The 51,618-nt window shown below is 62.1% G+C and carries 32 protein-coding genes, 1 tRNA gene and 1 pseudogene; 21 read left to right on the plus strand and 13 right to left on the minus strand.

Going from position 1 to position 51,618, the window contains the following annotated elements:
- The 7 genes and pseudogenes from MOV74_RS02880 to MOV74_RS02910 form a co-directional block, all read right to left on the minus strand.
- Positions 1-576: pseudogene (locus MOV74_RS02880) on the minus strand (RNA methyltransferase); the annotation flags it as partial.
- Positions 569-1,303 carry a TlyA family RNA methyltransferase gene (locus MOV74_RS02885; protein WP_246917650.1) on the minus strand — a complete coding sequence of 245 codons (735 nt, stop codon included), beginning with the start codon at positions 1,301-1,303 and terminating at the stop codon, positions 569-571. The pseudogene MOV74_RS02880 and the gene MOV74_RS02885, both read right to left, overlap by 8 nt.
- Positions 1,304-1,700: 397 nt before the next feature.
- Positions 1,701-3,629 carry a 1-deoxy-D-xylulose-5-phosphate synthase gene (dxs, locus tag MOV74_RS02890; RefSeq protein ID WP_246917652.1) on the minus strand — a complete coding sequence of 643 codons (1,929 nt, stop codon included), beginning with the start codon at positions 3,627-3,629 and terminating at the stop codon, positions 1,701-1,703.
- Positions 3,630-4,246: 617 nt separating this feature from the next.
- Positions 4,247-4,498 (minus strand): exodeoxyribonuclease VII small subunit, encoded by a 252-nt coding sequence (locus MOV74_RS02895; RefSeq protein WP_008132970.1) that lies wholly within the window; start codon positions 4,496-4,498, stop codon positions 4,247-4,249.
- A gap of 74 nt (positions 4,499-4,572) precedes the next feature.
- Complete coding sequence (locus tag MOV74_RS02900; protein ID WP_246917654.1) at positions 4,573-5,502, minus strand: histone deacetylase family protein; 930 nt, start codon at positions 5,500-5,502, stop codon at positions 4,573-4,575.
- A 132-nt stretch (positions 5,503-5,634) separates the two neighbouring features.
- Positions 5,635-7,290: a bifunctional UDP-sugar hydrolase/5'-nucleotidase gene (locus tag MOV74_RS02905; RefSeq protein ID WP_246917656.1), complete on the minus strand. Its 1,656-nt coding sequence runs from the start codon at positions 7,288-7,290 to the stop codon at positions 5,635-5,637.
- A gap of 212 nt (positions 7,291-7,502) precedes the next feature.
- Positions 7,503-8,261: an enoyl-CoA hydratase-related protein gene (locus MOV74_RS02910; protein WP_246917658.1), complete on the minus strand. Its 759-nt coding sequence runs from the start codon at positions 8,259-8,261 to the stop codon at positions 7,503-7,505.
- A gap of 242 nt (positions 8,262-8,503) precedes the next feature.
- On the opposite strand from MOV74_RS02910, the gene MOV74_RS02915 reads away from it, so the two are divergent.
- On the plus strand, positions 8,504-9,742 hold the full coding sequence (locus tag MOV74_RS02915; protein ID WP_246917660.1) for an MFS transporter: 1,239 nt from the start codon (positions 8,504-8,506) through the stop codon (positions 9,740-9,742).
- Positions 9,743-9,903: 161 nt separating this feature from the next.
- Here MOV74_RS02915 and MOV74_RS02920 read toward each other — a convergent pair whose 3' ends face one another.
- Positions 9,904-11,682 (minus strand): acyl-CoA dehydrogenase, encoded by a 1,779-nt coding sequence (locus tag MOV74_RS02920; RefSeq protein ID WP_246917663.1) that lies wholly within the window; start codon positions 11,680-11,682, stop codon positions 9,904-9,906.
- Positions 11,683-11,946: 264 nt separating this feature from the next.
- Here MOV74_RS02920 and MOV74_RS02925 point away from each other — a divergent pair.
- Positions 11,947-12,021 (plus strand) — tRNA-Gln (locus MOV74_RS02925).
- A 39-nt stretch (positions 12,022-12,060) separates the two neighbouring features.
- Here the strand turns inward: MOV74_RS02925 and MOV74_RS02930 are convergent.
- Positions 12,061-12,453, minus strand: coding sequence for a hypothetical protein (locus MOV74_RS02930; RefSeq protein WP_246917666.1), 393 nt, complete (start codon positions 12,451-12,453; stop codon positions 12,061-12,063).
- Between the two features lie 2 nt (positions 12,454-12,455).
- On the opposite strand from MOV74_RS02930, the gene MOV74_RS02935 reads away from it, so the two are divergent.
- Both MOV74_RS02935 and MOV74_RS02940 read left to right on the plus strand, forming a co-directional pair.
- Positions 12,456-13,424, plus strand: coding sequence for a DEAD/DEAH box helicase (locus tag MOV74_RS02935; RefSeq protein ID WP_246917669.1), 969 nt, complete (start codon positions 12,456-12,458; stop codon positions 13,422-13,424).
- A gap of 353 nt (positions 13,425-13,777) precedes the next feature.
- Entirely contained in the window at positions 13,778-17,455 is a 3,678-nt protein-coding gene (locus MOV74_RS02940; RefSeq protein WP_246917671.1) for a DEAD/DEAH box helicase, read from the plus strand.
- Positions 17,456-17,990: 535 nt separating this feature from the next.
- Here MOV74_RS02940 and MOV74_RS02945 read toward each other — a convergent pair.
- The 4 genes from MOV74_RS02945 to MOV74_RS02960 form a co-directional block, all read right to left on the minus strand.
- The gene (locus MOV74_RS02945; protein ID WP_246917674.1) at positions 17,991-18,284 is read right to left on the minus strand and encodes a hypothetical protein; all 294 of its coding nucleotides are present in this window, start codon (positions 18,282-18,284) and stop codon (positions 17,991-17,993) included.
- 595 nt (positions 18,285-18,879) lie between these two features.
- Positions 18,880-20,142 carry a serine hydrolase gene (locus tag MOV74_RS02950; protein WP_246917676.1) on the minus strand — a complete coding sequence of 421 codons (1,263 nt, stop codon included), beginning with the start codon at positions 20,140-20,142 and terminating at the stop codon, positions 18,880-18,882.
- A 171-nt stretch (positions 20,143-20,313) separates the two neighbouring features.
- A complete protein-coding gene (locus MOV74_RS02955) occupies positions 20,314-21,933 on the minus strand; it encodes a N,N-dimethylformamidase beta subunit family domain-containing protein (protein WP_249797425.1) in 1,620 nt (539 codons plus the stop codon).
- A 158-nt stretch (positions 21,934-22,091) separates the two neighbouring features.
- On the minus strand, positions 22,092-22,622 hold the full coding sequence (locus MOV74_RS02960) for a VOC family protein (RefSeq protein ID WP_404979106.1): 531 nt from the start codon (positions 22,620-22,622) through the stop codon (positions 22,092-22,094).
- A gap of 204 nt (positions 22,623-22,826) precedes the next feature.
- On the opposite strand from MOV74_RS02960, the gene MOV74_RS02965 reads away from it, so the two are divergent.
- The 17 genes from MOV74_RS02965 to MOV74_RS03045 form a co-directional block, all read left to right on the plus strand.
- Positions 22,827-23,513: a DUF3102 domain-containing protein gene (locus MOV74_RS02965; RefSeq protein WP_246917682.1), complete on the plus strand. Its 687-nt coding sequence runs from the start codon at positions 22,827-22,829 to the stop codon at positions 23,511-23,513.
- 259 nt (positions 23,514-23,772) lie between these two features.
- Positions 23,773-25,056, plus strand: a complete 1,284-nt coding sequence (locus MOV74_RS02970; protein WP_246917775.1) for a nucleotide sugar dehydrogenase — start codon at positions 23,773-23,775, stop codon at positions 25,054-25,056.
- Between the two features lie 20 nt (positions 25,057-25,076).
- On the plus strand, positions 25,077-26,147 hold the full coding sequence (locus MOV74_RS02975; RefSeq protein WP_246917687.1) for an NAD-dependent epimerase: 1,071 nt from the start codon (positions 25,077-25,079) through the stop codon (positions 26,145-26,147).
- 79 nt (positions 26,148-26,226) lie between these two features.
- Positions 26,227-26,436 carry an MbtH family NRPS accessory protein gene (locus MOV74_RS02980; RefSeq protein WP_246917703.1) on the plus strand — a complete coding sequence of 70 codons (210 nt, stop codon included), beginning with the start codon at positions 26,227-26,229 and terminating at the stop codon, positions 26,434-26,436.
- A 333-nt stretch (positions 26,437-26,769) separates the two neighbouring features.
- On the plus strand, positions 26,770-27,972 hold the full coding sequence (locus MOV74_RS02985; protein WP_246917707.1) for a cytochrome P450: 1,203 nt from the start codon (positions 26,770-26,772) through the stop codon (positions 27,970-27,972).
- Positions 27,973-28,183: 211 nt separating this feature from the next.
- Positions 28,184-29,428, plus strand: coding sequence for a polysaccharide pyruvyl transferase family protein (locus MOV74_RS02990; RefSeq protein WP_246917709.1), 1,245 nt, complete (start codon positions 28,184-28,186; stop codon positions 29,426-29,428).
- Positions 29,371-31,194: a 2-succinyl-5-enolpyruvyl-6-hydroxy-3-cyclohexene-1-carboxylic-acid synthase gene (menD, locus tag MOV74_RS02995; RefSeq protein ID WP_249796523.1), complete on the plus strand. Its 1,824-nt coding sequence runs from the start codon at positions 29,371-29,373 to the stop codon at positions 31,192-31,194. Before MOV74_RS02990 ends, menD begins: the two co-directional genes overlap by 58 nt.
- A gap of 83 nt (positions 31,195-31,277) precedes the next feature.
- Positions 31,278-32,417: a Gfo/Idh/MocA family protein gene (locus MOV74_RS03000; RefSeq protein WP_246917731.1), complete on the plus strand. Its 1,140-nt coding sequence runs from the start codon at positions 31,278-31,280 to the stop codon at positions 32,415-32,417.
- 288 nt (positions 32,418-32,705) lie between these two features.
- Positions 32,706-33,758: an efflux RND transporter periplasmic adaptor subunit gene (locus MOV74_RS03005; RefSeq protein ID WP_246917741.1), complete on the plus strand. Its 1,053-nt coding sequence runs from the start codon at positions 32,706-32,708 to the stop codon at positions 33,756-33,758.
- Positions 33,759-33,764: 6 nt separating this feature from the next.
- Positions 33,765-36,899, plus strand: a complete 3,135-nt coding sequence (locus MOV74_RS03010) for an efflux RND transporter permease subunit (RefSeq protein WP_246917744.1) — start codon at positions 33,765-33,767, stop codon at positions 36,897-36,899.
- Positions 36,896-39,967 carry an efflux RND transporter permease subunit gene (locus MOV74_RS03015; protein ID WP_246917746.1) on the plus strand — a complete coding sequence of 1,024 codons (3,072 nt, stop codon included), beginning with the start codon at positions 36,896-36,898 and terminating at the stop codon, positions 39,965-39,967. The genes MOV74_RS03010 and MOV74_RS03015 overlap by 4 nt, the downstream gene beginning before the upstream one ends.
- Before the next feature lie 146 nt (positions 39,968-40,113).
- Positions 40,114-40,959, plus strand: coding sequence for an alpha/beta fold hydrolase (locus MOV74_RS03020; protein WP_246917749.1), 846 nt, complete (start codon positions 40,114-40,116; stop codon positions 40,957-40,959).
- Between the two features lie 287 nt (positions 40,960-41,246).
- Positions 41,247-41,963, plus strand: a complete 717-nt coding sequence (locus tag MOV74_RS03025; RefSeq protein ID WP_246917751.1) for a response regulator transcription factor — start codon at positions 41,247-41,249, stop codon at positions 41,961-41,963.
- Positions 41,964-41,991: 28 nt separating this feature from the next.
- The gene (locus MOV74_RS03030) at positions 41,992-43,059 is read left to right on the plus strand and encodes an NAD(P)-dependent oxidoreductase (protein ID WP_246917754.1); all 1,068 of its coding nucleotides are present in this window, start codon (positions 41,992-41,994) and stop codon (positions 43,057-43,059) included.
- A gap of 88 nt (positions 43,060-43,147) precedes the next feature.
- Complete coding sequence (locus tag MOV74_RS03035) at positions 43,148-44,476, plus strand: SagB family peptide dehydrogenase (RefSeq protein WP_246917763.1); 1,329 nt, start codon at positions 43,148-43,150, stop codon at positions 44,474-44,476.
- A 154-nt stretch (positions 44,477-44,630) separates the two neighbouring features.
- On the plus strand, positions 44,631-46,538 hold the full coding sequence (locus MOV74_RS03040; RefSeq protein WP_246917767.1) for a cyclic peptide export ABC transporter: 1,908 nt from the start codon (positions 44,631-44,633) through the stop codon (positions 46,536-46,538).
- Positions 46,539-46,584: 46 nt separating this feature from the next.
- Positions 46,585-51,618 (plus strand): non-ribosomal peptide synthetase (locus MOV74_RS03045; RefSeq protein ID WP_246917770.1); only part of this gene is annotated, 5,034 nt, incomplete at its 3' end.

The following is a 51,618-nucleotide window of genomic DNA, read 5'->3' on the forward strand; positions in this document are numbered from 1 at the left end:
GAGGCCATTGGCGGTGGCGGTGACCTGGATGTCGAGCGGCTTGGTCACCGGCATCCTGGATGTCAGCGGCTCGGCGAGCGCCCAGGCGGCATCGAGCGCGCCGTCGAGCGCGGGATCGAGGATGGGGCAGCGATCAATTGGAATGACGTCGTGCGAGCTCGTCGCGGAGAAACCCACCTTGAGGATGTCATGCGTGCCGAAGCGGCCGTGCAGGGTGATGCGCCTGCGCCCGGCGCCGTGAGCATCGACCAGCGGCGCCACCGCGCAATCGATGCCGGCCTGCGCCAGTGTTTCGACCACGATGCCGCGCTTCCAGGCGTGATAGGGCTCGGCTGCCCAGTGCTGGATGGCGCAGCCGCCACAGACGCCGAAATGCGGACAGAACGGCTCGATGCGCTCGGAGCTTGCCACGTCTACCGCGAGCAGCTTGCGGCGATCGGGATGGCGGCCCGCGACGTGATCGACCTCGACGGTCTCGCCGCCAAGCGTGTAGGGCACATAGATCGCTTCGCCCGTCGCCATCGAGACGCCGTCGCCGCGATGGCCAACGTGATCGATCGTCAGACGTTCAACCACGGCGCGCCCCCAGGAAGAATTCGATATTGCCGTCGCCGCCCGCAATCGAGGAGGGAAATATCTCGATGTCGGTGCAGCCGAGCGAAGCGGCAAAGGCGGCGATGTCGTCGCAGATCTCCTTGTGCACGGCGGCGTCGCGGACGATGCCCTTCTTGTTGTGCTTCCTATCAGCCTCGAACTGCGGCTTGATCAGCGCCAGCAGGCTCATCGGCGCGGCGGCGAGGGAAAGCGCCACCGGCAGCACCGTCTTGAGCGAGATGAAGCTGACGTCGATGACGACGACATCGGGCCGTGCCGGCAGCCGCTTGCCGTCATAGCTGCGGATGTCGGTCTCCTCCATCGACACGATCTTTGGATGATCCCGCAGCGAGGGATGCAGCTGGCTGGTGCCGACATCGATTGCGAACACCAGGCTTGCGCCGTTCGCCAGCAGCACCTCGGTGAAGCCGCCGGTGGACGCGCCGACGTCGAGGCAGACATGATCCTCGATTTCGATCGGATAGCGCTCCAACGCGCCGGCGAGCTTGACGCCGCCACGGGAGACGTAGGGGTGCGCAGGCTCGGCCTGGATCACCGCATCCTCGGCAATCGTCTCGGACGGTTTTGAAACCTGCTTGTCGTCGGCCGTGACGAGGCCAGCCTCGATCGCCGCGCGCGCCCGCGCCCGGCTCTCGAACAGGCCGCGCTCGACCAGCAATACATCTGCGCGCTTGCGGGCAGGGGACATCACGCTCTCATGTGACACTTCTAGGGACGATTGATGGGATCATGTAGCGATCAATCGCGCGGCCGCCATCCGGACGCAAGCCTCGAACGTCAGACCCTGCATGTCGACCTCTGCGGTCTGCCCTCGGAGGTACGGTCCATGAAGCGGCTGACGCGGCCGACATTTTACGAAGCGAATGCCGAAAATTTGGATCGGGATGCGAGCCGCAGCGCGAGCTCTGCTGCCTCCCCCGCCTGCGGGGAAAGGCCGGGGAGAGGGTGTCTCCGCAAGCAAGGACTTCAAGAGGGGAAGCCTCACCCGACTGCGCGATAGCCGGGGCATCGCCCCGGCGTTCCTAGAGGATGGCCGCCGGAGGCGGCCTACGCTCTCCCGCAAGCGGGAGAGGTGAAACCAATCATCAGGCCAGCTTGACCGTCTCGGCCTTGACGTCCTTGCCGAGTGCCTCGAACACCTTGGCGACGATGCCCTTGGCGTCGAGACCGGCGCGGCCGTACATCGCGGCCGGGGTGTCGTGGTCCTGGAACACGTCGGGCAGCACCATCGAGCGGAACTTGACCATGCCGGTGTCGAGCACGCCCTGATCGGTCAGGTACTGCGCGACATGCGAGCCGAAGCCGCCGACCGAGCCTTCCTCGATCGTGATCAGGATCTCGTGGTCGCGGGCAAGCTTGAGCACCAGCTCGGTGTCCAGCGGCTTCATGAAGCGGGCATCGGCGATCGTGGTCGACAGGCCATGGGCCGCGAGTTCGTCGGCCGCCTTTTCGCATTCGGCGAGACGCGTGCCGAAGGAGAGCAGGGCGATCTTGCTGCCCTGGCGGATCATGCGGCCCTTGCCGACCTCGAGCGGAATGCCGACCTCCGGCATCTCGATGCCGCGGCCTTCGCCGCGCGGATAGCGCAGCGAGCTCGGACGGTCGTCGATCGCGACCTGGGTGGCCACCATGTGCACGAGCTCGGCCTCATCCGCCGCCGCCATGATCACCATGTTGGGCAGGCAGCCGAGATAGGCGTTGTCGAACGAGCCGGCATGCGTCGCGCCGTCGGCGCCGACAAGGCCGGCGCGGTCGATGGCGAAGCGGACCGGCAGGTTCTGAATCGCGACGTCGTGCACGATTTGGTCGTAGCCGCGCTGCAGGAAGGTCGAGTAGATCGCGCAGAACGGCTTGTAGCCTTCGCTCGCAAGACCGGCGGCAAAGGTGACCGCGTGCTGCTCGGCGATGCCGACGTCGAAGGTGCGATCGGGGAAGGCCTTATTGAAGATGTCGACGCCGGTGCCGGACGGCATCGCCGCGGTGATGGCGACGATCTTGTCGTCCTTCTCGGCTTCCTTGACGAGGCTCTGGCCGAATACGTTCTGGTAGGCCGGCGCGTTGGGTTTGGCTTTCGCCTGGGTGCCCGTCGCGACGTCGAACTTGACGACCGCGTGGTACTTGTCGGCGGAAGCTTCCGCCGGGCCGTAGCCCTTGCCCTTCTGGGTCACGACGTGGACCAGGATCGGGCCGGTCTCCATGTCGCGGACGTTCTTCAGCACGGGCAGCAGATGGTCGAGATTGTGGCCGTCGATCGGGCCGACATAGTAGAAGCCGAGCTCCTCGAACAGCGTACCGCCGTCCATCATGAAGCCGCGGGAATATTCCTCGACGCGGTTGGCGCGGTTGGCGATGATCTTGGGCAGGCGCTTGTTGATCTGCTTGGCCGCATCGCGCAGCGTGCGATAGGTCTTGCCCGAGTAGAGGCGCGACAGATAGGCGCTCATCGCGCCGACCGGCGGCGCGATCGACATGTCATTGTCGTTGAGGATGACGATCAGGCGCGAGTTCATCGCACCCGCATTGTTCATGGCCTCATAGGCCATGCCCGCCGACATTGCGCCGTCACCGATCACGGCGATAACGTTGTTCTTGCCGCCGGAGAGGTCGCGCGCGACGGCCATGCCGAGGCCGGCGGAAATCGAGGTCGAGGAATGCGCGGCGCCGAACGGATCGTAATCGCTCTCGCTGCGCTTGGTGAAGCCGGACAGGCCGCCGCCGGTGCGCAGCGTGCGGATGCGGTCGCGCCGGCCGGTGAGGATCTTGTGCGGATAGGCCTGATGGCCGACGTCCCAGATCAGCCGGTCGCGCGGCGTGTCGAAGACGTAATGGATCGCGGTGGTGAGCTCGACCACGCCGAGACCCGCGCCGAAGTGACCGCCGGTGACCGAGACGGCATCGATGGTCTCCTGCCGCAGCTCGTCGGCAACCTGGCGAACCTGCTCGATCTTGAGCTTGCGCAGGTCGTCCGGCGTCCGGATGGTGTCGAGAAGCGGCGTTTTACTGTATGCGTTCACGGCGATTTCCAATTTGTCAGCGCCGGAAGGTCGTTCCGGTGCGCGATGGGTTTGCACAATATCGGCGCAGCGCGAGTCCTCAAACCGTCGGAGCCACCTGCATGGGGCAAGGCCCCGTCTTCAAGCTTAGGTAAGCTTAAGTGCGCTCCGGTTCAGTCTCTGTGATCCCTGTCACTTAGATCGGCTTCGTCCGTCCCAGCCAATTTCATCAGCAGTTTGAAGCGCTTGTCGTCGGTAATCGGTGCCCACGCAAGGCTTGCAAAAAGCCACACTCCGCGCAGCTTTACACCAAAGCTTGGGCCAAAGCCAACCCGCCGGACCGATTAGGGGTATGCAGATGCAACCGGCGGGCCAGAGTGGTTAACTGTGGTCCGCGACGAGGGGTTCCCGGCTTGGCTGGTTTCCTGGCGGCTTTTTCGCCGCGAATCAGATCTTTTTCGGTCCCGGAGCCGCTGATTGCCCCGTGGCCAGCAGTGGCGCCTGCGATGGAACTGTCATGTCTCGTGGGACGGCGCCCTGCGATCCTGAAAACTCGGCCCGCTACGCAGCCATTGCCGTGTCACAGTGCCAAGCGCGTCAGAAGCCGAGCGAGGAAACGTGTGTGGGACAGTTTTGGCTTATTGCACGTCGAGCGGCGCAGTGCCGGTGGCCTGGCCGCTGGCATCGGTGGTGATCTTGTCGACGCGGGCCTCGGCCTGGCGCAGCAATTCCTCGCAGCGGCGCTTCAGCGCCTCGCCACGCTCGTAGATCGTCACGGATTCTTCGAGCGGCACCTTGCCGTCTTCGAGCCGCTTCACGATCGTTTCGAGTTCCTCGATCGCGCGCTCGAAGGTGAGCCTGGAGACGTCGACTTGGGTGTTTTCGGCCATATCCGTTTCCGATTGCCCGATTCGCTTTCCTTGCAGTGAAAGCGGGTTTTGCGGGCTTAATGTGGCGGGCGTCGTCAGGCACCCATCAGGGCGCCGACATGCGCCGTAACAGATTCTTTCAGTCCTTGCAGGTCATAGCCGCCCTCGAGCACCGAAACAACGCGTCCCCCCGCGGACTTGTCGGCGAGATCCATCAGCTTGCGCGTCACCCAGGCATAGTCCTCCGCGCGCAAATTCAGCGAAGCCAGCGGATCGCGATAATGCGCATCGAAGCCGGCGGAAATGACCACGAGCTCGGGGCTGAATTTTTCGAGTTGCGGCAGGATCAGGTTCTCGAACGCGGAGCGGAATTCCGGCCCGCCGTCCTCGGAGGCAAGCGGCGCGTTGACGATGGTGTCGTGATCGCCGCGTTCGCTTTTCGCGCCCGTGCCCGGAAACAGCGGCATCTGGTGCGTCGAGCAGTACATCACGGTCGGGTCCGACCAGAAAATGTCCTGGGTGCCGTTGCCGTGATGCACGTCGAAATCGACGATGGCCGCGCGCTTGATGCCGTATTTGCGCTGCGCATGGCGCGCGGCGATGGCAACATTGTCGAAGAAGCAGAAGCCCATCGGCTTGCCGATCTCGGCGTGATGGCCGGGCGGGCGCACCGCGACGAAGGCGTTGCGATGCTCGCCCGCCATCACCGCTTCCGTCGCCGCGACTGCGCCGCCGACGCCGCGCATCACCGCTTCCCACGTGCCCGGCGACATCGACGTGTCGCCGTCGATATAAACCTGTCCGCTGGTCGGCGCGATGTGGCGCAGCTCGGTGACGTAATGCTCGTTGTGGCAGAGCGTGACGAGATCGAGATCGCCTTCCGGTGCCTGGTCGCGCACCAGAAACTGGAAACGCTCATGAGACAGCGCTTCTTCCACCGCCCGAAGACGATCCGGCCTCTCAGGATGTCCCGGCGGCGTGACATGGTCGAGGCAGGCCTTGTGGGAAAGGAGAAGCGTGCTCATCAGGTCGGCCTCACAGGAAACGGGCTTTTGGCGTCGTTGGCGCATCCGGCGCCAAAACGCAATGCAGAACCCAATCTATGCGCTTGGGCGGCAATGGCAAAGGGTTGTCCGGCCCGGCCGGTTTGATCCGGATCAATTCACGCGCAGGATGCGGCTCGGCGGTAGCGGACCGATCGGCCCGTGTGCCCGGAAGAACGCAAACAGCGCGTCCGCGTCGTAGCCGCCATATTGTGGCGCCGTGCCTTGTTTGGCGATGGTAAAACCGTCGCCGCCGACGGCGAGGTAATCGTTGAGGGTGACGCGGTAGCCGCTTCCAGGTTCGATCGGCCTGCCGTTGAGCGTCATCTTCTCGGGGATCACGCGCTCGCCGAATGGCTTCGCCGCATCCCAGGCATAGCTGAATCCGTTCGACACCTGGAGGATCCGCGGCCGCTTCGGGTCCAACCATTGCTGCTCGAGCATGTCCCTGAGCTGGCTGCCGGTCAGCGTCATCGTGACGAGGCGGTTGCGGAACGGCTGGCTGGCGAAAACATCGCCGAAGGATATCGCGCCGTTCTCCTTCGGGACGATGTCGGTGCGGATGCCGCCGGGATTGGTGAGCGCGATGACAGCGCTCCCATCTTTGGCTTCCCTGGTCGCAGCAAGCTGCGCGTCCGCGATGACGTCGCCGAGCGGGCTTTCGCCGGCCTCGTTCGGCACGCGCGACAGCGTCTGCGTCACCGATCCGGCCGGCCGGTTGGCGATCGGCGCTGAGAGCCTGTCGTAGGCCTCGATCAGCGCGGTCTGTTCCGCGTCCCTCGCGAGTGAGGCATTGGCGACGATGACGTTCTCGCCCCTGGCGCTGACGATGTCGCGCGTTGTGGGATCGAGCTTCAGGTCGATCGCGGTAACCAGCGTGCCATATTTGTCGCCGCTGGTGACGAGCCGCCCGTCGATGTCGCAGACATAGGCGCGATGGGTGTGGCCGCTGACGACGACGTCGACGGCGCGGTCGAATTTTTTGACGATGTCGACGATCGGCCCCGTGATAGCCGGGCATTCATTGTAGTCGCCGGCGGGCTCGCCGCCCTGGTGGATCAGCACCACGATCGCCTCGACGCCGCGCGCCTTGAGCTGCGGCACGAGCGCGTTCACCGTCTCGGCTTCGTCGCGGAATTCGAGCCCGGCGATGCCCGACGGCGAGACGATGCCCGCGGTCTCCTTCAAGGTCAGCCCGATGAAGGCGACCGGGATGCCGTCGAATTCCCTGATCTCGTATGGCGGCAGCACGCTGTTGCCCGTCGCGGTCTCGATGGTGGATGCCGCGAGATAACGGAATTTGGCGCCCGTGAAGGGGTGCGGTCCCTGGCAGCCGTCGAGCGGATGGCAGCCGCCGTTCTGCATCCTGAGCAGCTCGGTCTTGCCCTCGTCGAATTCGTGGTTGCCGACGGACGTGATCGCAAGCCCCATCATCGAGAGCGATTCGATCGAGGGCTCGTCGTGAAACATCGCCGACAGGAACGGGCTCGCGCCGATCAGGTCGCCGGCGGCGACGAAGATCGTGTTCTTGTGCCCTTCGCGCAGCTGCTTGACCAGCGTCGCCATGTATTCGGCGCCGCCGGCCGCCACCATCACCTTTCTGGCCTTATCCTCGGGATCTCCGATGCGGATGCCACCCGGCGGCGGGCGCAGATTGCCGTGGAAATCGTTGATCGCGAGGATGCGCAGCTCGACCGGTGGGACGGTCTGGGCCGAGGCGGGGAGGGTGCTGGCGAGGGCGAGGGCGGTGAGGAGGGATCGGTATCGCATGGAACCAAGATTAGTCATTCCGCGCGAAGTTTTCACGAAGCACTGTCGTGAACGTGCCGCGGCCGGATGAGGTTTCTCTCCCGACCACCGTCCCGTAGGGTGGGCAAAGCGAAGCGTGCCCACGTCTTTCGCTGTCATCGACAGATGGTGGGCACGGCGCAAATGCGCCTTTGCCCACCCTACGATTCGGACACGCGGAGGAAATGTGCACCCTACCGCTTCTTCCTGTTCGCGAACGCATTGAATGCGGCCACCGCTTCCTCCGATTTCAGCCGCTCGCCGAACAGGTGACCTTCCTGGTCGATGCGGCGGGTGAGCTCTTCGGCCGGCGTGCGTAGCAGTTTGCGCGAGGTCGCGACCGCCTCGGCCGGCAGCCGGCAGATCTCGCGCGCCACTTTGCGCGCCTCGACCTCGGTATGTCCCGGCGACACAACGGCGTTGACGAAGCCGGCGGCATGCGCGTCTGCGGCGGAAAAAGTCCGCCCCATCACCAGCATCGCGAAGGCGCGCTGGTAGCCCATCGTGTTCGGCATCAAGAGGCTGGCCGCGCCGACCGGGACGAGTCCGAGATGGATATAGGGCGCGGAGAAGGTCGCAGCGTTCGAGGCCAGCACATAGTCGCAGTGGAACAGCATCACGGTACCCATGCCGATCGAGGCGCCGTCGACGGCTGCGATGATCGGCTTGGTATTGAGGGCGAGCGAATAGAGAAATTTTGCGCCCTCCGACAGCGTCTCGGGGCGCGAGGTGTCGGCGTGCATGAAATCGTCGATGTCGTCGCCGGCGGTGAACACGCCGGAGCCGCCGGTGATGATCATGCAGCGGATATCAGGGTTGTTCTGCGCGGTGTCGATCGCGCGGCCCATCTCCCGATACATGTCCTGGGTGATCGCGTTCTTCTTGCCCGGGCGACGCAGGGTGATCACGCGCGTTCCGCGCTCCTCGGTGATCACGATGTTGCCATTCGGCATGTGAGCCCCCTGCGCTCGCTGCGACCTCGCCGCTTCGCGAGTCTCGCCAAGCGTCAGCCTACATCATCTCGCAGGCGTGCCAATGCGCTGGCTCAATCTTTTCGGCGCCAATTTCCGCACGGCCGGCGCATGACAGCCGTTGCCGCGGCGCCCCGCAACAATTGGCTACAATGTTTCATTTGAAAAACCGGTGGTTGTGGTGCACGATCTGGCGCGGTTCCATTTGGCCGATTGCTCGATTGATGATTGCCGCAACCCGCGTCGACGAATCCTCGCTGCACTACCGCGGCTGGCGCGTCGTGCTGGCCTGCTTTCTGATGGCCTTCTTCATGTTCGGCTTCGGCCTGTACGGCCAGGGCGTCTATCTTGCCGAGCTGCAGCGCGCCCATGGCTGGCCGGGCACACTGGTCTCCGCGGCAAGCACTTTCTCGTTCCTCCTGACCTCCGTGCTCGTCATCTTTACCGACGATCTGCTCGCCCGCATCGGGTTGCGCTCGCTGATCCTGTGCGGCCTGGTCGCGCTCGGCGCCTCGACGGTGCTGCTGGCGCTGATGCAGACGCCCTGGCAGCTCTATCTCGCCTATGGCCTGATGTCGGTCGGCTGGACCGGCATGGGCACCGTGGTGATCGCGACCGTGCTGAACTCCTGGTTCGAACGCCGGCGCGGGCTCGCGCTCAGCCTCGCGTTCAACGGCGCGACCTGCGGCGGCATCGTCCTCGTTCCGCTGCTGCTGTCGCTGTCCGGCAGCATCGGCTTTCGGTCTGCCATGCTGGCGGCCACGACGGCGATGATAGTGCTGGTGCTGCCGGTGGTCGTGATCTTCATCGGCTGGCCGACCGGGATGTCGCTGGCATCGGACGGGCGTTCCTCCGGCGGCGGCGCGGCCGCACCAGGCCGATCCCGCAAGGCGCTGCTCGCCAACGCGGCGTTCTGGACCATGGTATTGCCGATCGCCATCGCGCTGCTGGCGCAGATGGGATTCATCATCCACCAGGTGAGCTTTCTCGAGCCGCTGATCGGCCGCTCCGCGGCAGGGCTCGCGGTCACCGTCATGGCGGCGATGGCGGTGGTCGGCCGGCTCTCGCTCGGCCTGTTTGTCGACCGGCTCGATCCGCGGCTCGCCTGCGCGGCCTCGATGACGAGCCAGGCGACGGCGCTGTTCGTTCTCCTGCAGAGCACGAACCCGACGATGCTGCTGCTGTGCTGTGCCGTCTACGGCTTCTCGATCGGCAACATGATTACATTCCCACCCTTGATCATCCAGCGCGAGATCGGCGCCAGCGCCTTCGCCGCCGCCATGGGATTGGGCACGTCGATCAGCGGCATTGTCAGCGCCTTCGGTCCAGGTATCGTCGGGCTGGTACGGAGCTTCACCGGCAACTACACGACGGCGTTTGCGATGTGCGTGGTGCTGGATCTCGCCGCGGCGGGCATCGTGCTGTGGCGGCCGGGGGGAAGGGCGAAGCTCGCAGCTTCGTAGCTTGAGCTGGGTTGCCTCTCGTGCCCCGGACGCAGCGCAGCGCTACTTCAGCGGTGCGCTGCAGAGCCGAGGCCCATGTCACCCGATCGCGTTTTCGGCCTGGGTCCCGGCTCTGCGCAGCAACGCTCCGCGTTGCAGCGCGTCCGGGACACATGAGGCAACTACCCCAGCAACACCGCATCCGCCGCGGCGACCGACTCTGCGCTTTCCGTCACCGTGCGCTCGAGCGCGGGCGCCTGCACCGTAATGTTCTCGGCGAAGAAGCGTGCGAGCGAGACGTAGCGCGCGGCGTCCGTGTTGCCGTCGGCCTTGGCGGCGAGCGCCTCGGAGGCGAGCAGGCAGCCGCCGAGCGTGGCGCCGAACTGCTGCAGATAAGGCGTCGCACCTGCAAGCGCATCGTTCGGTGCGGACGCAACGCGCTCCAATAGCCACTTGCTGGTGCGCGTCAAGGCCTCAAGTGCCTCGCGCAGCTTCGCGCCCGCGGTGCCGAAAGCGGGATCGTTGGAGGCCTCGACCTGTTTGATGGTGGCCGCGAGCTCATCGAGCAGCGCCCACACGGCAGCGCCGCCATTGGCCGCCAGCTTGCGGGTGACGAGGTCGATCGCCTGGATGCCGTTGGTGCCCTCGTAGATCGCGGTGATGCGGGCATCGCGATAGTGCTGCGCCGCGCCGGTTTCCTCGATGAAGCCCATGCCGCCATGGATCTGCACGCCGAGATAGGCGACCTCGTTGCCGACGTCGGTGGAATAGCCTTTCGCCATCGGCGTCAGCAGCGCCGCGCGCGCGGCGGCATCAGCCCGCACCTTGGGATCCCTGGCGCGCGTCGAGACGTCGATCGCGACCGCCGTCGCATAGCAGATGGTACGCGCGGCCGCGGTCTGCGCCCGCATCCGCATCAGCATGCGCTTGACGTCGGGATGAACGAAGATCGCGTCCGAACCATCGCCCTTGCTGCCGACGGCGCGGCCCTGCTTGCGCTCCTGGGCGTAGGTCAGCGCCTGCTGATAGGCGCGGTCGGCAACGCCGACGCCCTCCAGGCCGACGCCAAGGCGGGCTTGGTTCATCATCGTGAACATGCAGCGCATGCCCTGGTTCTCTTCGCCGATCAAGAAGCCGATGGCGCCGCCATGATCGCCCATGGTCATGGTGCAGGTCGGGGACGCATGCATGCCGAGCTTGTGCTCGACGCCGCTGGCGAAGATATCGTTGCGCGCGCCGAGCGATCCGTCGGCATTCACCATGAACTTCGGCACCAGGAACAGCGAGATCCCCTTGGTGCCGGAGGGCGCATCGGGCAGGCGCGCCAGCACGAAATGCACGATGTTGTCGGTCATGTCGTGCTCGCCATAGGTGATGAAGATCTTCGTCCCCTTGATGCGATAGGTGCCGTCGGCCTGCTTCTCTGCACGGGTACGCAGCGCGCCGACGTCGGAGCCGGCCTGCGGCTCGGTGAGCTGCATCGTGCCGGTCCATTCGCCGGAGACGAGCTTCTCGAGATAGATCTTCTTCAGCTCGTCGCTGCCATGCGCCTCCAGCGCCTCCATCGCCGAGGCCGTCAGCAGCGGGCAGAGGCCGAAGGCGACGTTGGCCGCGCTCCAGATCTCGGTGCAGGCGGCATTGATCGCGAGCGGCAGGCCTTGGCCGCCGAAATCTTCGGGGCCGGACACCGCGTTCCAGCCGCCTTCGGTCCAGCGCTTGTAGGCGTCCGGCCAGCCCGGTGCGGTCGTGACCTTGCCGTCGTCAAGCTTGATGCCGTGCTCGTCGCCGACCTTGTTGAGCGGGGCCAGGACGTCAGTTGCGAACTTGCCGGCTTCCTCCAGCACGGCCGCGGCGATGTCGGCGTCGAAATCGCCATAATGACCGGCTTCCACGGCAGCCTTGAGGCCGGCGCCATGGTTGAGCGACAGCAGCATGTCATTGATCGGCGCGCGGTAGGTCATGGTTCACTCCCGTGGACAATATTGGCGCCGTATTCCCACGAAACGAAAGCGGTCTCAATGGGCCGGGAGATGGGGGGATGGCGTCGGCCCGGAGCGGAGCAACCCGGCTGCATCTATATTAAAGTGAGAAGGGGCGGGTTGGTGGACCCGTGTGGTATTTTGCCCCTCCAGGCGGTTGAAATGCCGCGCCGCTCCCTATAGACCGGCAGCACCTGAGGGGAATCCGCGGTAGTCCGATTTTCCGCCGGTCCGTCAGTCACCTGTTGGGGCGTAGCCAAGCGGTAAGGCAGCGGATTTTGATTCCGCCATTCGGAGGTTCGATCCCTCCCGCCCCAGCCAGAAGCCAATGCGTTGATTTTGCTATGAAAACGGCCTTTCTCAAGACGGAATTTCCGGCGCATTTGAAAATTCCGCTTGCCTTGCATTTGGAAATTCTGTGCTGGTTTCGTTTTGGTCGACGGCAGATGAAAGTCGTCGCGCGTTGAACGTCGCTCGACTTATCAAAATACGAATTGAGCGGATGCATATCGAACACGAAAGCACTCTTGAGGGCGCGCTTCGGATCACTCCTGCGCTTGCAGGCGGTGTGCTGCCAATCCAGGGGCCACCGGTACCGGGAAGTCCTTCACCGGGGCGCACATGATTTGTCGTCTGCTCAAAGACGGCAAGCGCGTCGGCGTCACCGCTAACAGCCATAAGGTTATTCGCAACCTGATCGACAAGGCGGTTGAGGTAGCTCGGGCGGCGGGACAGGCCGTCCAGGCCGGGCATCGATGCTCGGCAAACGCTCTGCGACCGATCTCGTACATGCTTATCTTGATAATCCCAAGGCGATTGGGGCGATCAGCTGCGGCGAAATCGCTGTCCTGGGCGGCACGCCATTCTTCTGGGCGCGTGAGGATGTGGCGAACAGTGTGGATGTGCTCTTCGTCGATGAAGCGGCGCAAATGTCGCTAGCCAACGTTCTGGCCGTTTCGCAGGCTGCTCCCCAGGTCATTCTGTTGGGCGACCCCCAGCAACTGGACCAGCCCATGCAGGGATCGCATCCCGACGGCACTGGCGTATCGGCGCTTCATCACATCCTCGCCGGTCGCCAGGCGATTGTTCTCGATCAAGGTCTCTTTCTTGAAGAGACCTGGCGGATGCATCCGGCGATTACTGCCTTTAATTCGGAGCTGTTTTACGACACCAAACTGCATGCGGTCCCCAAATGCGCGCAGCAGAACGTGACCTCCACAGGGGTATTCCTCGGAACGGGGCTGCGGTACGTGCCGGTTTCTCACACCGGCAATCAGTCCAGTTCGATTGAAGAGGCCGAAGAGGTTGCGCGAATCGTGACCTCTTTGCTGTCTTCACGAACGCAATGGACAGACCGGGACGGCAAAACGAAAGAGCTGGAGCTTTCCGACATTATCATCATCGCTCCGTACAACGCCCAGGTCTTTGAAGTTCAGCAGCGCATTCCCGGTGCGCACGTCGGCACCGTCGACAAATTCCAGGGGCAAGAGGCCGCTATCGCGATTTATTCTCTAGCTACATCAGCGTACGCCGATGCGCCGCGCGGAATGGAATTTCTCTACAGCGCCAATCGTCTGAACGTTGCGATTTCCCGCGCTAAATGTCTCGCAATCATGGTCGCGTCTCCGGCTATTTTTGAGGCCGAATGCAAAACACCACGCCAGATGCAACTGGCGAATGCGTTCTGTCGTTTCCTTGAACTGGCGCAGATGATCACGCTTTAGTTGGGATGACGGGATGTGCGCGCCGGTATTTCCGTACAATCGAAATAGATGCCGACGTGCGGAAAGGCTTTAAGCGCCCGTTTTGAAACATTACGCATTCGCCCGTGTGTGACCTTGTGCAGATCCTTGGGGCATCTGTGCGGGGTGCGCGACACTCATCGTGGTCGAAGCGAGGACGAGGTCCAGAAGCTGAGTGGTCCACGGGTTACCAGGCGGGTAGCTCGGGCCGCGCCCGTCGCCGAGGGACAATCCCTTGGGGCGTGCACACGTAAGTCTTTGGGAAATCTGGCGAAAGAAGGGCTTGCGGTGGCCCGAGCCTGACGTCACTGTGGTTGCAAAAGGGGGCAAGTGCCATGGCGTCGGCGCAGGAGCTACAGACCAGGATTTTGCGGCGCGCGAAGTCGCCAGAAGACTATTCCGTCTATCGGGCTGCACTCGAATGGGGGCTGACCGATCCGATCGTCATTGAAAGCCGAGACGATTTCAAATCAGAATTCCGCTGGAAGGAACGCCTCGATCCCTTTCATCACCAGGTCCAAAATCTCATTACCTTTTGCCGGCGCCTCCCGGTAACCTTGCTCGCGGACGACGTCGGTCTCGGCAAAACCATATCGGCGGGACTCGTAGCGAGCGAGCTTATCGCCCGGAACCGCGTTGCCAGGATCCTGATTGTCGCTCCCAAATTGCTCGGCCCTCAGTGGAAGGACGAGCTTGGGGCGAAGTTCGATATCCCCGCTGAGGTTGTCACCGGAAGCAAACTTGTTTCGGCTGAACCAGATGACGTAGGGGCCGTAATCACGACCTATCATTCGGCGCGGTCGCATCTGGAAAAGATTCCCGACGACCGCTTCGACATGCTGGTGCTGGACGAAGCCCATAAGCTTCGCAATCTCTATGGTGTCGATCCCACGCCGCAGGTCGCAAAAGTCTTTCATCAAGCTCTGCAGCAGCGCCGCTTTCGCTATGTGTTGATGCTGACGGCCACGCCGATCCAGAACCGGCTCTGGGACCTATATTCCCTGGTCGATTTGCTCGCCGTTGCGCGCGGTCACGAAAACCCCTTCGGTAACGAAGGCATGTTCGCCCGTCGTTTCATCGACGACAAGCGCGATAGTGCGCGCGTCCTGAAACCCGAAGCGCGGGAGGAGTTTCGAAGGATCGTGTATGGCTATATGTCGCGCGTACGGCGGGGCGATGCCAATCTGGATTTTCCCGAGCGGAAGATTCAGCTGCACAAGGTCACACCGTCCGCTGATGAGCTCGCCCTTATCGACGCTATTGCCGAGCCGATCCAGAAGCTAAACCGGCTCGCACAAATAAGCATTCTCCAGGCGCTGACGAGCAGTCCGCAGGCACTTATGGCGCAGCTCCAGACCATGGCCCGCAACGAGACGGTGCCGCAGGAACTTGCGGCAACTGTCAAAGCTATCGTCACACCCATGAAGACGAGCGCGAAGCTCGAAGGGCTTCGCCAACTTGTTTCGATGCTTAAGCAGGAAAATCCTGCCGGCTGGCGTATGGTGGTGTTCACCGGACCGCGAGAAACTCAGACGACGATTCAAGCCTTTCTGGAGGAGCTCGGCCTGAAGGTCGGCATCATCAACGGATCGTCCGGTCAACGAAATCAGGAGACTATCGCTCGTTTCCGGACCGATCCTCCTGAAATTCGCGCCATCGTCTCAACCGAAGCTGGTTCGGAAGGCGTCAATCTTCAGATTGCCAACGTGCTGATCAATTTCGACCTGCCCTGGAACCCAATGATCGTCGAGCAGCGGATCGGTCGTGTCCAACGCCTCGGCTCTCAGCATAAGAACGTCATCATCTATAACGTCATGCTGGCCGGCACATTTGAGGAATATATCGTCGGCCGACTGATGACGAAGCTGCAGATGGCAACAGATGCCATTGGTGATATCGAATCTCTGCTTGAAGCTTCTGGCGTCGGCGACGGTGAGGAGGGTGCTGGGTTCGACGAAAAAATACGCGAGCTTGTAGTCGCAGCGCTTGCCGGGCGCGATATGAAGGCTGCTGCCGAGAGAATCGCCCGCAGCATCGAAGCGGCAAAGAAGACCCTCGAAGAAGAGAAAGAGAATATCGAGCAAACGTTGGGCTCACCGGATGGCTATGGCTATGTCGGCCCCCAGACTCCGACGCTCGAAAGGTTCAGACCTTCCATGGAGCTTGAGCCCTTCGTACGGGCGGCCTTTGAGAAACTCGGCGGAGCCATCAGCGATATCGCCCCCGGTGTCTTGCGCGTCGCGAGCAAAGGTGGACCCGAACTCGTGCGCCTCAAGGAGGATGCTGGTCCAGAATACGCAAAGGTACCGCTCTATAGGGCGGGCAGTCCCGCCTTCCTTCGCCTCATTGATCGCGTCACGGCTACCGGTCTTCACGCAGTTCAGGATATCGATCATGAACCCAGGCAGCGGATAGACGAGCTTGTCGACGAGTGGGTATCCGGCTTTAAGGGAGTAAAGTCTGAGGTGATAATACAAAGCGCGCAGCGCCGGTTTGAAGGCAACGCGGTTGCCCGTGTACGCGCGACGACGGCTCATGACAGTTACGAGCGCATCGTGACGATCACCTGCAATCCCGTTGAGCACACCCAACCGGCCGCTGCGCTGGACGCCATGCCGGATCTACTTCAGCAACCCGCGGCCGCCGGTCTCAGCCCAAGGCTTATCCTGGATGAAGCCTGTCGCGATCCGAACATCGTCGAATTTAATCGGTTCTATCTCGATCGGCGCGATGCCGAACTGAGGTCGGCTGGCAAAGATGCTCGCAAGCGAAAGAAGCTGGAAGATGAATTCACGCCTCAGGCTGACACTGCACTTGTCGCTCTGGATGGCCGGGTGAGCCGGCGGGTAAATCTCAAAGTAAAGTACCAGCTCGATGGAGCTTCTTATGAGAGTGACCTGGGTATTACGCCTTCCGAAGGCCGGATCGACACTGCGCCGGCGCTGGAGCCGTGTGCGCTGACGCGGTTGGAGGTCCCTGCCGACTGTCTCGCCGTCTGTGAACTGTCGGGCGTGCGCGCGCTAAAGCACCGGTTGGCGCGCTCGGAGGTGAGTGGTCGTTATGGATTGCCTGAGCACCTCCTTCGCTGTTCGCTTTCCGGGAAATCCATCCTCGTTGACGAAGGTGGCATGTCCGATATCACGAACGCAGTCGTCGACCGGACATTGCTAAAAACCTGCGCCATTACCGGCAAGAGGGGTGAGCCTGCCTATTTCGGGCAATGCGCTTTTACAAGGACTGATGTGCTTTCGGAGCGACTTGGCAAAAGCGAGGTTTCGGATAAACCATATCGTCTCGATCAAGAGGCTTCCTCAGTAGTCTCCGGCATGCGCGGACACGCCCGGGAATTCGTTCGCTGCCAGGAAACCAAACGCGCCTTGCTCCCGCGCGAGGCCGAACGATGCGCAAAGACCGGGAAGATCGTTGCACCAGATGTTCTTCAGCCCTGTGCGGTGACAGGCAAGCGTGTGCTTCCCAGCGAGCTTCGGACATCGTCGGTGAGCGGCAAGCGGGTCTTGGCCGAGAATTTGGTCGCAAGCAGCCTGTCCGATGCCGTTTTCCTGGACGAGGAGGGTATACGATCGGCTTACGGGAAGTTCTGCGCTCCGATTGAAGCAAAGCGCTGTCAATGGAGTGGGGCCGCCACCCACCCGGATGATCTCAAGACATGCGCCCTGTTGGGGCTCTCCGTTCATTTTCAGTATCTGTCGGACCCTTCGCGCCGTCTGCAGCCTGTTGAGGAGCTTCTTGCCGGCAGGCGCCGCTCCATGGATGTGCGAGATCGTTGGGATGACATCCTTCCTTCTGTATCGTCTGCTGTTAATACGAAAAAGTGTCAGATCGAGTCCGGGCAACTCTCGCCTGATGGACAAAAACTTGCTCTGGCCGTCGAGGTTAAATCGTTACTGGGACTTAGAACCCAACATGCGGCAATGCTTTACTCGCTTAAAGACAATGCGATCCTCGGCAATATTGCGATTGTCAAGCGAGACCGGCGTGGCGGTTTCCGCTAAGCAGGCTTCACACCTCAAGAGCGTGCTGCAATTCCATCGACCTGGCGAAATTGTTCGCCTCCCGCTCGACCTCCGGCTTGATAAAACACCCAATCTCGGTGTTCATCAAACCGGCAGCAGCTCAAAGGCCCGACGAGGAGGATAACTTCACGTGCGCCATAGCGCACGGCTTGTACGACGTGGCCGCTTTAGATTGTCACCATCGAGATCAAACCGCCCTTCAATTCCATGGAGGCGGTGGCGCAGATCCCGCGACGCCGCGCGAGTACGGCTTGAGCAGCTCATTGGAGCTAACGAGGGGGGCTCTCTCGTGACCGTATTGTCAATGTGGAAAACGCCAGAGTTGAGCAAGAAAGACGCGCATCAGGGCGGCCCATCCGTCCGGCGTTATTGCAACGGCCGAAGTTTCTTCGCTCGCAGTTTGTTGTGAAGGATTTTCGATCTTGCGTCCTATCGGTTTTCTGGGCTCAGACTCTTGAATGCTCGGTGAGACGTTCTCAGACATGGTGTGGGCCCCATTTTTTCGGACGCGGGTTTACGCCTTGTGATTACGAAGATCCCAGTATCGGCCAATGAACGCCATAAGCCACCCAATGAAATAGCCTGTTGCTGCGCCCGAGACTGCGTAATCGACGGCGAAAAAAGAGCTGCTGCCATCCACATTGAAGGCTACGGCGATCGCGTAAGTATATTGGGCCAGAAACGCCACAAGATTTCGGACGAGCGGGATTGGACTCCCGGCGCTGGTCACAAATCCGGATTCGGAATCGACAGTGAATTTTCCGACGCCAGTGTAAAATCCCAGGAAAGCGAATGCAAAAAAAGCCATGATCCAAGCTCTGGAGGACCACGAACCGACATCAAGACGTGTGCCGATACTAAAGAGCCCCCAGAATAGGAAGACAAATGGGAGAGCCAAGCATCTGCTGAAGGATCGTGTCTGCTGACCGAGCGCGCTTACTCCTTGCCAGATCAGATATGCCAAGATCGCAAAAACCCAAATCGGCGTATTTCGGAGCACCTCTAAGGCGGTTTGCATAAGCGCTACCGTAGTTCATCTAAAACATCCGTAGCGCGTATTATCACATGTAATCAACCGAATCGCAATCCTCACAGCGCGGACGTGCTGCTCAAGCCAACTTGCCAATCAAGACGTTCATTGGCGTCAGTTGAAAAGATATTTGTTCAAGGCCTCAATTTTGTCGATCGCACTAGCAACGCCAAAGGAGATCTGCACCCGAGAGCATCTCGGACAAAATTTGATATCTCGTTTCTGTTGCGGGGGCGCTGAGGCGTGAGCGGCTTATCGCTGAGTGCAAACGCTCCACTGCGAAGAAGTGATGAAGATCCGAACCCGGACGCTGATCCCTCCGAGATGGCGAAGGGGCAGTGCCGGATTCTTATCGGCATCACAATGGACGTTATTACGGATCAACGTTGCCGAATTGTCGCACTAAAGCGGTCCAGAATGGCCAGATTTCGCTGGAGCTTTCCACGCTCGTCTGAACCATGACCAGCTTTGATGGTGGGTCTACGCAAATAGCCTGTCCATAGGCGCCGATCAGCGCAAATTGGCGCCGCGTGCCGGGAAGCAGCCAAAGTAGATAGCCGTAGCCTAGGTTCGGACCGGCTTTCCCGGGCAACAGATACTCGTCTGAGGCGCGCACAGTGGTGGCGTCCATCAACCACTGTCTATCCACCACCTGCTTTCCGTTCCAGGCGCCATCATGGGCGAGCAGGCGGCCGAGGCGTGCGTAGTCGCGGGAGCCGGCATTGAAGAAACCGTGGCCTATCTCAAATCCTTCGTTGTCGAGCATCCAGCTCGCGTCGTTCTCGGTGCCGATCTGCGACCAGACTTTCTCCTCCAAATAGGCTGAGGCCGTTTTGCCGGTGGCGTAGCGCAGCACTACGCCGAGGACGTCCGGCTCGATGCTCGCGTAGAAGAACCGCGTGCCCGCCGGCGCGATCCGCTTGTTGAACTGGATGATGCTCTTGATCGTCCCGCGGGTGAACAGACCGTTGCCCTGCACCATGGTGCGCCACAGCCGGTTGAGGTCGCGGCTGTTGTCCTCCTCCTCGCCGAACTGGACGCCTGAGGACATGTGCAGGAGATCACGGAGCCGGGTCTTGCCGTACTCGGTGCCGGCGAAACCCGGCACATAAGTCTCGGTGGTGTCGTCGACGCTTCTGATCTTGCCTTCGCTGATCGCGATGCCGATCAGCAAGCCGGTGATGGATTTCGCCATCGACTGAGACACGAAGCGGTTCGTGTCCGTTCGTCCATACTGGTAGCCCTCAAACAGGATGCAATCGTCCTTCGTGATGATCAAGCTGGTGACCGGGTTTCGCGCCAGGTAGGCCCGCACGGAGGAGCGGTCACCGAAGTGCCAGTAGTTGATGTCGGCGGCGCTGCGCCGGAACGACCATGGAGCAGCCGCGCGCCTGATCGTGCGCGTCTTGAAGACTTCGTCGAGATGCGTGAACGCGCCGACGCGATATTTCGGCTCGAACGGATTTCCCGGTTGAACCGACAGGGCCGGGTCGGCAATGGGGTAACCTTCCGCCTCGCCGTAGAGATCGGCTGATGGTCCCGACGGCAGGAAAAGCGGGCCGTCGGCGGCCTCACCGGCTGCTGCGTGCTGTGTCATCACACCAGCCATCGAACTTGCAGCCATGCCCGCCAGCACGGTCCGCCGGGATACGAGGCGCTTCGATCCGTCTACCACGATGTCTGTCCCCAGGCGCAATGGCGTCGACGGCGCGACGCGGTGATCTATCCCAGCAAAGCAGGCGAATGTTAATCAATCGTGGCGTCACTGCCGCGCAATCAGGCGTCAAAGAGGTCGGCCCTTTCAATATCATGAGGTAAAACGATCCAATATGTTCTTGGTGATCTGCTCCGTGTAGAAGCAGCCTCGCTTCAGGCCCATCACCCACTCGCAGCTCGCGGCAGTCAGTATCTGCCCGTGTCCGCGGTGCATGGAGACAATCATGCCCGATCCGTTACGGGACTTGGCGAGTGTTTCCGGCGTCACCTCCCCGAACACCATCGCGGCCTTATCGTGCTGCTCCCGATTTCCGATGTAAGGGGCGAACGTGACGCCGAGGGCGTCAGTTTCAGCGTTGACCGCGGGCGACATCGCGATGATTTCGATATCGAGGGGAGCGCCGTCGCGGCCTGTTGGAAACGGCAGGCCATCGCGGAACGTATAGTCGACACCGTCAACCTCGTAGCCGAAGATGCGGGCTTCTGCGCCGAACAGGTCGCCATATCCAAGATCGGTTCGAGCGAAGATCCAGTGTTCGGGTCTGTAGACGGTGAACCCTCGCGCGCCACGGGCTACGAAGCCGCCCCACGACGCGTAGACGCCGCCCAGCCCGTTGACTCCGACGGTGCTCGTGCCGGGCCAGTTGATGCGGCGATCCTCCCAGGCTGTGGTCAGCAGATACTTCTCGGAGGTGTCGCGAATGGGATCGTCCAGATGGGCGCGTGTCTTGTAGCAGACCTGACGCCCGCCGCCGTCCTCCAGACGAATTTGCCAATAGAAGTTCGCGCCGAACCGCGCCAAGTGACCGCCTAGCTCGACAAAGTCCTCCATCGCGAGTCGCATCTCCCTGGTCCAGTACTCGTCATGCCCCACGATGACGACGCAGGAGTAGTCGGACAACAGCTCCGGATGGTAGTGCAGGTCGGTCTGCGTGATCGTGTCGAAGGCGTAGCCTTCGCGCTCGGCCCAGACAGCAAAGTGCCGGTCGTACTGGGCCCATCCAGATGAAGCGTAAAAGAAGCCGAATCCGTTGGCGTAAGCCCACTCCTTGGCCTCGTACCGGGGCGGCGTGTTCGGGGCCGGAACAGGGGTGCAAAAGCGCGGCGCCGCGTCGGGCACCCACACCATACCACGGGTCCACGGCCGGTGCAGACTGAGAACCGGGGACGGCTGGTTTCGCTCCAAGCCCTCGACGCCGATGTAGTGATTTGCGCCTCCCCAGTCGTTGTATGCCGTCCAGGTCGCCGTTGGCAGGACATGCAGTATCTGCCCGCTTCGCGTGCGAGACGTCGGCCTGACGACAAAGAAGTGATGTTGAACGAACTCGCTGCCGTCGGGCCGAGCACAAATAGCTCTGACTTGATAGAAGCCGGAAGGCGTTAGGTCGTCCAATCGCCAGCGATATGCTACCGGCCAATTGCAGCCAGACTTGTATGCATCCTTCGGCGTTTCGGTGAAGACGCCCCGCAACTGGTCGGTGCGGTGTACCAGCCGCATCCTGTGACCGTCCTTGTAGATCTCAAGATGCCAGTGGGCGGCGGTCGCGCTGGCATGAAAGCAGACATGTTCTCCGGGAGCATAAGAGATCCTGTCGGTATAGACGTAGACCTCGGGCAGGTCGGGATTTTCGCGCGGAGCCTCGTACCAGATCAGATCCTGCCAATTATGATCGGCGTGCATCGTCGTGATCGCGCGCCGGCCCCTGTTCATCTGCTCTAACGGACCGTCCAGGCTCGAAGGCTCCTTCACTCTCTACTCTCCTTGCATCCCGGCCGTTGGTGTTCGCCATGTTGGAACCAAGAGTTGGGGTAAACGCGAGTCTGCCCAAATCTTGCGGACCATGTCCGGCCGCATCGCGTCGTTGTTCCCTAGGGCGTCGAGAGGGAACGCACGGGGTCGCTGCCGTCCCAGCGCCGGCTTGCTTCAGCGACGCGTTCGAACAATTCGGCCTTCTTGTCCTGAACCTCGGAAATCTCGATCATCGTGCCCGGATGCGCCTCTGTCTCGAAATAAGCGAAGCGGCCGTTTCGGTTCCCGGTGTATCCCTGCTGCACTATCGCGGCGCCTTGCGCTGCGAAACGCTCCACGCAGGCGTCGAATTCCTGGGTCCAGAAGGCGAAATGCTGAAGACCCTCAAGTCCCGAATTGAGAAAGTCGTTGAAGACCGAAGGATGATCGTCCAGAGGCTGAATCAGCTCGATCTGCACCGCGCCGAGATTGCTGAAAGCTCCGCTCGCAGCAGCGCGCGACGGCTCGTTTCGATAATGGAAGTCTAGAACGGGAGCTCTCTCGAAATAAAAGAAGGGGCCGACTCCAAGCCTGCGCGTCCAATGATCCATCGCTGCGTGAATATCCCGAACGACATAGCCCAACTGCCTGAGTTGGCCGAGCCCTTGCACAAGCATCTCTCCCTCTCTCCAGGTTCGCCGGACTTGATCGCGTTGTGCGACCATCACCCGTCATTCTGGAAGGAGTGTAAGACAACTTCACGAATTTCGACGACCAAAAAAGCGTCTACACTCACAAATTGTATCGCTAGAATCGAGTTGCGTGAGCGAAACGTGATGCTACCATAGTCGCATAAGTTCACTCGGGAAGCTGCCATGCCAGGCTCTAATGCGCTCGTGCGATTGCCCTGTTCACTTGTTGATGCTGATGGATTTGATTACGCAACTGTAAATCCAGACGTGGCGCGGTACCTAAAAGGGCACGCCGTACGCCTCAGGCAGTACATCTCCAAGTCAATCATCCAAATCGGAAAGGACCTCTTGAGCGCGAAGCGCTATCTGCCGCACGGCGCGTTTCTCGAATGGGTCGAGCGAGAGGCCGGAATAAATCCACGAACTGCGCAGTCCTACATGCACGCCGCCGAATGGGCGGCCAACAAAAGCGCCACCGTCGCGCGTTTGCCGCCCGGGCTACTCTACATTCTGTCCGCGGCGAGCACGCCGCCGAACTACGTCGACGAAGTGGTTCGGCGCGTCGAAGCGGGCGAGCGTCTGACGCTGACGAAGGTCAGGTCGGAATTACGGAAGATTCAGGAAGAGCAAAGCGCGAAGCCCGGCAATCGAGTCCTGCCGCCCGTCAGCATCGATGTGTCAGTGACGAACGAATCTATTGAAAATGAAGGCATCTTGTTCGTTGCACGCGTGCTTGCGAGCGCATTGCCAACGGAGAAATTTCAGATGGTGAGAGAGATTTTGACCAGCGCAAACGTCCTCTCGCGCCCCGATCTAGCTGAAGCTATACTCGTGGCGTTCCGCACGATTGAAGCCACTGTCACACTCTGACTGCAAAACCCCCGTCGAAAACTGATCGCGCGCACGTTTCGCATGTAGGCGAGGACGCTGTTGTGCGGATTTCGACACGGGCCCTTCTCTGAACGCTGCCCTGAAACCTGGATCACCAACAATGGCCTCGGCGGACAACGGGATGATCTACGCGAACCTCGACGACGGCAGCGCAGGCCCCGCGCTGCGGGAGCGCGTCGCCGAATGGGGCGCGCTGGAGGCGGCGACGTCTCTCGGTGTTTCCTATCCGGAACGTTCATTGTCCGACCACCGGCGAATTGCCGTGATCGGGCTCGGCTATGTCGGTTTGCCGGTCGCGGTCGCCTTCGCGCGGGGTGCAAGGCGGGTCGTCGCTTTCGACATCGATCGGGATCGCATTGCCGAGCTGCTCCGGGGCGCTGATCGCACCAACGAGGTCGACGCCGACGAGTTGTGCAATCCCGCATTGATGTTCACCGACGATCCCGCCCACTTCGCCGACGTCGACTTCTTCGTGGTGACGGTGCCGACGCCTATCGATTCCGCGCGGAATCCGGATCTGGGAGCGATGTTGGCGGCGTCGCGTTCGGTCGGGCGGGCGCTGAAGCGCGGCGACATCGTCGTCTATGAATCGACGGTGTATCCGGGAGCCATCGAGGAAGAGTGCGTGCCAGTGCTCGAAAGCGTGTCCGGTCTGCGCGCGGGGTCCGATTTCAAGGTCGCCTATTCGCCGGAGCGGATCAATCCGGGAGATCAGCATCACCGGTTCGAAACTATCGTTAAGGTGGTATCGGCGCAGGACAGCCAGACTCTCGATATTGTGGCCAACGTCTACGGCTCGGTCGTCACTGCGGGCATTCATCGCGCGCCGTCGATCAAGGTGGCCGAGGCGGCCAAGGTGATCGAGAACACCCAACGCGACCTCAATATCGCATTCATGAACGAGTTGGCGCTGATCTTCCGCGCGTTGAACATCGATACGGCCGACGTGCTGGCCGCGGCGAGCACGAAATGGAACTTCCTGCCGTTCGAGCCCGGGCTGGTTGGCGGCCACTGCATCGGCGTCGATCCCTACTATCTGACCAGCCGGGCGCAGCGCGCAGGCTACCATCCGGAAGTCATTCTCGCCGGCCGGCGCACCAATGACAGCATGGGCCAGCATGTTGCTCGCGAATGCATCCGGGGTCTTCTGAAGCGCAAGGTGCACGGCGGCCTGGTGACCGTGCTCGGCCTGACGTTCAAGGAGAACGTGCCCGACCTGCGCAATTCGCGCGTCGTCGACATCATCCGGGAGCTCCAGTCGTTCGGGCTCGAGGTTCAAATGCATGATCCGCACGCGTCGGCGGAGCGGGCGAAGGAGGAATACGGCCTGACGCTGACGGATGCAGACGAGCTTCGTCCGGCTCACGCGGTGATCCTGGCCGTGCCGCATCAATACTACCTGAGGGGCGGGTGGATGTTCATCCAGCGGCTGCTGGGTGACGGCAACGGCCTCGTTCTCGATATCAAGACCAGGCTGGATCGCCTGATGATACCGCCTGGCATCGAGCTGTGGCGCCTGTAGATGATGGGGACGAGGCGGAAATGAAGGAAGGTTCCGTGCTGCTGACCGGCGCGGCCGGCTTTATCGGCTTTCACGTCGCCAGGCGGCTGCTGCAGTTGGGGCGGCCCGTCGTCGGCCTGGACAATCTCAACGACTATTACGATCCGTCGTTGAAGGAGGCGCGGCTTGCGATCCTGCGCGAGCAGCCGCATTTCAGATTCGTGCGGCAGGAACTGGCAGACGAGTCTGGTCTGAAGCGCGTTTTCGCTGAGGAGCGCTTTCCGGTCGTGATCCATCTCGCCGCCCAGGCAGGCGTACGCTATTCGCTTCAGAATCCGCAGGCCTATATTTCCTCCAATCTTCAGGGATTTGCCAATGTGCTGGAAGCCTGCCGCCACCACGGCTGCGAGCATCTGCTCTATGCGTCGTCATCGTCGGTGTACGGAGCCAACACGAAGCTTCCGTTCTCGGTCCGGGACAGCGTTGACCATCCCGTCAGTCTCTACGCCGCGACGAAGAAGTCGAACGAACTGATGGCGCATGCGTACAGCCATCTGTTCGGCCTGCCGACCACGGGGCTGCGCTTTTTCACGGTCTACGGCCCCTGGGGACGACCGGATATGGCGATGTACATCTTCACCAGGGCGATCCTCGAAGGAAGGCCGATCAAGCTCTTCAACCACGGCAAGATGCGCCGCGACTTCACCTATGTTGACGATATCGTCGAAGCGATCGTGCGGCTGGCGGATCGACCGGCGGTGCCTAATGCGTCGGCCACCGACAGCCCGAATTTGGGTTCAAGCGCTGCGCCATGGCGTATCTACAACATCGGCAACAACAGGCCGGAAGACCTCACGCATGTCGTTGCCGTGCTAGAACGGGAGCTCGGACGCAGCGCAAGGTGCGAGCTCGTTCCCATGGAAGACGGCGACGTGCCGGCAACATTCGCGGATGTGGACGATCTGATGCGGGACATCGGCTTTCAACCGTCGACTCCGATCGAAGAAGGCATTGCGAAATTCGTACGCTGGTATCGCGGCTACCATGTCGAGGCGCATGCGTCAGGGCGCTTCGCGCAATCGTCATACGCTGGGTGTCGATCGTTGGAATAAACCTTTAGATGCGTTATATTGGATAAACAAGCCCCGCGTGCTCGCGGCGTTTGGTCAATGAAACCGAGGAGAGAGGGCCATGACAGTCGAGGATCGTGAAGACGACCGCATCTATTTGGTGGTCAGGAACGGTGAAGAGCAATATTCCATCTGGCCTAAGACCAAGGGGTTGCCGAAGGGCTGGGATGCCGTCGGCGAGGAGGGCACTAAGCCGCAGTGCCTAGATTACATCGAAAAAACCTGGACCGATATGCGACCGCTGAGCCTTCGCCTTCAGATGCAAGGCTAGCGCGTTCGACACGCTGCGGCGAACAACCTACCTCTTGTGTCCGCGTCGATCGGCGCGGACATTTCTTTTTGGTGGCGGCACTGGCCAATGTGGACCGGCTTCGTCGCAGTGCATGCATCTCGGTGTGAAACCGGACACGACACTTCCATCGAGACGATTGTGATGATGGATGCACATGCAAGGCGCGACTGTCAGGTCGCGGTCAGGCTGGCGTGCTAATGGTCGCGGCAGGTGGCATTGCGGCAATGAGCGGTCCAGCCGTTTCTTGAAATTTGGCGTCGATTCAACATGGCGATATCTCAGCGGGCGATCACACGTGACGATGTCTGGTCGATGCCGATCGAGGAAATTGACGTCGGGCGGCCGGACCTGTTCCAGGCAGACGCCATCTTCCCCTATTTCGAACGTTTGAGGCGAGAGGCGCCGATCCACTACAGCAGGGGAAGCCTGTACGGTCCTTACTGGTCCGTCACATGCTATCAAGACATCATCGACGTCGAGGCCGATCATTTAACGTTCTCCTCCGACGCCTCGCACGGCGGCATCACCATCTACGATCAGTCGGCACAGTTTCGTCTGCCGATGTTCATTGCTGCGGATCCTCCCAAGCACACCGCGCAGCGCGGCGTGATCAAACCGGTCATGTCGCACGCCAACTTGAACCAGCTCGAAGGACAGCTGCGCCAACAAACGCGAAAAGTGCTGCAGGATCTACCGCGCAACGAAACCTTTGACTGGGTCGATCACGTCTCGGTGGAACTGACGACACAGTTGCTTGCCACGCTCTTCGACTTTCCCTGGGAAGAAAGGCGTAGGCTCGCGTGGTGGTCTGACGTCGCGACCGCCATGCCCGGCGAGCCCGGTGCAGAGACTGAGAAGAAGCGCGAAGCAGAGCTTCTCGATTGCCTAACCTGCTTTCGCCAGCTCTGGCGGGAGCGTGTGGATAGCGAGGGGCGCACGGATATGATCTCGCTGATGGCCAATTCGGCCGCGACCCGCACCATCGATCCGATGGAATTTCTCGGCAACATCGTATTGCTCATCGTGGGCGGCAGCGACACGATCCGAAACACCATCAGCGGCGGGATCGACGCTATATCGAAATTTCCCGACGAGTACCGCAAGCTGCGCGCCGATCCCAATCTGGTTGCGAGCGCCGTTCCCGAGATGATCCGCTGGCAGACCCCACTTGCACATATGCGGCGGACCGCGACGCGCGACTGTCTGCTCTACGGCAACCGAATCCGCAAGGGTGAGAAGGTTGTGCTCTGGTACGTGTCGGCGAACCGGGACGAGAGCATGATCAGGAACGCCAACCAGTTCATTGTTGACCGTGCTCATCCGCGACGCCATTTGTCGTTCGGATCGGGTGTTCACCGCTGCGTGGGGGAGCGGCTCGGCGAGCTGCAGCTTAAGATCCTCTGGGAAGAGATGCTAAACATTCTTCCTGAAGTCGCTTTGGTGGGGCGTCCCGAACGCGTCCATTCCGCCTTCGTCAGGGGCTATACGAAGCTGCCGGTTCAGATAGGTGGCTGAGGGTCACAGAGGCATGTCTCCATTGTCGAACGATGCCGTGCGAGACGTGCCCGTCCTGCGAGCAGAGCCGGATCCCGAAGAGGTCTTCTTCGATCATCTCGACGGCTTGATACACGACGCGGCCGCTCGGCCAACATCGGGCTGGAAGCCAGGCCGGGCGCTGCAGATCCTGTTGGCTGGATATGTTGGCGCAGGAAATGTCGGCGCGGACATGCGGACCATCGAAATGATCCGTCAGCTCCGGCATCTGCTCGGGACGAACGTCGCGTTCGCGACGATCCTCAACGGGCCGCACACGCCTCCCTATCTTGCATCGCAGGCGAAGCTGCTGACCCTCGATGGCCCCATACCGCGCTCGGTTGTCGACTTCGCACTGGCCCACGATGCGGTGGTGGCTTGCGAAGGCTCGATGCTCAAATCCTCCTTCTCGAATGTTCTCTCCGGGATCATGGCGGGAGCGCTCGGCGCAGGCGTCGCCTCGGGCCGGTTGTCGGTCGGCTATGGCGCGGAGGTGGCCTGGATGGAGCCCGTGCTGGAGGGCTTCGTCCGCAAGTGGCTGCCGGGCTCGCTGCTGCTTTGCCGCAATGGCGAGTCGACCGCCGCTGCGACGAAACTTGGTCTTCGGGCGGTGCTCGGCGCTGACACGGCATGGACCTGCCAGGCCGCGTCGCCCGAGCAAGCGCGATCGCGACTGGGGGCGTTGGGCTACGACACTGCAAGCCCGGTTCTCGCGGTCTGCCCGGTCAATCCGTTTTGGTGGCCGGTACGGCCGAATCCACGGCGGGCCGGAGCGGCGCGCGACGGTAGCTCTGCCGGCGCGCCCAGATATGGCGGGATGTTCTTCCACACCTACGACGATGCACGCAAGCGGAAGTACACTGCCTATATCGAGGGACTTGCGCGGGCGGTGAACAGAATCGCGAAGGAACAAGGGTACAGTCCGCTGATTGTTGCGATGGAGCCGATCGACGCGACCGCATGCGAGGATCTCAATCTCCGGCTCGATCGTCCCGCCCAGATCGTTTCTGGACATACCCATGCCATCGGCGTTGTCGTGGCGATCCTGAGGGAGGCCGGGCTGCTCATCAGCTCGCGATTCCACGCGCTCGTGGCTGCCGCACCGGCCGGCAAGCCGCTGATCGGGGTCGCCACCGACGAGCGCATCGCCAATCTGCTGTCGTCATGCGGCGCCGGCGGCGCGCTGATCGGAGCCGATGCGCCGGACCTTGCCGACCGAATTATCACGACAGCACGGGCGATCGATCGCGAGCAGTTCAAGCATGCGATGTGGCAGCTCGTCTCGACGCAGGTGGTCCAGTGCGGCAAGATGGCAATCGAGTTTACGAATGAGGTTCGCAGATGCATTCCGGAGTTTCCGTTACCCGAGAGGGGTCGAGGATGGGAGGCGCATCTTCCGCCGCTGCCTCGCCCGATTCAGGACATCCTGAAACGGTAAGGCCTGCGCTTGTCGGGACGACGCTCGCGCTGAACGTCGAGTGGTGCCGCACGATTGTGGCGGCGATCCTCCGGCTCGGAGTCCGGGACGTCGTGATCTGTCCCGGTGGCCGTTCGGCCGCCATGGTCTTCGCGCTCGGCGAAGTGGATGGACTGCGGCGCTTCGTGCAGACCGACGAACGCAGTGCGTCCTTCTTTGCGCTGGGACTGTCGCGGCTGACGGGCAACCCGGTTGCGATCTGCACGACATCCGGAAGCGCGGTCGCCAATATCGTGCCGGCGCTGACCGAGGCGGAGGCTGTTGGCATTCCGCTGGTGTTGCTGACTTGCGATCGACCAAAGAGTTTGCGCGGTGCCGGCCTGCTGCAGACCACGGAGCAAGTCGCGTTTTGCGCGCCGCTGCTGAAGGCAGTTCTCGATCTCGACGATCCGACCCACGAGGCGGCGACGCGGCAGGATCTGGAAAGTGCCGTGATGGATCTGCGCAAGTTCGTGGCGGCGGGCCCGAACCGTGGTCCTGTGCAGATCAACGTGCCCTTGATCGGCGTGGTCTGCTCGACGGAAGCGGGGCCGCCCAGGATCGATCCGGCTAACGAGCAGCCTCGTGCCCTCGCGATGCGAACCATCGATGCCTCCGTGCTTGAACGTTCTGGGGCGGCGCAGGCGCATGCCGCTATGGAGAAGCTCGCCCCGCGCCCGAGCCTGCGAGGACTGATCGTTTGCGGGCCGGAATGGGATTTATGTCTGGAGAAGGAGCAACTCAGAACTTTGGCGCAACGGACGGGATTCCCGGTGCTCGCCGATGCACCGGGTTCGGCGCGGTCACTTGGAATTCCAGGGGTCGTGACCTGCGGCGATTTCATCGCGTTGCTGCCACAATTGCCTGCGCCCGACCTCATCGTGCGGGTTGGTTCCGCGCCGGTCTCCGAGAGGATGCAAAGTTACCTGCAACGTTCGGCGCGGGTGCTCCGGATCGGCCGGCGTCCGGTCAAAGCCGATTTTCTCGCGCGCAACTTCGAGCAGCTCATCTGCCCTGACGACGCGGCCATGCAAGTCGTCTGCGACATGCTCGGGGCGGGCGCTAAAGTATGGGCTGAGAGCTGGCTCGGTGCAGCCGAGGCGATCCGCCACCATCTGGAGGCGCAGGTGACCGCGAGTGGCTGGTCGGAATTGCAGGTCGCGATGGAAACGGCGAACTCTACCGGATTCCGTCTGCTGCATGTCGCCAATTCGCTGGCGATCCGCCTCTTGAACTTTGTGATCGGTCCGACCTCGGACGGCCGGATCGTCATGGCCAATCGCGGTGTGTCAGGGATCGATGGCACGATAGGCACGTTTCTCGGTGAGCTCGTCGCGTGCGGCGAGCCGGGATTGCTGGTGATCGGCGACCTCGCGGCGTTGCACGACCTGTCCGCCCTGGAAGCCTGCATCCACAACCGCCTGAAGGGCGCCATCGTGATCCTGAACAATTCAGGCGCAGGTCTGTTCGATCTGATTCCGCTCGATGCTGTCGACGAGTATCCAAAGCTGGTGCGCAACAGCATGTCGATCGACTTCGAGGGCGTCGCGCGAACGTTCAAAATCGACTACGTGCGATGTCTGGCGCGCAAGCAATTGCGCGTGGCGCTTGACGCCGCGGCCGCCGGTGAGAAGCTCGTCCTGATCGAGGCGGTGCTGCCGCCCAAGGGCGCCAAGCGTGTCCTCCCGACGTTCATCGAGCGTTTATTGGCGGCCGCAGCGGACAAGCTTGCCGCATTTCATGTCTAGCGAGGCGGGTCAAGGGGAATGAACGGCTGGAAATCGGTAAGCTCGCCGGCACGGTGCAGCGGGCCCCACACCGGAAGGGGGATATGGTGGACGTCTATTCAGCTCTGATCGTGGGATTTGGCGAGTCCGGTCGCCGCTTCCTCCAAGCTTGCCGGCTCGGCAGCTACAGGAATCGCATCAACGTGCGGTGCATCGTCGACATCGATCCGGGCAAACTCGTCCATGGTTCGTCCGATGGCGTCCTGAGGTCGATATGCCTGGATGAGGTGCTCGAACGCCACTCGTTCGATATCGTCTTTATATGCACCAGCGATCGGACTCACTTCGACGTCTTTCGTAAGCTCCACAAGCATGCCGCGCGGATTAAGCGTATCGTCTGCGAGAAGCCGATAGCGGAAACACTGGACCAGGCCGACATCATCGCCAATCAGTTCGAGAACATGTCGGTCGCGGTGAATTTCGTCGAGCGGTACAGCCCCGTCGTGAGCCGGCTCAGGCACTGGATAAGGAGTCACGACCTGTGCATGAAGCGGGCCTTGTTCAACTGGTCCAAGCAGCGAATCAACGATGCTCGCCCGACCATGGGAATCTTCTCCGAATTGTCGCATCCGCTCGACTTGGTCCTCTACGTCGCGGGTATCGAGGTGGGCACGGATTACGCAGTTGTGAACGCCGCGACCATTCTCTCGGGCTTTACCCGCGACCGTGTCGTGGTCCCAGACTCCGTCTCCATGACCCTGAATTTCGGGGACAGGGCATTGGTCAGTGGCTCCTGCTCTTATCTCTGGAGCCGTCGTGACCGGCGGGTGATCCTGTATTTCGGCGCGCGCAATGGGCCGATCCGCTATGTCGCCGAGCTCAGATTCGACGAACCGCAGTGGGACTTCGACAGTCTGGAAATCTGGAGTTTCGACGCGGCGCCCGGCATCCTCACCCCCCACGCAGCCTTTGCGGTCAACGATACGGACCTTCCGCGGAAGGAACTCGGCATCAGCAAGATCTGTCGCCTGCTCACCTGCATTCTCAACGAACTCGACGGTGGTATGTCGGACGAGATCGCCCGGCTCGACCAGGCCGTCTACGTGCAGAAAATTCTCGACGACCTCTGCGAAGGATCGGGATCGGTGCATCAATGGCCGGAGCAGTACAGCCGAGGCGAGCCGGCGGGATCGACGCGTGTCGGATCGCGCGACATGGAATCCGCTATCGTTGACGCCGGGTAACGATCTGAACGAAAGATGCGGCTCGCCAATGTCCTTGCCGCTCTGCTTGCTCGCGAATTGTGGGTAAGTTACGATACGACTGAAGCGTGTGCATAGATTTGGGAGTCTACCCTGGACGCGATCTCTCAAAATTCAGAACTCGCCCAAATCCGCCGCCGCCGCAGATGGGGCATTCCGGTTCTCCTGCTGATCGCCGCGGTCGTCCTGACTGGCGGCTTCTTTCTCAGAAACGCGGGATGGGACTTAGCGGCATTACTGTCGCGCGCCGGCCTGACGCGGTGGCTTGCCGTGCCGGCCGCAACAGCACTGCAACGACCGCTGGCTCAAGTCCGCGTGGCCGCCGTCGCGAAAGAGAACTTCCAGATATTCCTGACGGGCATCGGGACGGTGCAGGGTTACAATTCGGTTGCGGTCACGACCCGGGTTGATGGCCACATCGTGCAGGTGTTGTTCAACGAGGGGCAGGACGTCGCTAAGGGCGATCCGCTGGTGATTATCGATGCCCGTCCGTTTCAGGCACAACTCGACCAGCAGTTGGCGATGCTTCAGAAGGACGAGGCCGTTCTTGCCGGCGCGCTGCTCGACATGACGCGGTACGACACGCTCCTGCAGAAGAGTTTCGCGACCCAGCAGCAGGTTGACCAGCAACGCGCACTGGTCGAACAGAACCGGGCGCAGGTCAGAAACGACAAGGCCCTGATCGAGTACGCGAAGTCGCAACTCGAATACACCACCATCCGCGCCCCGATTAGCGGGCGCATCGGTATTCGCCTGATCGACCAAGGTAATGTAGTGCGCGCGAGCGACGCAAAGCCGATCGCCGTGATCGTGCAGTTGCAGCCGATCTCGGTGATCTTCACCCTTCCCGCCGGGGCGCTGGCGAAGACTAAGCTCGAGATCGGCCGGGTTGACGCTTCCGTGACCGCCTTCGCGCAGGACAACCAGACTGAGCTCGATCAGGGGACGGTAGAGATCGTCGACAATTACGTCGATCCGGCATCCGGCACCATCAAGGTCAAGGCGACCTTTCCCAATAAGCGATCGAAGCTGTGGCCCGGCGACTTCGTGAACGGGCGCATCACTGTCGACAATAAGCCCGATGCCATGACGATCCCGTTCGCCGGCCTGCGTCACGGGCCCCGCGGTGACTTTGTCTGGATGGTGCAGAAGGACCATACGGTGAAGGCCGTCGGCATCACCGCGGGGCAAATCTCCCGCGGCCGGGTCCTGGTCGAGAGCGGATTGACGCCGGGGCAGCAAGTGGTGGTGGACGGATATTACGGCCTAGAGAACGGCACCAAGGTCGAGATCGATGAGACGAAGAAAACTGACAATAGTTGAGGCCGCATGTCAGAGATCTTTATCCGAAGGCCCATCGCCACAACCCTGCTGATCCTGGCAATCGTCCTGCTCGGACTGATCGGTTACAGAAATCTGCCGGTCGCTCCGCTGCCGAACGTCGACTTTCCGACCATTCAGATCACCACGCCTTATCCCGGCGCCTCGCCTGGGGTCGTGGAGTCGTCGATCACCGCGCCGCTGGAGCATTATTTCGGAGTGATCTCCGGCCTGCAGTCGATGGACTCCGCCAGCGCATATGGGTTGAGCACGATCACGCTGAAATTCGACCTGAGCCGCCGCATAGACTCCGCCGCGCAGGACGTTCAGGCTGCGATCAACTCGGCGTCTGGCTGGATTCCCGTTGCACTGCTGCCGGGGCCGCCGGTTTACCGGCAGGTCAACCCCGCCGATGCGCCTGTCCTCATCCTGGCGCTGACGTCAGATACGATCGCGTTGCCGGCGATCAGCGATTATGCGCAGACCATCGCCATCCAGAAGCTGTCGCAAATCTCTGGAGTCGGTGCCGTCACGATTCAGGGCGGCCTGACCCGTGCGGTCCGTCTCCAGGTTGATCCGGCGAAGGTCGCGAGTCTCGGACTTTCGCTCGAGGACGTGCGGCGCGGCATCGTCGCGACGACCTCGAACCAGCCGAGGGGGTCGCTCGACGGCCCAATGCAGGCGTTCCAGGTCGATCTCAACGGCCAGCTCTTCACGGCGGCTGGATACCGGGATTCGGTCATCGCCTTCCGCAATGGCGGGCCCGTTCATTTGCGCGACATCGGTATTGCTCTCGAAGGTGTCGAGGACGCCAATCAGGCCGCCTGGTTCCAGGGACGGGAAGCGGTCGTGCTCGAGATCCGGCGTCAGCCGGGCGCGAACACCATCCAGGTGGTCGATGCAATCAACAGTCTGCTTCCGCGCATGCGAGCGCTGCTGCCGCCAGGGCTCCAGGTCTCGATCGTGGCCGATCGGACGGTGACAATCCGCGCCGCGATCGCCGACGTCCAGTTCACGTTGGCTTTGACGGTCGGGCTGGTGGTTCTCGTGATCTTCCTGTTCCTGCGCAAGTTGTGGGCAACCATCATTCCGAGCGTGACGCTTCCGGTTTCGCTGGTCGCCACCTTCGGCGTAATGTCGCTGCTCGATTTCAGCCTCGACAATCTCTCGCTGATGGCTCTGACAGTCGCCGCCGGATTCGTCGTCGACGATGCGATTGTCATGATCGAGAACATCGTCCGCTATATAGAGGCCGGGGAGACGCCGCTGAACGCGGCGCTCAAGGGCGCGCGCCAGATAGAATTCACGATCGTCTCACTGACCGTTTCGCTCGTCGCGGTCTTCATCCCGCTGCTGTTGATGCCGGGAATCATCGGCCGGCTGTTCCGCGAATTCGCCGTCACATTGTCGTTTGCGATCGCGATTTCCTGCGTGATCTCGCTGACGCTGACGCCGATGATGTGCGCGACCTTGCTGCGGCGCGAGGCACCGGACGAGCCGCTTGGCCTACTATTCCGCTGGAGCGAGCGCGTCTTTGATACGATGGCGCGGCAATATGTCCGCGGGCTCGACGTTGTCCTGCGGCATCGAGCGCTCACCATGGCAGCCCTGCTGCTCACCATCGTCGGCACGGGATGGCTGTACAACGCCGTCAGCAAGGGCTTCATTCCGCTCCAGGACACCGGCCTCCTGATCGGCGTCACGGATGCCGAGCAGGACATCTCGTTCACCGCGATGGCTTCCCGCCAGCGAGCACTGGCCGAACTGATCGAACGCGATCCGGCGGTCCGCGCCGTCGACAGCGTTGTGGGCGTCGGGACCGTGAACGCGACGCTGAACAGTGGTCGGCTCTATATCGACATCGGTGACCCCGGCCTGCGGCGAGAAAGCCTCGCCGAGATTACGCAGCGGCTCAGCGCGGCTGCCAAGTCCATTCCTGGAATCGCCTTGTACCTGCAGCCGGCACAGGACCTCCAGATCGACACCCATGTCAGTCGCACTCAATACCAGTACGTCCTGCAGGATCTCGATGAGGACGAGCTGCGCACATGGAGCGACAGGCTGGTGGAGGCACTGCGCAAGCGCCCCGAACTGGCCGATGTGGCCAGCGACCGGCAGGACGACGGGTTATCGCTGTCCATCGTGGTCGATCGCGATGCAGCGGCGCGCGTCGGCGTGGTCATGAGCGACGTAGACCAGACGCTCTACGACGCCTTTGGGCAACGGCAGATCGCGACGGTGTTCGGGACCTTGACCCAGTTCCACGTCGTCCTCGAGGTGATTCCGGCGATGCGCGCAGATCCTGACATCCTTTCCAAGATCTACGTCCCGCAGGCGATTCTCAACCCCGCCGTCAACACCAGCGCGGTGTTCGCGAGCGTGCAGCCGTCGGTGCCTCTCGCCGCCTTCGCGCGGTTCGAACGCAAACGGGCGCCGCTGGCGGTCATGCACCGCGGCCTGTTCCCGTCGACAACGGTCTCCTTCAACTTAGCGCCTGGCGTGTCGCTCGGCGAGGCCGTGGAGACGCTCAGGACCACCAAGAACCGAATCGGTGTGCCAGGCTCGATCACGACGACCCTGGTCGGCGCCGCCGCCGAGTTTGCGGACTCCTTGACGAGCGAGATCTATCTCATTCTCGCGGCCATCATTACCGTCTACATCGTGCTCGGCATTCTCTACGAGAGCTTCATTCATCCGATCACGATCCTGTCGACGCTTCCCTCCGCGGGCGTTGGAGCCTTGCTGGCGCTGATGTGGTCCGGACAGGCGTTGGACCTGATCTCGCTGATCGGGATCATCCTGCTGATCGGCATCGTGAAGAAGAACGCCATCATGATGGTCGACTTTGCGATCGAAGCCGAACGATCCGAGGGGATGTCCTCGATCGAGGCGATCCGGCAGGCTTGCATCCTGCGCTTTCGGCCGATCATGATGACCACCATGGCAGCCCTGCTGGGGGCGCTTCCGTTGGCGATCGGCGCCGGCACCGGCTCGGAATTGCGCCGCCCGTTGGGCATCTGCATCGTCGGCGGCCTGATCGTCTCGCAGTTCTTGACGCTCTATACGACGCCCGTGATCTATCTGGCCTTCGCGTCGTTGCAACGGCGGTTCGCCAAATCGCCCAAGCTTGCGCCTGCCCAATGAACCTCGCCGCACCATTCATCGGCAGGCCGGTTGCGACGACCCTGACCATGGTCGCCGTCGTGCTGGTCGGAGCCTTTGCCTATCTCAGGCTGCCGATCGCGTCCCTTCCCAATGTTGACCGGCCGACCATTGTGATCCATGCGCCGTTGCCGGGCGGCAATCCGTCGATCGTCGGCTCGTCGCTGGCCCAGCCCCTCGAACGCCAGATCGGATTGATCCCCGGAGTGGTCGAGATGACGTCCTGGAGCGGTGTCGGCGCAACCGAGATTACCGTTCAATTCGATCTGTCGAAGAACATCGACGAGGCGTCCGGGGCGGTGCAGGCGGCGATCAACGCGGCATCACCCGACATGCCCAAAGCCTATGCGTGGCCGCCTTACTTTTATCGGGCCAATCCGGCCGGGTTCGCGGTCATGTCGCTCGCGCTGACGTCGGACGTAATTTCCCCGAGCCAGCTCTACGATTTTGCTTATAGCGTGGTGTCGCCGAAGCTGTCGCAACTGGCGGGTGTCGCCTGGGTCAACATCAACGGCGCAGAGCACAGCGCTGTGCGGGTCCAAGTCTCCCCCAATCAGGCCGCGAACATGAACCTGTCCCTGGAGGCGATCAGGGCGGGCATCGTCAACGCCACGCAGAATCTGCCAAAGGGGTCCGTTGAGTTCCAGAACCAGAGTCTCACCGTCGAGGCGAATGACCAGCTGCTTAAAGCGTCCGAGTATCGCGACCTGATCGTGGCGTGGCGCAACGGCTCGCCGATCCGGCTTGGCGACGTCGCCGATGTTTCCGACAGCGTCATCAACCGAAAGGTTGAAGGCTGGTACAACCACGACCGGGGCGTGGTGCTCTACGTCTTCAAGCAGTCCGACGCCAACGTCGTCGAGACGGTGGACGCGATCAAGCAATTGTTGCCGGGCATCAAGGCGTTGCTGCCGCCTTCGGTACGGATCGATCCCGTATACGACCGCACCGCGCTGATCCGGGAGTCGATCAGCGAGGTGCAGCGGACGATCCTGATCGCCATCGTGCTCGTTGTCCTGGTCCTTGCGATCTTCCTCAAGCAGATCTGGGCAGCCGTCATTCCTACGCTGACAATTCCAGTAGCCCTCGCGGCAACCCTGGCCGTAATGCGTGTCAACGGATACAGCCTCGACAATCTCACGCTGATGGCTCTCGTCATCGCCGTGGGCTTCGTGGTCGATGACGCTGTGATTGTGATCGAAAACATCATGCGCCGGATGGATGCCGGCGAGAGTGCGATGCAGGCCGCGCTCGCTGGATCGCGGCAGATGGGATTCACCATCGTGTCGATCACCGCCGCGCTAGCGGCTGCTATGATTCCGTTGCTGTTCATGCCCGATGTGGTCGGGCGCTATCTTCGCGAGTTCGGCGTTGCACTCGTCGCCGCGATCGCGGCTTCGGCATTCGTGTCGCTGAGCCTGACCCCGGTGCTGTGCAGCAGGCTGCTTGGCGGTGAACCGGGGCGCTCACGGTCCGGCGGTCCTGGCGCGATGGTGGGACGGATCTACGGACGCTCGATAGATTTCGCCCTGCGCTGGCGCGGCGTCGTGTTCCTGGCGATTGCGCTGCTGACAGCGGCAAGCGTCTGGCTTTACATGATGACGCCCCGCGCCTTCATGCCGACCCAGGACACCGGCGTGATGTTTGTCAGGACGGTGGCCGATCCGAACATCTCGTTCCCCGCCATGGAGGCGAAACAGCGCGCCGTGATTGATCGGGTCCTGGAGGATGAGGCCGTTGCCGGCCTTAGCTCCTGGATTGCCGACGGGAATGGTGGCGCACTGAGCCTCGGCTCGATGATCGTGGCGCTGAAGCCGCTCGACCAGCGAAAGATGGACATCCAGAAGGTCATTGCGCGGCTGAAGGTGAGCACAAGTTCGATCAAGGGCATCAGATCGATCTTCGTACCGTTTCAGGATCTGAGCATCGGCACCCAGTCGCAAACCGCTCGCTACCAGTACACGCTGTGGGGAGCCAACAGCAGCAAGGTGTTCGATGCCGCGAACGAGATGTTTGATCGCATGCGGTCGCTGCCGCAGCTCACGGACTTGATCCGGAGCTGGGAGACCTCGGGATTGGGTGCGGGGCTCACCGTTGACCGGTTGCGCGCCGCCTATCACGGCGTGACCCCGACGACGATCGACAGCGTGCTGAACGATGCATTCAGCCAACGGCAGATCAACACGCTTTATCTACGGTCGAACTTTTCCCGGGTGATTCTGGAAATCGACCCCGAGGCCCAGACCGACCCTGCCGTCTTTCAACAGATCTTCGTCCCAGGCCGGACAGGGCAGGTCCCGCTCTCGACGCTGACGCGGATGCGGAGGGCGCATGCCAGCATGTGGGTACGCCACAGCATGCAGTTTCCGTCCGAGACCATATCGTTCGACACCAGGCCGGAGGTATCGCTCGGCGACGCAATCGACGCGATCAAGGCCGCCGAGTTCGCCGCGCGTCTGCCTGAAGACGTCAAGGCCGAATTTCGCGGCGAGGCGGGTGAGGCCGCCAAGATGGGAGGACGACAGACCGTCCTGTTCGCGCTGGCGCTCGTCGCGATCTACATCGTGCTCGGTATGCTCTATGAGAGCTACGCACATCCCCTCACGATCCTCTCAGTTCTGCCGCCGACGGCGTTCGGAGCGCTCTTGGCTTTGCGCGTCACCGGGCTGCAGTTCACGACGATTTCGTCGATCGCCTGTATTCTCGTGGTCGGCATGGTCATGAAGAACGCTATCATGATGGTCGATTTCGCGCTGGACGCACAAAGGAGCCGGGGACTCTCGCCGACCGAGGCCATTACGCTGGCGGCCAGGCTGAGGGCCCGCCCGATCTTGATGACGATGCTCGTCTCGACCTTCAGCGCTTTGCCGCTCGCGATCGGGACTGGTCCGGGCGCGGAATTGCGTCAGCCCATCGGGGTGACGGTGGTGGGCGGACTGATCGCGGCGCAGCTCGTCACGCTCTACACCACGCCAGTCATGTATCTCCTGATGGAAGCCCTGCGCGAGAAGCTCTCGAGCGGCAGAAAGCTGATCGGCGCGCAAGCCTAGGCGCGCATCTGCAGGACACGCAAGCGACCGCACAAAGCGACTTGGCAAAAGCGACTTGGCAAGGCGCGTGCCGCGCGAGAAAATCCGCGCGGAGAGATGGATTGATATCTGAATGTAGCGACTACAACGCCGTATGGGATATGTAAATGACGATGCGATCCACGCACCTTCTGACTGAGGATCAAATCACGCTTCGGGTCAGTAAATGGGGGCAGGGTTCCCACCAGTGTGTGTTGATCCACGGTTTTGGCGACGGCCTCCACGTCTGGCCTGAATTCGCGGACCGTCTGGCCGGCACGTGCCAGGTGCTCGCGGCAGATCTTCGCGGCCACGGGCGGTCGCAATGGGACCCTGCCGAGCGCTACAATGTGGTGACCTATGCCGACGACGTAGGGGCCGCTATGAAGGCATTTCCCGCAGAGAGGGCCGTGCTGGTCGGACATTCCATGGGTGGCGAGGTTGCGCTGCGGATCGCTGCCGCGGCAGGACCGGGCATCGTCGGACTCATTCTCGTCGACTGTTCGCTGAGGCTCGATCCCGAGGCGTCGGAGCACATCTTCGCCGAATTCAAGCGCGAGAGCCGCGACTATGCCAGTGTGGCGGAATACGCCAAGTTTCTGGAGGCCAGCCGCCCGATGACCAGCCGCGCAATTCTGCAACGGCTCGCCGACGATTCAATGACGCGACAGCCGGATGGGACGTTTCGACTGAATCGGGATCCCGCGCTGGCCAATGGAAGCGGCGCGAAGGACGATTCAGACGACACCTCGTGGGATCAATTGAGATCCGTGCGGTGTCCTACCCTGATATTGAGAGGCGCGCGCTCGTCGGTGCTGAGCAAGTCTTTGGCTGAAAGGATGCGGGAACAGATCGCCGGTGCCCGCTTGCAAACCATTGCAAGGGCCGGCCATAACGTCATGCTCGACGATCCAGACGCATTCCAGGCGGCGAGCATTCCGTTCATCGTCGAACGGCTGACGGCCGGCCGCTAGCGCGCGTAAATGCGCGACGATGGCGGATTTCGCGGACTCCGCGAACCCGAACTGCATTCCGCGACACTATCCGCCTCGTGGCCGGCGCTCAAACTCGCTTGAGGCAGTGAGGCAGGCAGCGCTTCGATCTATGTGAATTGCCTTCAATTTTTGCGTTAATGACGCTTCGGATATAGAGCTTCTCAGCCTCGCGCCGATCCGCTAACTTTGAAGTATTCGATAATAATACAATCCAAGGTCGTTCGAAGTTCGACGCCCTCGGGGGCATGAGAGGCGGAGGATTAGTAATGCGATTGTTGTTCGCTGAAGGCTTTCGCTTGCCGACGGCGTCCGTGGGCGGTCTCCTCAGTCATGCGGGCTACGCCGTCGACGTAGTGGGTACCAGTCGAGATGCCGAAGAGGCGGCCCAGCTCGCAAGCTACAACCTCACGATCGTCGATCAGCAGCTGCCCGATGGCGACGGTCTCGATCTGCTCCGAACGCTCCGCAAGAACGGAAGTAAGGTGCCGATCCTCCTGCTCAATGCGCTACACTCCACCGAGACGCTCATCAAGTGTCTGGATGCTGGCGCCGATGATTGTCTGGCGAGGCCGTTCGACAACGGCGAGTTCCTGGCGCGCATCAGGGCGCTGCTTCGGCGCTCGCGCGACGATCTCTATCTAACACTGAAAGCGGGGAACTTGTCGTTCGATACCGGCTCCCGCGAACTTCGCATCGACGGCAGGCCGCTCACCCTGTCACGACGCGAGACCTCGCTCGTCGAAGTGCTGTTGCGCAGATCGGGCCGCATCGTGACGCGCGAGACGATCGAGACGATGCTGTTCGAGAGTCACCGCGAGTTCACGCCCAACGCCATCGAGGCAAGCGTCTCACGGCTGCGCAAGCGGCTGGCGGACGGCGGCTCTTCCTCGGACATACGTACCGTGCGCGGTCTCGGATATCTGATCGGCGAGCGTACCGGACCGTGCCACAGGAAGATGCCGGCACATGAGCTGAACGCCTGAACGATCCGGGATCCGAGGATGGTCTTTCATGAAAACGCAGACACGCACCGAGTGGCCGGATAAATTTAGCGACGTCGAGGACCTCGATGAGCGGATGACCCGTCCCGACGCGGCATTGGTCGAAGACCTCAACCGTATTAAAGGCGACATCATCCTGCTCGGTGTCAGCGGGAAATTGGGCCCGACGATTGCCCGGCTCGCCAAGCGTGCCGCGCCGAGCAGGCGCGTGATCGGGGTCGCCCGCTTCCGCGACGGCGGCAGCCGCGACTACCTCGAGCAACACGGCATCGAAACCATATCTTGCGACTTTCTCGATCGAGACTCCGTTGCGCGACTGCCCGACGCCGAGAACGCGATCTTCATGGCGGGTCTGTCTCCTCAGAAATTCGGCCAGGGGCCCAACGAGGCCCTGATGTGGGCCATGAACACCTACGTCCCCAGCCTGATCGCCGAGCGTTTCGCACACTCGAATATCGTGTGTTTCTCGACCGGTTGCGTCTATCCCTTCGTGTCGGTCTATAGCGGCGGTGCCACCGAGCAGACACCGGTCCAACCGCCTGCGAGCACCTATGCCAATTCATGTGTGGGACGCGAGCGAATCTTCGAGCATTTCGGCCGTAGAGCCGGAACGCCGCACTGCATCGTTCGCCTGAACTACGCGATCGACATGCGCTACGGCGTCCTGCACGACATTGCAGTGCGGATCCTGAATGGTGAAGCCATCGACCTAACCACCGGCAATGTGAACGTCATTTGGCAAGGCGACGCTGCCTCGATGGCGCTGCGCTGCCTGCTGCGCTGTTCGGTGCCAGGAACGGTAATCAACATCAGCGGGCCGGAGACCGTTTCCGTGCGGGCAGTCGCCCACAGGATGGGAGAATTGCTGGGGCGCGAACCGATCCTGGAGGGGCGGGAATCCGATATGGGCTGGCTGGTCAACACGACGCAGGCCATGCGCGAATTCGGCTACCCACAGGTCAGTCTCGGCCGTCTCGTGGCGTGGACGGCCGATTGGACGGGCCGGCGGATGCCGACCTTCTCCAAGAAGACATCCTATGAAGCGCGACCTACCGATTTCGCTGCAGGCGGCCGCTAGCGTGCGCCCGACCGCGGCGTCATCGACGCCGCGGCGGTGAACGGTGTGAGCTACACGGCGGGTTCTGCGGGAAAACGGGGGAGTTCTAATGTCTGTTCTGGCGAAGTGTCGGACCGGGGTCGATGTCAGAGAAAATGACGCAGGCGTCACCGTAAGCGGGGGGCAGTTTGCAATCACGGTCCCGAATTGGCCCGCCTCCTTTACATGGTCAGACCTGATCGACGGTGTGCCGCTGTCATCACTGCGCGAGCGGGCAGGTGGAGACTTCGCCGAGCTGCGTCACGCGGCGCACACGCTCTCGCTGTTGTCTTCGTTCATCGAGTACATCATCTTGATGGGCGAGCAGCCCGTCGCCCGATATAGATCAAGGAAGACAAAGTCCGACTTCGCTCTGCTCCTACCGCGCAGTAGCCTGCGCGCCTACGCGTTGCCGCCCACCACGTTCATGCGTTTCGTGGATCGCACCGTCCAGCTCGAATCAGCGCTGACTTCCGCCTCAATTTGTTGCTACGACGACGAGCTGACAGCCTGGCTTCTCAAGATGGGGACGACCTCGGACAGCGGCGCCTCCGTCGATCCGGGGCAGAGCTGGCTCACGGACGTCATGCTCTGCCTGATCGACGGACAGTTCGTGCGCCGAATGGACGTCGCCGCATCGTGTGAGAGCCGATGGGAATTTCACGACCTTCTGTTCCACACACGAAGTCGGTTCGGGGGACAAAGTGGGGGGTACGGGCCTACGCTTCGCTTTTCGCAATCCGACGAAGCGCTCGACCATGACGACGAGCCGGAAGTCCTTGTTGCGGCGGTGCCGATCAAGCTCGATATTCCCGGCCCCGTTCGCTCCACCCCTTTCTATGATGTGATGAACGGGCGCAGGAGCATTCGTATGCCGGGGCGCCCCATCACCAAGGGTGAGCTCTCCGAGTTTCTCTACAGAACGAGTTACATCACGGTTGATGACGGGCGAAAGTATGCGCGCTTCCCGGCTGGCGGGGAATTCCACGACCTCTGCATGTATCTGCTGATAGAAGCCTGCGACGGAATTAGTCCCGGCCTCTATCGATACGACAGGGAGCAGCATTCGCTGCACCTGGTGAAGACGAACGAAGGCGCGACCATGGTGCTGTCCGAAATGGCATCGCGCGCGTTGCGGCAGCGCGAGCATCCCCAGATACTGTTTAATATCACCTCTCGGATTTCCCGCGTGCAAATCGTCTACGAGTCAATGGCATATGCCCTGGTTCTGAAGAATCTCGGCGTACTACTGCAGACGATGTATCTCGTCGCAACCGAGATGAACCTTGCTCCTTGCGCGATCGGTGGTGGAAGTTCCGGTCAATTCGCTGCCGTGATCGAGAAATCGCCCATGCAGGAGCCCTGCATCGGTGAATTCGCTCTCAGTGCGACAGATTGATCAGAGCGGTAGCATCGAAGCCTGAGCTTCGGCCTGCTGGGATGACATGCCCGATGCATGCGGGCCGCGAGCCCGCTCAAGCCGAGGCATTCCGCAATCGCATCGTGGCGACTGTATCGCTGAAGATCGAGCAGAATATCATGTCTCTCTGCTGATGTTCGATATCGCGGAGCTTGCTCGTGCGACATGCGTCTGCGTCGCAACGCTCGCCCAGTACGCGCGTGCCAGCGTGACGCTTCAGTACGCCATTTGCATGTCAGGCTATGGTCAGCGTGCCGTGTTAATCGCAATAGCAGGACTAAGCTCAAACGTGCGCTTTGCGCGACCCGATAATGAATCTGCCTTACATTGGATGTTTGAGATGGCTTCAAGCAGATTTGCCAGATGCGTCGATCAAACCGAGCTGAGGTCGCTCATGAAGGCCGGGTTCACCGGCCGGTCCGCATTGGCAGTTCTCTTCGGTGTCGTCAGCGGATTGACGAATACGGCGGTCATGGTCGTCGTCATGACCGCTCTGAACGGAAATGCCACGCGCACCGTACTCGCACTTCTGCTGTTCTTCATCGCCCTGTCGCTCACTAGTCGATCGATTTGGCGGGCGCTCGTCACGCAGATCTCGCAGCGGGCGATCGCCGACATCAGGGAGCAGGTGGCTCGCCGGGTGCTGGAGGCTGCGCTCGTCGACATCGAGGCCATCGGCTCGAGGCGGATCATTAGCGCGATGACGCTCGACGCAAGGCGACTCGCGGATGCGCTGCCGATCCAGATCACGGTGTTGTCAAATCTCTCGTTTCTTCTCGGTTGCCTGGCCTATCTCGCTTATCTTTCGCTGGTCGGATTGGTTCTGATTGTGGCCGCCCTGGTGATCGGAGCTGTTTGCTACCGCTATCTGCACCGGCGAATTCATGCATGCACCGAGAAGAGCCGGCAGATATGGGACCAGGTCTCCGAAGCCTGCAGCCTCGTCGTCAACGGCATGAAGCAGCTCAAGGGCAGCGAACTGCGCCGCGTCGAATTGCTGGAACGATTGAACGCGGGATCAGCCAGTGGAATGGAGATGGCGTGTCTTCACACGCGTTATACGAACCACGCGCTGTCGATCACCCAAGCCCTGTTCTTCATTCCGCTCTGCGTATCCTTGTTCGCACCTTGGGCAATCGGCCTGTCGACGACTGACGTCGTCGGCTACGGCCTTGCCATGGTCTACATGGTCGGGCCGCTGCGGGAAGCCGTGGCGATGCTTCCGAATTTTGCCGATATCGACGTTGCGCGGTCGCGGATCAAGGCGATCGGACAGAAGCTCGACGATCGAGCCGTTGCGCGCCTCCGGGGCGCTGCGCCGACGGATTCGCAGAACGTACAGCCCGCGTGCGTCGAGTTGCGCAACATTCGCTATTCCTACACCGGCGAGTTCGGCAAGACCTTCACGCTCGAACCGATCGACCTGACCTTGCAGCGCGGCGAGATCCTCTTTGTCGTCGGCGGCAACGGCACCGGCAAGACCACGCTCGCGAAAATACTGGCCGGCCTGTACGTCCCGACTGACGGCGAGCTCGTGGTAGATGGCGAGGCCGTCGATGATGGCCGGCGGGAGTGGTATCAGCGTCAGGTGTCGACGATCTTCAGCGACTTCGTCGTCTTTGATCGCGTGTCCGACCGGCAGACTGACGGCGCCGCCGCGATGGCGCAAACGTTGCTGCAGCGGCTGGAGATCAACGAGCGCGTTAGCATCGGTGATCTGCGCTTCTCGCGGACGAAGGGCTTTTCCTCCGGTGAGCGCAAGCGCCTTGCGTTGCTTAGCGCTTGGGTCGATGACCGTCCCATCGTGTTGCTGGACGAGTGGGCTGCAGATCAGGATCCGCTTTTCAAGGAGAAGTTCTATCGGGAGTTTCTCGTCGAGTTGCGCGACGCCGGGAAGCTCGTCGTCGTGATCTCGCACGACGACCGGTATTTCGACGTGGCGGATCGGATCCTGTTCCTCGAGCGGGGACGTGCGCCACGGCTCGAGGTCAGAGGCGCAGTTACGGGGGCTCGTCGCTCGCGAGCGCCCGAGGCAGTCTAGGCGCGGCTTCGAAAGGTCACCACGATGCAGCAGGCGCGGATTGGGAATGACTGAGTTTAGGACGATACAGGAAGTTCTGGCCCGCCGCGCCGAGCAAGAGGCCGAGAGGGTCGCATTCCGTTTTCTCGACGACGCCGGCGCGGAGGATGCGACGTTCACTAACGGCAGGTTGCTGCGAAAGGCGGGTGGCGTCGCGTCGATCTTGCGGGAGAACGGCCTACGCCATCAACGCGTCGCCTTAGTCTATCAGAAGGCGGAGCATTTCGTTTGCGCGTTCTTCGGAACGCTTGCGGCGGGCTCGACGGTCGTGCCGCTCAGCCTCGCGCGGATGGGATTTGCCGAAACGAGGCTGGCCCTCACGTTTCGTGACGCCCAAATCGCCGCAGTGCTGACTGACTCCGTCAACTACATGAAAGTGCTGGACTTGGTGCGAGGAAGCCTCGGAGGCTCGTGCAAGGTTCTACTAGTCGAGAATGTCGATGAAAGTCTCGGCAGCGAGACCATCGATATTGTGGACGGAGAGACCACCGCGGTCATTCAATATACGTCCGGATCGACCAGCGTTCCGAAGGGCGTCGAAATCAGCCATGCCAACCTGCTGCACAACGCTTCGATGCTGATACGCGCATCGGTCAGTGGACTGCGCGATATGGTGGGGCTCAACTGGCTTCCGTTGTTTCACGACAATGGCTTGATGTGGGGCGCGGTGCTTCCGGTCTACGGCGAGATGCCGGTGATCAACATTTCGCCAGCGGCGGTCATCGCGCGGCCTGCGAACTGGTTCCGGGCGATCTCCGATTACAAGGTGAATATTAGCGGCGGTCCAAACTTCATCTACGATTTGTGCGTCGAGAGGTTAGATCCGGAAAAACTGCCCGGCGTCGACCTAAAAAGATGGGAGATTGCGTTTTGCGGCGCCGAGCCGATCCGGTCCGGCACGGTTGAGCAATTTCTGACGCGCTTCGCGCGCCTGGGACTATCGCCGGAATGCTTCCTGCCCGGCTACGGCCTCGCCGAGGCGACCTTGATGGTGTCGATGCGCCCGAGGAAGGCACGGCCAATCGTACGTGATTGGAACCAGGACGCGCTGGAGAAGGAGAATTGCGCGCGGCCCTGGACCGAGGGACGGAAGCGGACTTTGGTGTCTTCGGGCCAAATTACCGAAGGGCAGCAGGTCGCGATCGTGGATCCCAACTTGCTGCAGCCTTGTCACGAGGGCCGTGTCGGCGAGATCTGGGTCAGCGGTCCGAGCGTTGCGAAGGGCTACTGGCGGCGGCCGGACGAGACCAAGCTGACCTTTGGCTGGCCGCTCGATGGTTGTCCGGGAGCCAGCTTCATGCGCACGGGAGATCTTGGTTTCCTGGATGGCGGCGAACTGTTCGTCGTCGGACGTATCAAGGATCTCATCATCATCCGCGGGACCAATTACTACCCGCAGGACATCGAGCTCACGGTCGAGAGGACCCATCCCGAATTCCGTAAGAACGGCGGTGCGGCGTTCTCGGTCGAGATCGAGGGCCGCGAGGAGTTGGTTGTGCTCCAGGAACTCAAGCGCGGCTGGAAGAAGGCGGACACGTCGAATTGCCTCGACGCGTGCCGGACGGGGATCGCGCGCGAACATGGCCTCTCACCCTGCTCGATTTTGCTGGTCGCGGGTGGCGCCATCCCGAAGACGAGCAGCGGTAAGGTTCAGCGCCGATTGGCGCGGACGAAGTTCCTCGAGGGCGCCTTCTCGCCCGTCATGCAATGGAGCAGCCGGGACCCGGGCTCGCGCGCGGGGCGGGATGCTGGAACGGGCGGTGTGTCCTCCGTCGGCGGTTCGATGGTTCGTGGGTCGTATGTGGCACCGCGGAGTGCAACGGAGGAGGTGCTGGCGCGGATCTGGGGCGAGGTGCTGGGGCTTGAGAGGGTCGGGGCGCAGGACAACTTCTTCGAGCTCGGCGGGCACTCGCTGCTGGCGATGCGGATGTCGGCGCGGCTGAACGAGGCGTTCGGCGTCGAGCTGCCGCTGCGAACCCTGTTCGAGACACCGGTGCTTTCGGGTCTGGCGGAGCAGATCGTCGCGGTGCCGGACGAGCAGCGCGTGGTGTCGGCGGTAATCGCGACGGATCCTGCGGGCAGGTTCGAGAAGTTTCCTCTGACCGACGTGCAGCAGGCCTACTGGATCGGGCGGACGTCGAGCTTCGCGCTGAGTGGAGCGGCGCACAGCTACAGCGAGTTCGAGTTCGAGCGGCTCGATGTCGACCGCTTCGAGCTTGCCTTGCGCAGGCTGATCGAGCGGCACGATATGCTGCGGATGGTGGTGCATCCGGATGGCGAGCAGCAGGTGCTGGAGCGGGTGCCGCCCTATTGTCTGCGCAGGGCGGATCTCCGCGGCATGGCGGAGGCGGAGGCGGAGGCGGAGCTTGCGCGCTGGCGCGATCGGCTATCCCATCAGGTGCTGGACAGCACCTGCTGGCCGCTGTTCGAGATCGGCGTGTGCCTTCTGGACGGCGGCCGGGTGCGGCTGTTCGTCAGCATCGATCTGCTAATCACGGATGCGGGAAGCAGGTCGGTGATCATGCAGGACCTGGTGCGCTTCTATGCGGATCCGGCTCAGCAAGACCGTGCGCTGACGCTTTCGTTCCGGGACTGCGCGTTGGCGCAGAAGGCGGCGGAAGCCGGCGAGGCCTACCGGCGCGATCTGGCCTATTGGCAGGGACGGCTGGCGCGGCTGCCGGAGGGACCGCCGCTGCCGATGGTCGCCTCGAGCGATGCGCCGCGGTTCAGGCGGTGGTCGGGACGGCTGGAGACGCCGTCATGGGAGCGGTTGAAGGCGCGCGGCGCGCAGGCCGGGCTGACGCCGTCGGCGATATTGCTGACGGCATTCGCCGACGTGCTGGCCTCGTTCGGCGGTAAGTTGCACTTCACGATCAACCTGACCCTGTTCAATCGTCGCGAACATCATCCGGAGATCGACGCGATCGTCGGCGACTTCACCTCGGTGAACCTGCTGGAAGTGTCGTTGGCAACGCCGGAGACGTTTGAGCGGCGGGCGCGGCGTCTGCAGGGACAATTGTGGTCGGACCTCGACCACAGCCGGGTGAGCGGGGTGCGGGTGATGCGGGAGCTTGCCCGGATCGGCCGCGGCCGTGTGCTGATGCCGATCGTGTTCACCAGCACGCTGGGCCTTGCCGGCCATCATGCTGCATTCCCTGAGCCGATGCGGCTGGTGGACGAGATCTCGCAGACGCCGCAGGTGGCGCTGGATCATCAGGTGAGCGAGAGCGAGACCGGACTGAACTTCGTCTGGGACGTGGTCGCGGCACTGTTCCCTGCGGATTTTGTGCCGGCCATGTTCGAGAGCTATTGCGGCTGGCTGCGGCAATTGTCGGAGGATGAGGGAGCCTGGCAGGCGGTGTCGCGCAATCTCGTTCCGGCGGCGCAACTGGCCGGCCGGCTGGAGGTGAATGCGACCGCGGCGCTGTTTTCGCCGATGCGGCTGCACGAGCTGTTCCTGTCGCAGGTTGCGCGGCGGCGGGATCAGCCGGCGGTGATCAGCCCGGCCCGGCAGTTGAGCTATGGCGAGCTGGAGCAAGGCTCGGCCAACATTGCGGCGCGGCTCTGCGCGCTCGGCCTGCGTCCGGGCGAGCTCGTCGGCGTTCTCATGGAGAAGGGATGGGAGCAGATCGTCGCGGTGCTTGCCGTCTTGCGTGCGGGCGCGGTCTATCTGCCGGTCGACCCGGGCCTGCCGCCGGAGCGGGTCTCACATCTGCTGCAACGTGGCGAGGTCAGGTTCGTGCTGACGCAGTCCTGGCTGGAGGATGCGTTGGCGTTGCCCGAAGGCGTGCAGCGCCTTTGCGTGGCCGCTGGCGATCTGGACGCGAGACCGGAGGATTGGTCCGAGATCGAGGGCTCTGCCAACGATCTAGCCTACGTCATCTACACGTCGGGCTCAACCGGTCTGCCCAAGGGGGTGATGATCGATCATCGCGGCGCGGTGAACACGGTACTGGACATCAATCGCCGCTGGGCGATCGAAGCCGGAGACCGGGTGCTCGCGCTGTCGTCGCTGAGCTTCGACCTGTCAGTCTACGACATCTTCGGCCCGCTCGCCGCCGGCGGCGCGATCGTGGTGCCGGAAGCTTCGAAGCGGCCTGATCCGGCGCATTGGGTGCGGATGTGCGCGCGGCACGGAGTGACGGTCTGGAACTCGGTCCCTGCGCTGATGGAGCTTCTGCTCGAGCATTTGCAGCAGAGCGGCGAGAAGGCATCGCTGCCGCTGCGGCTGGTCATGCTCAGTGGCGACTGGATTGCGGTGACGCTGCCGGACCGGCTGCGCAGCGTCATCGGAAGCGCGGCGGTGGTCAGTCTCGGCGGCGCGACGGAAGCATCGATCTGGTCGATCGGGCGTGAGGTCGCGGCGGTGGATCCCGGCTGGGTCAGCATTCCCTATGGCCGTCCGCTGCTCAACCAGACCTTCCACGTGCTGAACGAGGCCGGTGAGGAATGTCCGGAATGGGTCAGCGGCGAGCTCTATATCGGCGGCGCCGGCGTGGCGCTGGGGTACTGGCGCGATGGCGGCAGGACGGCCGAGCGTTTTGTGCCGAGCCCGTATGGCGATGGGGCGCGGCTGTACCGGACGGGCGACCTCGGGCGCTGGCTGCCCGGAGGCGAGATCGAGTTCCTGGGCCGTCGCGACTTCCAGGTGAAGGTGCAGGGGCATCGCATCGAGCTCGGCGAGATCGAGGCGACGCTGCTGCGCCATGACGGCGTGAAGGACGCCGTGGTGATCGCACGCGAGGACAGCCCGGGCGACAAGCGGCTGGTGGCCTATGTGACGGCGGCCGATGGAGCGGCGCTGGAGACAGGCGAGCTGCGCGAACATCTGAAGCTGCGGCTTCCCGACTACATGGTGCCGTCGGCCTTCATGGTGCTGGAGGCGCTGCCACTGACACCGAACGGCAAGATCGACCGCAAGGCGTTGCCGTCCGTCGGCGGTTCGATGGTTCGTGGGTCGTATGTGGCACCGCGGAGTGCAACGGAGGAGGTGCTGGCGCGGATCTGGGGCGAGGTGCTGGGGCTTGAGAGGGTCGGGGCG

The organism is Bradyrhizobium sp. SHOUNA76 (assembly GCF_023006445.1).
In the GTDB taxonomy this organism is placed as follows: domain Bacteria; phylum Pseudomonadota; class Alphaproteobacteria; order Rhizobiales; family Xanthobacteraceae; genus Bradyrhizobium.

Excerpts from the sequence above, each read along its gene's own strand:
- MOV74_RS02885 (WP_246917650.1), bottom strand. The coding sequence starts at position 1,303 with ATGTCCCCTGCCCGCAAGCGCGCAGATGTATTGCTGGTCGAGCGCGGC.
- MOV74_RS02895 (WP_008132970.1), bottom strand. The coding sequence starts at position 4,498 with ATGGCCGAAAACACCCAAGTCGACGTCTCCAGGCTCACCTTCGAGCGC.
- MOV74_RS02900 (WP_246917654.1), bottom strand. The coding sequence starts at position 5,502 with ATGAGCACGCTTCTCCTTTCCCACAAGGCCTGCCTCGACCATGTCACG.
- MOV74_RS02905 (WP_246917656.1), bottom strand. The coding sequence starts at position 7,290 with ATGCGATACCGATCCCTCCTCACCGCCCTCGCCCTCGCCAGCACCCTC.
- MOV74_RS02910 (WP_246917658.1), bottom strand. The coding sequence starts at position 8,261 with ATGCCGAATGGCAACATCGTGATCACCGAGGAGCGCGGAACGCGCGTG.
- MOV74_RS02915 (WP_246917660.1), top strand. The coding sequence starts at position 8,504 with ATGATTGCCGCAACCCGCGTCGACGAATCCTCGCTGCACTACCGCGGC.
- MOV74_RS02920 (WP_246917663.1), bottom strand. The coding sequence starts at position 11,682 with ATGACCTACCGCGCGCCGATCAATGACATGCTGCTGTCGCTCAACCAT.
- MOV74_RS02930 (WP_246917666.1), bottom strand. The coding sequence starts at position 12,453 with ATGCCCGGCCTGGACGGCCTGTCCCGCCGCCCGAGCTACCTCAACCGC.
- MOV74_RS02935 (WP_246917669.1), top strand. The coding sequence starts at position 12,456 with ATGCTCGGCAAACGCTCTGCGACCGATCTCGTACATGCTTATCTTGAT.
- MOV74_RS02940 (WP_246917671.1), top strand. The coding sequence starts at position 13,778 with ATGGCGTCGGCGCAGGAGCTACAGACCAGGATTTTGCGGCGCGCGAAG.
- MOV74_RS02945 (WP_246917674.1), bottom strand. The coding sequence starts at position 18,284 with ATGGCTTTTTTTGCATTCGCTTTCCTGGGATTTTACACTGGCGTCGGA.
- MOV74_RS02955 (WP_249797425.1), bottom strand. The coding sequence starts at position 21,933 with ATGAACAGGGGCCGGCGCGCGATCACGACGATGCACGCCGATCATAAT.
- MOV74_RS02965 (WP_246917682.1), top strand. The coding sequence starts at position 22,827 with ATGCCAGGCTCTAATGCGCTCGTGCGATTGCCCTGTTCACTTGTTGAT.
- MOV74_RS02975 (WP_246917687.1), top strand. The coding sequence starts at position 25,077 with ATGAAGGAAGGTTCCGTGCTGCTGACCGGCGCGGCCGGCTTTATCGGC.
- MOV74_RS02980 (WP_246917703.1), top strand. The coding sequence starts at position 26,227 with ATGACAGTCGAGGATCGTGAAGACGACCGCATCTATTTGGTGGTCAGG.
- MOV74_RS02985 (WP_246917707.1), top strand. The coding sequence starts at position 26,770 with ATGCCGATCGAGGAAATTGACGTCGGGCGGCCGGACCTGTTCCAGGCA.
- MOV74_RS02990 (WP_246917709.1), top strand. The coding sequence starts at position 28,184 with ATGCGGACCATCGAAATGATCCGTCAGCTCCGGCATCTGCTCGGGACG.
- menD (WP_249796523.1), top strand. The coding sequence starts at position 29,371 with ATGGGAGGCGCATCTTCCGCCGCTGCCTCGCCCGATTCAGGACATCCT.
- MOV74_RS03000 (WP_246917731.1), top strand. The coding sequence starts at position 31,278 with ATGGTGGACGTCTATTCAGCTCTGATCGTGGGATTTGGCGAGTCCGGT.
- MOV74_RS03010 (WP_246917744.1), top strand. The coding sequence starts at position 33,765 with ATGTCAGAGATCTTTATCCGAAGGCCCATCGCCACAACCCTGCTGATC.
- MOV74_RS03015 (WP_246917746.1), top strand. The coding sequence starts at position 36,896 with ATGAACCTCGCCGCACCATTCATCGGCAGGCCGGTTGCGACGACCCTG.
- MOV74_RS03020 (WP_246917749.1), top strand. The coding sequence starts at position 40,114 with ATGACGATGCGATCCACGCACCTTCTGACTGAGGATCAAATCACGCTT.
- MOV74_RS03025 (WP_246917751.1), top strand. The coding sequence starts at position 41,247 with ATGCGATTGTTGTTCGCTGAAGGCTTTCGCTTGCCGACGGCGTCCGTG.
- MOV74_RS03030 (WP_246917754.1), top strand. The coding sequence starts at position 41,992 with ATGAAAACGCAGACACGCACCGAGTGGCCGGATAAATTTAGCGACGTC.
- MOV74_RS03035 (WP_246917763.1), top strand. The coding sequence starts at position 43,148 with ATGTCTGTTCTGGCGAAGTGTCGGACCGGGGTCGATGTCAGAGAAAAT.
- MOV74_RS03040 (WP_246917767.1), top strand. The coding sequence starts at position 44,631 with ATGTTCGATATCGCGGAGCTTGCTCGTGCGACATGCGTCTGCGTCGCA.